Origin of the sequence: Luteimonas huabeiensis HB2, from assembly GCF_000559025.1 — a bacterium.
Taxonomy (GTDB): Bacteria; Pseudomonadota; Gammaproteobacteria; order Xanthomonadales; family Xanthomonadaceae; genus Luteimonas; species Luteimonas huabeiensis.
In genome coordinates this window covers 1-56,895 of record NZ_JAAN01000006.1, presented here as the reverse complement: position 1 = coordinate 56,895, position 56,895 = coordinate 1, and the positions used below count along the sequence as shown (strand labels likewise).

The 56,895-nt window shown below is 72.8% G+C and carries 48 protein-coding genes and 2 pseudogenes (1 of these 50 only partly in view); 22 read left to right on the top strand and 28 right to left on the bottom strand.

Annotation, left to right across the window (positions count from 1 at the left end):
* The coding region annotated (locus tag Z164_RS23195; RefSeq protein WP_236621733.1) for an RHS repeat-associated core domain-containing protein crosses the window boundary (this coding region is incomplete at its 5' end): on the top strand, positions 1–131 show 131 of its 697 nt. 566 nt of the annotated region lie to the left of the window's left edge.
* Between the two features lie 547 nt (positions 132–678).
* On the opposite strand, the gene Z164_RS0101755 is transcribed toward Z164_RS23195, so the two are convergent.
* Positions 679–3,564, bottom strand: a complete 2,886-nt coding sequence (locus Z164_RS0101755) for a TonB-dependent receptor (protein ID WP_024889032.1) — start codon at positions 3,562–3,564, stop codon at positions 679–681.
* Between the two features lie 243 nt (positions 3,565–3,807).
* Positions 3,808–4,602, bottom strand: a complete 795-nt coding sequence (locus tag Z164_RS0101750) for a sulfite exporter TauE/SafE family protein (RefSeq protein ID WP_024889031.1) — start codon at positions 4,600–4,602, stop codon at positions 3,808–3,810.
* Positions 4,603–4,699: 97 nt separating this feature from the next.
* Between Z164_RS0101750 and Z164_RS0101745 the strand changes: the two genes are divergently transcribed.
* The 5 genes from Z164_RS0101745 (at position 4,700) to Z164_RS0101725 (ending at position 9,516) form a co-directional block, all read left to right on the top strand.
* A complete protein-coding gene (locus Z164_RS0101745) occupies positions 4,700–6,673 on the top strand; it encodes a lytic transglycosylase domain-containing protein (RefSeq protein ID WP_024889030.1) in 1,974 nt (657 codons plus the stop codon).
* Between the two features lie 55 nt (positions 6,674–6,728).
* Positions 6,729–7,106: a PH domain-containing protein gene (locus tag Z164_RS0101740; protein ID WP_024889029.1), complete on the top strand. Its 378-nt coding sequence runs from the start codon at positions 6,729–6,731 to the stop codon at positions 7,104–7,106.
* A complete protein-coding gene (locus Z164_RS0101735) occupies positions 7,103–8,326 on the top strand; it encodes a multifunctional CCA addition/repair protein (RefSeq protein WP_024889028.1) in 1,224 nt (407 codons plus the stop codon). Before Z164_RS0101740 ends, Z164_RS0101735 begins: the two co-directional genes overlap by 4 nt.
* Positions 8,327–8,338: 12 nt before the next feature.
* A complete protein-coding gene (locus Z164_RS0101730; RefSeq protein ID WP_024889027.1) occupies positions 8,339–8,629 on the top strand; it encodes a hypothetical protein in 291 nt (96 codons plus the stop codon).
* A 227-nt stretch (positions 8,630–8,856) separates the two neighbouring features.
* Positions 8,857–9,516 (top strand): peroxiredoxin family protein, encoded by a 660-nt coding sequence (locus tag Z164_RS0101725; protein ID WP_024889026.1) that lies wholly within the window; start codon positions 8,857–8,859, stop codon positions 9,514–9,516.
* A gap of 176 nt (positions 9,517–9,692) precedes the next feature.
* Here the strand turns inward: Z164_RS0101725 and Z164_RS19745 are convergent, their stop codons facing one another.
* The 4 genes from Z164_RS19745 to Z164_RS0101705 form a co-directional block, all read right to left on the bottom strand.
* Positions 9,693–10,535 (bottom strand): DUF72 domain-containing protein, encoded by an 843-nt coding sequence (locus tag Z164_RS19745; RefSeq protein ID WP_043688987.1) that lies wholly within the window; start codon positions 10,533–10,535, stop codon positions 9,693–9,695.
* Positions 10,536–10,613: 78 nt separating this feature from the next.
* Positions 10,614–11,630, bottom strand: a complete 1,017-nt coding sequence (locus tag Z164_RS19740; protein WP_052338325.1) for an aminoglycoside phosphotransferase family protein — start codon at positions 11,628–11,630, stop codon at positions 10,614–10,616.
* Between the two features lie 192 nt (positions 11,631–11,822).
* Complete coding sequence (locus Z164_RS0101710; protein WP_024889025.1) at positions 11,823–12,221, bottom strand: VanZ family protein; 399 nt, start codon at positions 12,219–12,221, stop codon at positions 11,823–11,825.
* Positions 12,218–13,399, bottom strand: a complete 1,182-nt coding sequence (locus Z164_RS0101705) for a class I SAM-dependent methyltransferase (protein ID WP_024889024.1) — start codon at positions 13,397–13,399, stop codon at positions 12,218–12,220. The genes Z164_RS0101710 and Z164_RS0101705 overlap by 4 nt, the downstream gene beginning before the upstream one ends.
* A gap of 105 nt (positions 13,400–13,504) precedes the next feature.
* On the opposite strand from Z164_RS0101705, the gene Z164_RS0101700 reads away from it, so the two are divergent.
* Positions 13,505–14,254 (top strand): pteridine reductase, encoded by a 750-nt coding sequence (locus tag Z164_RS0101700; RefSeq protein WP_024889023.1) that lies wholly within the window; start codon positions 13,505–13,507, stop codon positions 14,252–14,254.
* A gap of 125 nt (positions 14,255–14,379) precedes the next feature.
* Here Z164_RS0101700 and Z164_RS0101695 read toward each other — a convergent pair whose 3' ends face one another.
* The 5 genes from Z164_RS0101695 to tsaD all read right to left on the bottom strand — a co-directional run bounded on the left by Z164_RS0101695 (position 14,380) and on the right by tsaD (position 18,738).
* Positions 14,380–15,207 (bottom strand): DUF6159 family protein, encoded by an 828-nt coding sequence (locus Z164_RS0101695; protein WP_024889022.1) that lies wholly within the window; start codon positions 15,205–15,207, stop codon positions 14,380–14,382.
* 124 nt (positions 15,208–15,331) lie between these two features.
* On the bottom strand, positions 15,332–15,820 hold the full coding sequence (folK, locus tag Z164_RS0101690) for a 2-amino-4-hydroxy-6-hydroxymethyldihydropteridine diphosphokinase (RefSeq protein ID WP_024889021.1): 489 nt from the start codon (positions 15,818–15,820) through the stop codon (positions 15,332–15,334).
* Positions 15,821–15,893: 73 nt separating this feature from the next.
* Positions 15,894–17,189, bottom strand: a complete 1,296-nt coding sequence (locus tag Z164_RS0101685) for a mechanosensitive ion channel family protein (RefSeq protein WP_024889020.1) — start codon at positions 17,187–17,189, stop codon at positions 15,894–15,896.
* 55 nt (positions 17,190–17,244) lie between these two features.
* Positions 17,245–17,601 carry a dihydroneopterin aldolase gene (folB, locus tag Z164_RS19735; protein WP_043688968.1) on the bottom strand — a complete coding sequence of 119 codons (357 nt, stop codon included), beginning with the start codon at positions 17,599–17,601 and terminating at the stop codon, positions 17,245–17,247.
* Positions 17,602–17,694: 93 nt separating this feature from the next.
* Positions 17,695–18,738, bottom strand: a complete 1,044-nt coding sequence (gene tsaD / locus Z164_RS19730; RefSeq protein WP_043688966.1) for a tRNA (adenosine(37)-N6)-threonylcarbamoyltransferase complex transferase subunit TsaD — start codon at positions 18,736–18,738, stop codon at positions 17,695–17,697.
* 190 nt (positions 18,739–18,928) lie between these two features.
* On the opposite strand from tsaD, the gene rpsU reads away from it, so the two are divergent.
* From rpsU to Z164_RS0101635, 8 genes are all read left to right on the top strand, one after another.
* Complete coding sequence (gene rpsU, locus Z164_RS0101670; RefSeq protein WP_024889019.1) at positions 18,929–19,144, top strand: 30S ribosomal protein S21; 216 nt, start codon at positions 18,929–18,931, stop codon at positions 19,142–19,144.
* Positions 19,145–19,301: 157 nt separating this feature from the next.
* The gene (locus Z164_RS0101665) at positions 19,302–19,748 is read left to right on the top strand and encodes a GatB/YqeY domain-containing protein (protein ID WP_024889018.1); all 447 of its coding nucleotides are present in this window, start codon (positions 19,302–19,304) and stop codon (positions 19,746–19,748) included.
* Positions 19,749–19,842: 94 nt separating this feature from the next.
* Positions 19,843–20,820 (top strand): YihY/virulence factor BrkB family protein, encoded by a 978-nt coding sequence (locus Z164_RS0101660; protein ID WP_024889017.1) that lies wholly within the window; start codon positions 19,843–19,845, stop codon positions 20,818–20,820.
* 228 nt (positions 20,821–21,048) lie between these two features.
* Complete coding sequence (dnaG, locus tag Z164_RS0101655; RefSeq protein ID WP_024889016.1) at positions 21,049–22,791, top strand: DNA primase; 1,743 nt, start codon at positions 21,049–21,051, stop codon at positions 22,789–22,791.
* Positions 22,792–23,053: 262 nt separating this feature from the next.
* The gene (locus Z164_RS0101650) at positions 23,054–23,602 is read left to right on the top strand and encodes a cytochrome b (RefSeq protein WP_024889015.1); all 549 of its coding nucleotides are present in this window, start codon (positions 23,054–23,056) and stop codon (positions 23,600–23,602) included.
* Between the two features lie 71 nt (positions 23,603–23,673).
* Positions 23,674–25,665 (top strand): S9 family peptidase, encoded by a 1,992-nt coding sequence (locus Z164_RS0101645; RefSeq protein ID WP_024889014.1) that lies wholly within the window; start codon positions 23,674–23,676, stop codon positions 25,663–25,665.
* Between the two features lie 153 nt (positions 25,666–25,818).
* Positions 25,819–27,057, top strand: a complete 1,239-nt coding sequence (locus tag Z164_RS0101640) for a DNA/RNA non-specific endonuclease (protein ID WP_024889013.1) — start codon at positions 25,819–25,821, stop codon at positions 27,055–27,057.
* A complete protein-coding gene (locus Z164_RS0101635; protein WP_024889012.1) occupies positions 27,057–27,446 on the top strand; it encodes a hypothetical protein in 390 nt (129 codons plus the stop codon). Before Z164_RS0101640 ends, Z164_RS0101635 begins: the two co-directional genes overlap by 1 nt.
* A 43-nt stretch (positions 27,447–27,489) precedes the next feature.
* On the opposite strand, the gene Z164_RS0101630 is transcribed toward Z164_RS0101635, so the two are convergent.
* The 5 genes from Z164_RS0101630 to Z164_RS0101610 are packed head-to-tail and all read right to left on the bottom strand — an operon-like array spanning position 27,490 to position 33,124.
* Positions 27,490–28,545 (bottom strand): acyltransferase family protein, encoded by a 1,056-nt coding sequence (locus Z164_RS0101630; RefSeq protein ID WP_024889011.1) that lies wholly within the window; start codon positions 28,543–28,545, stop codon positions 27,490–27,492.
* Between the two features lies 1 nt (position 28,546).
* Positions 28,547–29,683: an N-acetylglucosamine-6-phosphate deacetylase gene (gene nagA, locus Z164_RS0101625; protein ID WP_043688965.1), complete on the bottom strand. Its 1,137-nt coding sequence runs from the start codon at positions 29,681–29,683 to the stop codon at positions 28,547–28,549.
* Positions 29,683–30,726 (bottom strand): SIS domain-containing protein, encoded by a 1,044-nt coding sequence (locus Z164_RS0101620; protein WP_024889009.1) that lies wholly within the window; start codon positions 30,724–30,726, stop codon positions 29,683–29,685. The genes nagA and Z164_RS0101620 overlap by 1 nt, the downstream gene beginning before the upstream one ends.
* Before the next feature lie 5 nt (positions 30,727–30,731).
* Entirely contained in the window at positions 30,732–31,781 is a 1,050-nt protein-coding gene (locus tag Z164_RS0101615; RefSeq protein WP_024889008.1) for a LacI family DNA-binding transcriptional regulator, read from the bottom strand.
* A 53-nt stretch (positions 31,782–31,834) separates the two neighbouring features.
* A complete protein-coding gene (locus Z164_RS0101610) occupies positions 31,835–33,124 on the bottom strand; it encodes a sugar MFS transporter (protein WP_024889007.1) in 1,290 nt (429 codons plus the stop codon).
* A 359-nt stretch (positions 33,125–33,483) separates the two neighbouring features.
* Here Z164_RS0101610 and Z164_RS0101605 point away from each other — a divergent pair, with 359 nt between their 5' ends.
* From Z164_RS0101605 to Z164_RS0101595, 3 genes are all read left to right on the top strand, one after another.
* Positions 33,484–34,503, top strand: a complete 1,020-nt coding sequence (locus tag Z164_RS0101605) for a glucokinase (protein WP_043688977.1) — start codon at positions 33,484–33,486, stop codon at positions 34,501–34,503.
* 127 nt (positions 34,504–34,630) lie between these two features.
* Positions 34,631–37,273, top strand: a complete 2,643-nt coding sequence (locus tag Z164_RS0101600; protein ID WP_024889005.1) for a TonB-dependent receptor — start codon at positions 34,631–34,633, stop codon at positions 37,271–37,273.
* Positions 37,274–37,343: 70 nt separating this feature from the next.
* Entirely contained in the window at positions 37,344–39,695 is a 2,352-nt protein-coding gene (locus Z164_RS0101595) for a family 20 glycosylhydrolase (protein ID WP_024889004.1), read from the top strand.
* A gap of 30 nt (positions 39,696–39,725) precedes the next feature.
* On the opposite strand, the pseudogene ligD reads toward Z164_RS0101595, so the two are convergent.
* From ligD to Z164_RS0101565, 6 genes and pseudogenes are all read right to left on the bottom strand, one after another.
* Positions 39,726–40,580: pseudogene (ligD, locus tag Z164_RS0101590) on the bottom strand (non-homologous end-joining DNA ligase); the annotation flags it as partial.
* 85 nt (positions 40,581–40,665) lie between these two features.
* Positions 40,666–41,643 (bottom strand): non-homologous end joining protein Ku, encoded by a 978-nt coding sequence (gene ku, locus Z164_RS0101585; protein WP_024889002.1) that lies wholly within the window; start codon positions 41,641–41,643, stop codon positions 40,666–40,668.
* Positions 41,644–41,716: 73 nt separating this feature from the next.
* Positions 41,717–42,625, bottom strand: a complete 909-nt coding sequence (gene cyoE / locus Z164_RS0101580) for a heme o synthase (RefSeq protein WP_024889001.1) — start codon at positions 42,623–42,625, stop codon at positions 41,717–41,719.
* Between the two features lies 1 nt (position 42,626).
* Positions 42,627–43,868 carry a COX15/CtaA family protein gene (locus Z164_RS0101575; RefSeq protein ID WP_024889000.1) on the bottom strand — a complete coding sequence of 414 codons (1,242 nt, stop codon included), beginning with the start codon at positions 43,866–43,868 and terminating at the stop codon, positions 42,627–42,629.
* 40 nt (positions 43,869–43,908) lie between these two features.
* Positions 43,909–44,478, bottom strand: a complete 570-nt coding sequence (locus Z164_RS0101570; RefSeq protein ID WP_024888999.1) for a hypothetical protein — start codon at positions 44,476–44,478, stop codon at positions 43,909–43,911.
* A complete protein-coding gene (locus Z164_RS0101565; RefSeq protein ID WP_024888998.1) occupies positions 44,475–45,194 on the bottom strand; it encodes an SURF1 family protein in 720 nt (239 codons plus the stop codon). The genes Z164_RS0101570 and Z164_RS0101565 overlap by 4 nt, the downstream gene beginning before the upstream one ends.
* A gap of 59 nt (positions 45,195–45,253) precedes the next feature.
* Between Z164_RS0101565 and Z164_RS0101560 the strand changes: the two genes are divergently transcribed.
* Positions 45,254–45,472, top strand: a complete 219-nt coding sequence (locus Z164_RS0101560) for a twin transmembrane helix small protein (protein WP_024888997.1) — start codon at positions 45,254–45,256, stop codon at positions 45,470–45,472.
* A gap of 132 nt (positions 45,473–45,604) precedes the next feature.
* Here Z164_RS0101560 and Z164_RS0101555 read toward each other — a convergent pair whose 3' ends face one another.
* The 5 genes and pseudogenes from Z164_RS0101555 to coxB all read right to left on the bottom strand — a co-directional run bounded on the left by Z164_RS0101555 (position 45,605) and on the right by coxB (position 49,870).
* Positions 45,605–46,492, bottom strand: coding sequence for a cytochrome c oxidase subunit 3 (locus Z164_RS0101555; protein WP_024888996.1), 888 nt, complete (start codon positions 46,490–46,492; stop codon positions 45,605–45,607).
* A gap of 38 nt (positions 46,493–46,530) precedes the next feature.
* Entirely contained in the window at positions 46,531–47,118 is a 588-nt protein-coding gene (locus Z164_RS0101550) for a cytochrome c oxidase assembly protein (RefSeq protein ID WP_024888995.1), read from the bottom strand.
* A complete protein-coding gene (locus Z164_RS22930) occupies positions 47,115–47,258 on the bottom strand; it encodes a hypothetical protein (RefSeq protein WP_169735556.1) in 144 nt (47 codons plus the stop codon). The genes Z164_RS0101550 and Z164_RS22930 overlap by 4 nt, the downstream gene beginning before the upstream one ends.
* Before the next feature lie 49 nt (positions 47,259–47,307).
* Positions 47,308–48,927: pseudogene (ctaD, locus tag Z164_RS0101540) on the bottom strand (cytochrome c oxidase subunit I); the annotation flags it as partial.
* A 25-nt stretch (positions 48,928–48,952) separates the two neighbouring features.
* Positions 48,953–49,870, bottom strand: a complete 918-nt coding sequence (gene coxB / locus Z164_RS0101535; RefSeq protein ID WP_024888993.1) for a cytochrome c oxidase subunit II — start codon at positions 49,868–49,870, stop codon at positions 48,953–48,955.
* 353 nt (positions 49,871–50,223) lie between these two features.
* Here coxB and putA point away from each other — a divergent pair, with 353 nt between their 5' ends.
* The gene (putA, locus tag Z164_RS0101530) at positions 50,224–53,412 is read left to right on the top strand and encodes a bifunctional proline dehydrogenase/L-glutamate gamma-semialdehyde dehydrogenase PutA (protein WP_043688971.1); all 3,189 of its coding nucleotides are present in this window, start codon (positions 50,224–50,226) and stop codon (positions 53,410–53,412) included.
* Between the two features lie 33 nt (positions 53,413–53,445).
* Here the strand turns inward: putA and Z164_RS0101525 are convergent, their stop codons facing one another.
* Entirely contained in the window at positions 53,446–53,802 is a 357-nt protein-coding gene (locus Z164_RS0101525; protein ID WP_160170673.1) for a helix-turn-helix domain-containing protein, read from the bottom strand.
* Positions 53,803–53,919: 117 nt separating this feature from the next.
* Here Z164_RS0101525 and Z164_RS0101520 point away from each other — a divergent pair, with 117 nt between their 5' ends.
* Both Z164_RS0101520 and Z164_RS0101515 read left to right on the top strand, forming a co-directional pair.
* Positions 53,920–55,764 (top strand): DNA methyltransferase, encoded by a 1,845-nt coding sequence (locus tag Z164_RS0101520; protein WP_024888990.1) that lies wholly within the window; start codon positions 53,920–53,922, stop codon positions 55,762–55,764.
* Between the two features lie 44 nt (positions 55,765–55,808).
* The gene (locus Z164_RS0101515) at positions 55,809–56,726 is read left to right on the top strand and encodes an AEC family transporter (protein WP_024888989.1); all 918 of its coding nucleotides are present in this window, start codon (positions 55,809–55,811) and stop codon (positions 56,724–56,726) included.
* Positions 56,727–56,895 lie beyond the last annotated feature (169 nt).

The following is a 56,895-nucleotide window of genomic DNA, read 5'->3' as shown; positions in this document are numbered from 1 at the left end:
CCACTCAGTCCGCGTTGCGCGTAGGCGAGGTGGCCACAACAGGTGGTCAAGCGTCTGCACAGATTGGCGTCGATGCGGCAGCTGGCGCGGTAGACAAAGCAGTTGAGACGCAACTCGATAAGAGGCGATGAGAATGAGATTCCGAGTGCTTCTTCGAGCAGAATTGTACCTTCTTGTTTGCGCCATATTCCCGGCAACGATCTACTTCTTTACGTATGACGTCAAGGCATCTTTTCGCGTGCTTCTAATTTGCTTCAGCGCTCCTCAGCCGTTTCTGATTTATGCTCTTCGAGATCAGTTATTTGGACGACGACGCCGGTAAGCAACAAGAACATGGGCACTGAGAACTGGGGCCGGAGAACAACTGATCCAGCTTCATGAGTCAAAAAAAATTGGGGCAGGTTTGCTTACGCGGTCACTGCACTGGAAACGTCCTGCAGCAGGCAGATCGGCATCCGCTACGCGGCGGCGAACGACAACAGCTTCGAAACAGTAACCACACCGACCTGCTGCACAGCTCGGTAGCGACCACAGATGCCGCCTGCGCGCTGGTGGCGCGCATCCACCGGGCACCCTGCGGCAGGACGATCGACAAACCGGCCCACGATGGCATCGGCTACTCCTGCGCCGGGCGCGGCTACCCGGCGCTCGGCGAGGCGATCTCCGACGATCGCGGCCTCAAAACCTCAAATCCGCCCGCACGTACCAGAAGCGGCCGCCGGGGATGTCGTAGGTGGAGGCGTCGTAGCCGTTGAGCGAGCAGGAGAGGCAGATCGGAGGCTCCTTCTCGAACACGTTGTTGACGCCGGCGGTGAGGGTGAGGCCCTGCATCCAGTCGAAGCGATAGCCGAGCTGGACGTCGTGGTAGGTGGTGGAGCCGAGCCGGTTGGTGCCGTCCTCCGGGTTGCGACAGACCGGGAACGAGACGGCATCCCCGCAGTCCTCGACCAGGTCGGAGATGTGGCGCACCGCCCAGGAAGCGTTCCAGGCGTTGCGGGTCCAGTCGAGCGAGGCGGTGGAGGTCCACTCGGGGATCGCGCTGTCCTCGACCTCGATGCCGGGGCGGCGCGGCTGGCGCTGGCCGGCGCCGCCGATCGCCTCGTAGCGGCCGACGAAGCTGTTCTGCCAGGCGAAGGCGAAGCGGCCGGCGGCGGTGTCCGGGGTGGTCCAGTACAGGTCCACGTCCCAGCCGTCGGTCTTGATCGAGCCGAGGTTGGTCAGGCGGTTGTTGAAGGCGTTGATGCCGCCGGTGGCGGCGCGGCCGATGCCGTCGCAGTACTCGGCCGACAGCGTCTGCACGCACAGGTCGAGCTGCGCCTGCGCCGACAGCGCCTGGATCGGGCCCTGGATGTCGTGGCGGTAGTAGGTGACCTCGAAGTCGAAGCGCTCGGCCCAGGAGGTGCCGTTGGCGAACCACGGGCTCCACACGAAGCCGGTGGTGAAGCTGCGGGCGCGCTCGGGCTCGAGTTCGCGGTTGCCGCCGGTGGTCACCGATATCTGCGGGTTAGGCTGGGCGTAGCCGGCCGGCACGCCCAGCGCGCGGCAATTGCCTTCCACCGACGGGTCGAGGAAGGGCTCGGAGCAGGGGTCGCGCAGCTGGGCGTCGAAGCGGCTGTCGGAGCCGTACAGCTCGCCGATCGAGGGCGCGCGAAAACCTTCGGCGTAGGTGGCGCGCAGCAGGAAGTCGTCGCTGACCTGCCAGCGCAGGCCGTACTTGGGCGTGAACTCGCCGCCGAAGGTGGAATAGTCGGAATAGCGGCCGGCCAGGCTGAGGTCGAGGCCCTTGCCCCAGGCGCCCTCGCCGAAGATCGGCACCTCGAGCTCGACGAACACCTCGTTGACGTCGTATTCGCCGGAGGTCGGCAGCGAGGGCACGCCGTTGTAGTGGCCGCGCACGGTCAGCGGGTCGGGCTGGTACCAGCCTTCGTACTTGCGGTACTCGTAGCCGGCGGCGAAGGCGACGTGGCCGCCGGGCAGTCGGAACAGGTCGCCGGACAGGTTGGCGGACACCAGGCTCAGCTCGTTCTGGCTCTCGTCGCGCACCACCGGCTGGATCCAGGCCAGCATCTCGGGGGTGATGGTGCCGGGACCGCCGAAGATGTTCAGCGGCACGCAGCCGGCCACCGCGGCGCAGGCGTCGGGATCGCCCAGCGCCAGGGCGATGTTGTGGATGTTGTAGCTGCCGTAGTTGGCCTGCCTGGCCTTGTTGCGGCTCCAGGCGGCGTTGACGTCCCAGAACCAGATCGCGTTGCCGACGTCGAAGCTGCCGACCAGGCCGGTGTTGAAGTACTGCGTGTCGACCTTCTGCTCGAACACGCGCGCGCCGCCCTCCACCGGGCGGCGGCCGATCATGATCAGGCTTTCGCCCGAGACCAGGTCGAAGCCGAACGGGTTGTAGGGGTTGCGCGCGGAGATGGTGATCTCGTCGGCCAGCGGATTGCCGGTGCCGGCCTCGGGGCCGAGGAAGATCGGCTCGGGCGCGGCCTGGTTGGTGGACTCGCGGCGGTTGTACAGCGCCTTGGCGTACCACTGCAGGTTGGGGGTGATGTCGAAGCGGAACTGGCCGAACACGCCGGTGCGCTCGGAAGGCGTCATCAGCAGGTTGTACTCGGCGAAGTTGAAGCGGTCGGCGGCGCCGAAGCAGTGGAAGCCGTCGGTGCGGTCGCAGCCGGTCTGGGTGGGGTCGTAGACCGGCGCGCTGTTGCCGGTGTTGGGGGTGATGTCGAGTGTGACGCCGGTATTCGGGTCCGTAATCCAGAAACGTCCGGTCGGCGTACCGGAACTGCCCAGCGCCACGCCGGTGCCCGGCACCGGGAAGCGCGACTGCTCGCGGTCGCGCGCGTACACCGCGTCCTGCTCGGTATGGCTCAGCGCCAGGAACAGGCTGCTGCGCTCGGTGGTGCGGCCCCAGGCGAAGTCGGCGCCCTTGCTGGTGCCGTCGCCCTCGCCGAAGCGGCCGTAGTCGAGGGTGACCTGGCCGCCGTCGAAGTCGCGCCGGGTGATGATGTTGACCACGCCGGCGATCGCGTCGGAGCCGTACAGCGAGGAGGCGCCGTCCTCCAGCACCTCGATGCGATCGACGATGGCCAGCGGAATGGTGTTGAGATCGGTCGCGGCGCCCACGCCGGAGGCCGAGGACTCGTTGACCCAGCGGATGCCGTCCACCAGCACCAGCACGCGCTTGGCGCCCAGGTGGCGCAGGTCCACCTGCGCCGAGCCCGCGCCCACGCCGCTGCCGTCGGGCGGAAAGCCGAAGTTGCCGGAGGAGTTGAACTTGGTGTTGAGCGCCGAGCCGGAGCCGGTGAGCTGCTGCACCACGTCGCCGATCGAGGTGAGGCCGGTGCGCTCGATGTCCTGCCGGCTCAGCGTGTGCACCGGCACCTGCCCTTCCAGTTCGGCCCGGCGGATGCGGGTGCCGGTGACCTGCACCGCGTCCAGTGTGCGGGTGGCGGCCTCGGCGGGCGAGGCCGGCGCGGGCTGCTGGGCGGCGGCGGCGGCGGGCAGGGCGAGCAGCAGGGACAACTGGACCGCGCGCGCCAGGCGGGAAGGGTTCGGCAGGCTCATCGTGCTCTCCATGGAAGATGGGTCGCCGCCGATGCCCCTGTCCATGCGGCGGTCATGCCGTTGTAACGAAATCGTTAAACAGAAACCGCGACGCGCATCACTGAGTCGGGGTCGCGTTCGATGCCGGCGCGCGACGCGAGCCGGCTGCTGCGAAACAGGCGCCCGGTGCGCACGGCGTGCGGACGAACACCGCGCGCCCGTCGTCGCGATGGCGCGCCCGGCAAGGCGGTTCGACGCCCGCGCTCACCACAGCGCCAGGCTGGCGCCCACCAGGATCAGGAAGGCCGCGAAGACGCGCTTGAGGGCGGTGCCGCTGATCGCGTGGGCCAGCCGGGTGCCGTAGGGCGCGGCGAGCACGGAGGCGATCGCCACGCCGATGGCGGCGGGCAGGTAGACGTAGCCGATGGCATGCTCGGGCAGCGCGCCGGGCGGGGCCTGCAGGGCGTAGCCGGCGGCCGCCGACAGGCCGATGAACACGCCGCAGGCCGAGGACGTGCCCACCGCGCGCACCGGCGCCACCCCGCGCCAGACCAGCAGCGGCACGGTCATGCTGCCGCCGCCGATCCCCACCAGCGAGGACATCGCGCCGATCGCGCCGCCGGCGGCGGTCATGCCCGGACCTTTCGGCACGACGGCCTCGGCCCGGGTCTTCGGCGGGCCGGACAGCGCCATCTGCGCGCCGACCACGAAGCAGTACACCGCCACGCACCACTTCAGCACGTCGCCGTCGAGCGAGATCGCGAAGCGGCTGCCGAGCCAGCCGCCGATCAAGACGCCCGGCACCATCCACTTCACCGTCGGCCACAGCACGCTGCCGCGGCGGTGGTGCGCCCAGGCCGAGGACGTGGCGGTCAGCACGATGCTGGCCATCGAACTGGCCAGGGCCGCGTGCATGCCCGCTTCGCGCGGCACGCCGTGCAGCGGCAGGAACCAGGCCAGCGCCGCGACCAGCACCAGGCCGCCACCGATGCCGAGCAATCCGGCGAGCACCCCGGCGATGGCGCCCAGGGCGAGGAAGAACAGCATCAGCGTGACCATGTCGGTTCCGGTTTCCGGGAGGCGGGGAGGTTAGCGCAGCCGCGCCCCGGGCCGGCGATGGGCCGGACTTCATCCGCGCTTGGCTATAGTCGCGCGCATGCGAAACGCTTCCGCCTTCACCCTCGCCGCGACCGCGCTCGCGCTGCTGGCGGGCCTGCTGCCCGGCGCCACCGCGCGCGCGCAGTCGGCCGCCGATCTCGAGCTGCGCGGCGCGCTGGAGGCCGCCGCGCGCGGCCAGCCGGTACCGCCGCAGATGCGCAACCACCCGGCCGCCGGCTGGATCGAATACGCGCAATTGCGGCGCGGCCTCGACACCCTGCCGTCGGCGCAGGCCGCCGATTTCCTCCAGCGCTACCAGGGCCAGGCGGTGGCCGCGGCGTTCCGCGAGGACTGGCTGCGCGCGCTGCACAAGCGTCAGGACTGGGCCGGCATCCGCGCCGCGTGGTCGCCCGACATCGGCAACACCGCGCTGCGCTGCATCGAGCTCGACGCGCGATCGCGCCTGGGCGCGGCGGACGCGGCCTGGGACGAGGCGGTGGCGGCGATCTGGCGCAGCAGCGGCGATTCGCTGCCCGACGCGTGCGACGCGCCGTTCGCCGCGCTGGACGCGCGCGGCGCGCTGACGCCGGCGCTGCGCTGGGAGCGGCTGGAACTGGCCGCCGCCGCCTGGAACCCGGGGGTCATGCGGGCCGCCGCCGCCGGCCTGCCGGCCGAAGAACGCGCGCTGGCCGAGGACTACGCCGCCTTCGTGCAGGCGCCGCATGCGCGCGCGCTGCAGTGGCCGAAGACGCCGCGCAGCCGGCTGGTCGCCTCGCACGGGCTGGCGAAGTTCGGCAAGGCGTCGCCGGATGCGGCCGAAGCGCAGTTGCCGGGCTATGCCGCCGCGCTGGGCTTCGACGAGGCCGAGCGCGGGCGCGTGCTGCACCAGATCGCGCTGTGGACGGTGGCCTCGTACCTGCCCGATTCGGCGCGCCGGCTGGCATTGGTCCCGCTGGCCGCCTACGACGACCGCCTGCACGAGTGGCAGGTGCGCGAGGGCCTGGCGCGCTCGGACTGGCGCGCCGCGCTGGCGGCGATCGAACGCATGCCGCAGGCGCAGCGCGAGGACCCGCGCTGGACCTACTTCGAGGCGCGCCTGCACGAACTGCTGGGCGCGCCCGAGCGCGCGCGGCCGCTGTACGCGCGCGCCGCGCGGTCGCCGACCTTCCACGGCTTCCTCGCCGCCGACCGCCTCGGCGCACCCTACGCGCTGTGTCCGATGACGCTCGACATCGACGCCTCCTCGCGCGCGCGGGTGGCCAACACGCCGGAGATCGTCCGCGCGATGGCGCTGTTGCGCGCCGACCGGCCCGGCTGGGCGACGCGCGAGTGGAACGCCGCGCTGGAGAAGTTCGACGACCGCCAGCGCCGCATCGCGGTGCAGGTGGCGCAGGACAACGGCTGGTTCGACCGCGCGATCTTCGGCCTCGGCCGGCAGCCGGAGGAATCGCGGCTCTACGCGCTGCGCTTCCCGCTGCACCACGACGAGCTGATCCGCACCGAGGCCCGCCGCAACGGCCTGGACCCGGCATGGATCGCCGCCGAGATCCGCGCCGAGAGCACCTTCAACCCGCGCGCGCGCTCGCCCGCCGACGCCCGCGGGCTGATGCAGGTGCTGCCGGCCACCGGCGCCGCGGTGGCGCGCCGGCTGGGCCTGCCCTGGGGCGGCGCCGAGAGCCTGTACGACCCGGCCACCAGCATCCGCCTGGGCAGCGCCTACCTGCGCGAGATGAAGGAGAAGTACGGCCTGCCGTACGTGGCCATCGCCGCCTACAACGCCGGGCCGGCGCCCGTGCAGCGCTGGCAGGCGCAGCGTGCGGGGATGGACGCGGATTTCTGGATCGAGACCATCAGCTACCGCGAGACCCGCGAGTACGTCGCGCGCGTGCTGGCCTTCAGCGTGATCTACGACTGGCGGCTGCACGGCGCCGCGGTGCCGGTGAGCGAGCGCATGCAGGGACGCGTGGACGCCGCGCGCAAGCCCTTCGCCTGTCCCGACGCGGCTGCCGCCGCCGGCGACGAAGCGGCGTGAGGCCGCGGCGCGTCATGTCCTAAGCTGTCGCCCTCCCCGACCGCGGAAGCCGCCCATGGGCCTGTTCGACGCACTGCTCGGCAACGCCAGCGACGCCGCCCCCGACGCGGTAGCGCGCGACCTCGCGCCGCTGCTGATCGAGGGCGAGCGCGTCGAGCGCGCGTTCGTGCTGTACCGCGACCTGGTGGTGTTCACCGACCGCCGCCTGCTGCTGATCGACAAGCAGGGCCTGACCGGCAGCAAGGTCGAGACCCACTGCATCCCCTACCGCAGCATCGTGTCGTTCTCCGTCGAGACCGCCGGCAGCTTCGACCTCGACGCCGAGCTGCGGCTGTGGCTGTCGGGGCGGCCGGCGCCGCTGGTGCGCAAGTTCGGCCGCAAGGTGGACGCGAGCGCGCTGCTGCGGCTGCTGGCCGCGCGCACCCTGGCATGAACGCGTACCTCGTCGGCGGCGCGGTGCGCGATCGCCTGCTCGGCCTGCCGCCGGGCGACCGCGACTACGTCGTGGTCGGCGCCACGCCGGAAGCGATGGAAGCCGCCGGCTACCGCCGCGTGGGCCGGGATTTCCCGGTGTTCCTGCATCCCGGCACCGGCGAGGAATACGCGCTCGCGCGCACCGAGCGCAAGAGCGGGCGCGGCCATCGCGGCTTCGTCGTGCACGCCGATCCCTCGGTGACGCTGGAGCAGGACCTGGCGCGGCGCGACTTCACCATCAACGCCATCGCCGAGGACGCGCAGGGCCGGCTGGTCGATCCCTTCGGCGGCGCGGCCGACCTCGACGCGCGCGTGCTGCGCCACGTCGGCGCCGCCTTCGCCGAGGACCCGCTGCGGGTGCTGCGCGCGGCCCGCTTCATGGCGCGGCTGGCGCCGCTGGGCTTCCGCGTGGCCGACGAGACCCGGGCGCTGATGCGCGCGATGGCCGAGAGCGGCGAACTGGCCGAACTGACGCCGGAGCGGGTCTGGCAGGAGCTGGCGCGCGCGCTGGCCGCGGCGCGGCCCTCGGCCTTCCTGCGCACCCTGCGCGAGGCCGGCGCCCTGGCCGCGGTGCTGCCGGAGGTGGACGCGCTGTACGGCGTGCCGCAGCGCGCGGAGTACCACCCCGAGATCGACACCGGCGCGCACGTCGAGATGGTCTGCGACATGGCCGCGACGCTGGCGCCCGGCGACGCGGTCATCGGCTTCGCCGCGCTGACCCACGACCTCGGCAAGGCGCTGACGCCGGCGCACCGGCTGCCGCGCCACGTCGGCCACGAACATGCCGGCCTCGCGCCGCTGGAGGCGTTGTGCGCGCGGCTGAAGGTGCCCGCCGCGCATCGCGAGCTGGCCGTCGTCGCCTGCCGCGAGCATCTCAACGTGCATCGCATCGCCGAGCTGCGCGCGGCCACCGTGCACGACCTGATCGCCCGCTGCGACGGCTTCCGCAAGCCCGCGCGCATCGGCCAGCTGGCCCTCGTCTGCGAGGCCGACAAGCGCGGCCGCCTCGGCCTGGCCGACGCGCCGTATCCGCAAGGCGACCTGCTGCGCCGCCTCCACGCCGCCGCGCTCGCCGTCGGCGCCCGCGACCTCGCCGCCGAGGGCCTGTCCGGCCCGGAGATCGGGCAGGCCCTGCGCCGGGCGCGGATCGCCGCCATCGACGCCGTCCCACGCCACTGACCGGAGACCTCCATGCGCATCGTGTCCGCCCTGCCGCTGCTGTTGCTCCTCGCCGCCTGCGCGCCCACGCCATCGGCCACGCCCGCCGCCGCCGCAATGCCCGCCGCCGCCGCAATGCCCGCCGGCGCCCCCATGCCCGGATCGGACCGCGATGCCCACGGCTGCATCGGCTCGGCCGGCTACGCCTGGTGCGAACGCACCGCGCAGTGCGAACGCCCCTGGGAACTGGCCGCGCGCGAGGGCCTGGAGAACGCGCCGGCAGCGATCGAGGCCTGGTGCCGCGCGCCGGCGGACCCGGGCTGACGGAGCCGGAACGCGCGTTCGCTCCATCCGACCGCCGTGCTACGCAAGGATTGCGATCGTCTGTGCAACGGCCGTATCCCCGGCGGCACCGTTGTTTCCGGAGCGGACGACACGCGTCGCGCCGGAGGAGCCGCATCGAGGGATCGCGAGCCGCGTCACGGAAACCACGCTACGGACATGCGATCTATGTCCGCATGGGGGAACGTCGCACGCCTTGGCTGCTCTGGATGCTGCTCGCGGCCGCGTCTGCGGTGATCGTTGCCCTCGTGCTGCAGAACCAGCGCCTGCAGCGCGCACACGACGCATTGTGGCGGGCCAGCGCTGCTCCCCGCGTGGGCGCCTGGCTGCCGACGCTGCCGCTTTCCGACCTCGCTGGGCGGCAGGCCGAACTCGGCGCCGGCGCGGGCACCATACGCTTGATGTACGTATTCGATCCGGACTGCCCGGTGTGCGAACGATCGCTGCCTGCGCTGCGCCCACTTCTCGAGCGCGCACGCATAGCAGGCATCGAACCTGTCGGCCTCTCGCGCGCGGAGCCCGCACGCCTGCAGCGCTACGTGCGCGAGCGCGCGCTCGACATCCCGATCTTCCGGTCCGACGCGCGCCACCATAGCCAACTCGGGGTGCGCGCAGTGCCTGCGGTCCTGCTCATCGACAGCGATGGACGCGTGCGTTTCTCGCACGCGGGCCTGGTCGATGCGACAGGCGTCCAGGAGATCCTGGCGGCGATCCTCTCCGAAGGGCGGAGCGGAGTCGCCTCGATGCAAGCGAAGGAGAGCGAAGATGAAAATCAACAAGAGCCGGATCGCCAAGGGTCTGCTGCTGGCGCTGGTGATGGGCGCGATGGGCGTAGGAGCGGCGCAGGCGCTGAGCTCCAACAGTCCTGAGCGCGTAGCCTGCCCCGAATACCCTGGGTGCGACTTCGGCGGAACGGAATTCTACTGTTGCGATCCCGTGTGAGGCCGCGACGGCGCCCGCCCGTCGGGCGCCGTCCTATCGCGGTACGGCCGCCGCAGGGCGTCGGGACAATATCCGGGGTACGGTCTATCCAGGCTTTCCCACCTTAGGCGGCGGGCGCTGCGCGCAGCCGCGCGTGCAGCGCCATCGCGGCGGCGGGGTTGCGCACCTTGCCGGCGCCGATGAAGTACACGAACACCTCGCGCGGGGCGGCGGGCGGCGGTGGCGATTCGACGTAGGGCAGGTCGGGCGGCGATTCGCCGCGCGCCCAGGCGCGGGCGCGCTCGGCCCAGGCGTCCAGTTCGCGGGCCGGGTAGCCGCTGGCCACGGTCTCGCGGCTGCGCATCAGGCGCGCGTAGACGAAGTCGCCGGTCGGGTCGGCGAACGAGGGGTAGTCGGGCGAATCGGTGAACACGGTGGGCAGGTTGTGGGCGCGCGCCAGGGCCAGGTACTCGGGACTGCGGAAACTGTCGTGGCGCACCTCCAGCACGTGGCGCAGCGGGGCGCCGGCCAGCGTGCGCGGCAGGCGGTCGAGGAAGCCGGCGAAGTCGTCGCGGTCGAACGCACGGCGCGGCCCGAACTGCCACAGGATCGGCCCCAGGCGGTCGCCCAGTTCGGCCAGGCCGCCCTCGACGAAGGCGCGCGCCTGCGGCGCCGCCTCCGCCAGTCGCTTCGCCTCGGCGATGCGCCGCGGCGCCTTCAGCGAGAACACGAAGCCGGGCGGCGTCTCTTCGCGCCAGCGCGCGTAGGTCTGCGGCTTCTGCGCGGCGTACCAGGTGCCGTTGATCTCGATCGCGGTCAGCCGGCGGCTGGCGTATTCGAGTTCGCGCTTCTGCACCAGGCCCGGCGGATAGAAGGCGCCGCCGCGCCACGGCGCATAGGTCCAGCCACCGATGCCGGTACGGATGCCGTCGACCGGCGACGGGGCGGAAGCGAACAGATCGTCCATCTGCATGTCCTCGGGCTGGCGCGCCGTCACCCTACCCTCGGGCGGCGCGCGGTCGGGTGAGCGGGCGCGCGAACGCGCTTACCCGGCCAACCGCGGGCGCACGTGGCGATCGAGCAGGCCGGCCAGCGGCGCCAGTTCGGGCAGGCCGGGCAACGCCTCGTCCAGGTAGCCCAGGAAACGCGGCGCGTCGCGCAGGTAGTGCGGCTTGCCGTCGCGGTGGTGCAGGCGGGCGAAGATGCCCAGGATCTTCAGGTGCCGCTGCGCGCCCATCAGCGCGGCATCGTGCAGGAAGCGCGCCAGCGCCGACACCGGCAATCCGGCCGCGCGGGCGCGCGCGTGGTAGTCGCGCAGCCAGGCGTCGGCGCGGTCGGCCGGCCAGGTGTGGAAGGCGTCGCGCAGCAGGCTGGCCGGGTCGTAGGCGATCGGGCCGCGCACCGCGTCCTGGAAGTCCAGCACGGCCACGCCGCCGTCCACCGGCATCAGGTTGCGCAGGATGTAGTCGCGGTGCACCAGCACCTGCGGCTGCGCCAGGGTGGCGGCCAGCACCCGCTCGCGCATCGCCTGCCATTCGGCGGCTTCGTCGGCGTCGAGCGCGACGCCCAGGTGGCGGCCCAGGAACCAGTCGTGGAACAGGCCCAGGTCGCGCTCGACCAGCGCGCGGCCGTAGTCGGGCAGCCATGCCGGCGGCTCGATCGCCTGCAGCCGCAGCAGTTGCTCGAAGGCCGCCGCCATCAGCGCGTCGGCATCGAGCCCGTCCAGCGCCTGCAGCGCGGTGCGCGCGCCCAGGTCCTCCAGCAGCAGGAAGCCGGCGGCCTCGTCGCGCGCCAGCACCGCCGGCACGCGCACGCCGTGCGCGGTCAGCAGCGCGTGCAGGCGCAGCCAGCCGGCCGCGTCCTCCAGGCCCGGCGGCGAATCCATGACGATGCGCGGGCCGGCCGCGGTGGCCGCGCGCCAGTAGCTACGGAAACCGGCGTCGGTCGAGGCGCGCTCCAGCGTCAGCGCGGGCTCGCCGGTGGCCGCGCGCGCCCAGGCCAGCCGCTGCGCGGCGCGGACGGCGTCCGGCAGGTGGGCGGCGATGGCGGGCGGCGGCAGCATGGGCGGTTCCGGCGGGACGAGGGCGCGCAGCGTAGCAAGCCCACGCGCTCAGAACCTGTTCACGATCTGTCGTGAGCGCAGTCAGATGGCGCGTGGCGGAGCGCAGGAAGCGCAATGTACGAGTGGTACATGAGCATTCCGAGCACCGCACGCGCGCCAGCTGGCAAGCGCAGCAAGATCGTGAACAGGTTTTCAGAAGCGGGCATCGAGGCGCAACAGCAGGTCGCGCCACGGCGTGAAGCGGGTGGCGAGCCCGGCCGCGACGCCGAGCGCGTTGGCCAGGGCGTCGAACGGATCGGCGGTGCGGGTGACGGTGAGCGCGCCCTGCGCGACCTCGAGGCCGGCGCCGAGCAGCGCCAGCCCGACGGCGGCGGCGGCGAGCGCGCGCCCGTGCGCGAACAATTGCACCGCGCAGGCCGAGAGCGTGCCGTAGGCCAGCAGGTGGCCGAGCTTGTCGCCGCCGTCCACCGGCGGCATCGGCGGCGGCGGCGCGAGCGAGAGCGCCACCACCGCGGCGATCGCCGCGCACCACAGGCCGACCCACAGCCGCGGCCGCCGCAGCGGCTTCAGCGCGCCGCCGCGCGCCGTCACAGCCGGTGGCTCAGGTCGCCGGCCAGGAACGCGTGCCCGAACTCCGTGTCGCGCGCGAAGCCCATCGCCTGGAAGCGCTCGCCCATGGCGTCGGGATGGGTCAGCGTCTTGACCTGCTGGCGCAGCGCGTAGCGCGCCGCCTCGTCCGGCGCGCGCGCCTCGTGCTCGGCCAGCCGCTGCGCCAGCCCATTGCCGATCAGGAAGCTGGCCTGGTTGCAGTAGCCGGCGAACTCGAAACCGGCGCCGGTGCCCGCCTCGGCCAGCGCGGTGAAGTCCACCGAGGCGGTGAGGTCCTGCAGGCCGGCATGGGCCAGCACGTCCTCGCGCAGCTGGTGGCGGCGGAAGGCGCGCAGGGTGCCGCCGGTGCGCTGCGGCAGGTAATACTCGCGGCGCGGATGGCCGTAGTCCACGAACAGCAGCGCCCCCGCCTGCAGGCCGCCGATCACCGCCTGCACCCAGTACGGCAGTTGCGGCAGCAGTTCCGAGCGGTAGCCGTCGGCGAACGGCGCATCGAGCTGGCGCTCGACGTGGCGCACCGCGGCGGCCAGCAGCGCGTCGGCGGGCCGGTCCACGATCGCGAAGGCGCCCTGCGCATCCAGCGCCACGTGCTCCTCGTACACCTCGCCCCCGCGCAGCGCGAAGCGCGGCGTGGGCAGGGCGTCGATCACCTCGTTGGCGAACAGCACCCCGCGCCAGCGCGTCTGCACCGGGCCGTCCAGCCACGCCACGCGATCGAACGCCGCCGGGGGCAGCCGGCGCTCGAGGTGCGCGCGCTGGCGCTCGCGCAGGTCGGCGCTGGGCTCGAGGATGGCGTAGCGCGCCGGCATCGCGTCGATCGCCAGCAGCCGCCCGATCGCATGCTCGGCGAAGCGGCCGCTGCCGCCGCCCAGTTCCACGAACCACGCGTCCTCGCCGATCCCGCGCAGCACCGGCGCGACCGCCTCGGCCACGCACTCGGCGAACAGCGCGCCGAGCTCCGGCGCGGTGACGAAATCGCCCTCGCGACCGAACTTGATCGCGCCGGCGCTGTAGTAGCCCAGCCCCGGCGCGTAGAGCGCCAGCTCCATGAAGCGCGAGAACGGGATCGCGCCGCCGGCGGCGCGGATCTCGTCGCGGATCAGCGCCTGCAGGCGCTCGCTGTGGGCCAGGGCGTCGGGGTCTTCGTGCGCAGTGGTCATGACGGGCGGTTCGTGGCGAGGCGCACAGGATACGACCGCGCGCGCCGCGGCCGGCGTGGCAGGATGGCCCCCGGCCCCGCGCCGGCCGCCTTCCCCGGAGACCGCATGCCCGATCCGAACGCCCGCCCCGCCCCCGTCGCCCTGGTCACCGGGTCCGCCCACCGCCTCGGCGCCGCGATCGCCGTGCGCCTGCACGGCGCCGGCTACGACCTCGCCCTGCACTACCGCACCCCGCGCCCCGAGTTCGACGCGCTGGTCGCAGCGCTGGAAGCCGCGCGCCCGGGCAGCACCCTGCGCCTGCAGGCGGAACTGGCCGAGTTCGACCGGCTGCCGGAACTGGTGGCGCGCACCATCGGCCGCTTCGGCCGCCTCGACGCGCTGGTCAACAACGCCTCATCCTATTTCGCCACCCCGATCGGCGAGGCCACCCCGGACGACTGGGACCGGCTGTTCGCCAGCAACGCGCGCGCGCCGTTCTTCCTCGCCCAGGCCGCCGCTCCGCACCTGCGCGCCGCGCGCGGGGCGATCGTCAACATGACCGACATCTACGCCCGCCGGCCGCGCCCCGGGCACGCCCTGTACTGCATGGCCAAGGCCGCGCTGGAGGCCGCGACCCGCTCGCTGGCGCTCGATCTGGCGCCGGAGGTGCGGGTGAACGCGGTCGCCCCCGGCGCCATCCTCTGGGGCGAGGACGAGGACGACCCGCAGCGCCAGCAGCGCATGCTGGCCGGCACCCCGCTCGCGCGCACCGGCACCCCCGAGGAGATCGCCAGCGCCGTGCTCTGGCTGCTGCGCGACGCCACCTACGTGACCGGCGAGAGCCTGCGCGTGGACGGCGGGCGGCTGGTGGGGTGAGGCAGGGGCCAGGGGCCAGGGGGGGCCAGGGGCCAGGGAAAGGCTAAACCGGCGCGACCGGAAAGCAACGCGCTTTTCGGCTTTTTTTCGCTTTTCCCTGGCCTCTGGCCTCTGGCCTCTGGCCCCTACCCAACGAACGCCCCTTCCAGCGCCGCGGGCGGGAACCCCGCCGGCGCCTGCCGCGTCGTGGCGTAGCGGTACAGCACCGCCGAGTACACGCCGGCGAGCGCGGACTGCAGCACGCCCAGCAGCAGCACCGCGATCGCGAACAGCCCGCCGACCAGGATCGCCAGGCCCAGCCAGGCCTGCGCGGCCAGCACCGTCAGGCCGATGCCGGCCAGCACGGTGGCGGCGGTGAGCAGGCCGAAGGCGGCGCCGATGCCGACGTTGCCGATCGCGTTCTCGCCCCAGGTGCGCTTGAGCAGGCGCACGCTCTCCTTCAGCGCGTCGATCGGACCGATCCGCCGGCTCACCAGCACGGGCACCACCAGGAAGGTCGCCAGCGTCCACGCCGCGCCCAGCAGCGCGCCGAACAGGCGCACCAGGACGCTGCCCTCGCGGTTGCGCAGCGTCTGCAGCAGCACGCCCGCCGTGGCCGCGATCGCGGCGTAGCCGAGGATCGCCGGCAGCCGCGCCCGGGCCGCGCGCAGGCCGTCGGCCAGGGTCGGATCGCCGCCCTCCAGGCGGATCGTGGCCGCGGCCACCAGCGCGCAGTTGAAGAACACGATCACGCCGTACTGGCAGAAGTAGAACGCGAAGGCCGCCACCGCCAGCGCCGGGGTGAACCCGTGCGAGAAGCCGCCCAGCAGCGACATCGGCAGCACGAAGCTGGCCGTCACCACCAGCGCGCACATGCCCGAGATCACCGGGAACAGCAGCAGTTCCTTGTCGGAGCGCAACACCCCCGCGCTGGCCTTCGCCAGCGCCCAGCTGCGCGAGAACTTCCCGTGCATAGCCCACCCCCTGTCGTCGACGCGCGGATCGTGCGCCCGGCGCAGCGCGCCCTCAAGCGCCGGAAGTCACTTCTCGACGGGCGGCGGGGAGCCGATGTGACCGGCCGGGCCGGCGAGCGCGCGTTCAGGCGGGGACCGCCACCTCGTCCATCGCCACCGCCCGCTCCTCCGAGTCGGCCCACAGCGCGGCCAGGGTGCGGCCGCTGCGCGGCTCGACGATCTCCGGCGCGATCTCGGCCAGCGGCCGCAGCACGAAGGCGTGCCGCAGCTCCGGGCGCGGCAGCCGGAAGCGACCCGGCCCTTCCACGATCAGGTCGTCGAACAGCACGATGTCGATGTCCAGGGTCCGGTTGCCGTAGCGCGGGCCGCTGCGGTCGCGGCCGTGGGCGTCCTCCAGCGCGTGCAGCCAGGCGTCGAGCGCGTGCACGTCGAGTTCGGTGGCGATCACCGCCGCGGCATTGACGAAGTCGGGCCCCTCGAAGCCGACCGCGCGGGTGCGATAGAAGGCCGACACCCGCACCGCGCCGAAGCGCTCGCGCAGGGCCCGCAGCGCCGCGCCCAGGTGATGCTCCGGCTCGAGGTTGCTGCCGAGACTGAGGCAGGCGGTATGCATGGCGCGCTCCGGTGGGGGCGCCATGATCGCGCATGGCGGGCGCCGGCGCGAGACGGGCGCGCGCCCGGCGGGCTCAGCCGGGCTCCCCCGCCCCGGGCGCGGGCTCCGGCCCCGGGCGCGGCCCCTCCACCCGGCGCAGGTTGACGTCCAGCGGCGCGTCGCTGGCGCGCTGGAACACGCGCAGCCCGAACTCCGGCAGGATCGCCAGCAGGTGGTCGAAGATGTCGGACTGGATGCCCTCGTACACCGCCCAGCGGGTGTCGGCGGTGAAGCAGTAGATCTCCAGCGGCAGGCCGTGCTCGGTCGGCTGCAGCTGGCGCACCAGCAGGGTCAGCGCCTGGTTGATGCCGGCGTGGTGGCGCAGGTACTGCTCGACGTAGGCGCGGAAGGTGCCGAGGTTGGTGACCCGGCGGTGGTTGACCGGCTCGGCGCCGCGCGCGGCCAGTTCCGCGTTCCATTCGCGCAGCTCGCGATCCTTGCGGTCGAGGTACTCGTCGAGCAGGTTGAAGCGGCGGAAGCGCGCGATCTCGTCCGGCCCGAAGAAGCGCACGCTGCGCTGGTCGAGATAGAGCGCGCGCTTGATCCGGCGGCCGCCGCCCTCGGACATCTGCCGCCAGTTCTTGAACGAATCGCTGACCAGCTTCTTGGTCGGCACCGTGGTCACCGTGCGGTCCCAGTTGCGCACGGTCACCGTGTGCAGGGCGATGTCGATGACGTCGCCGTCGGCGTTCTGGCTCGGCATCTCGATCCAGTCGCCGATGCGCACGCGGCCGTCGTTGCTGATCTGCACGCTGGCCACCAGCGACAGGATGGTGTCCTGGAAGATCAGCATCAGCACCGCGGTCATCGCGCCCAGGCCGGTGATGATGTGCAGGAACTCGGCGCCGATCAGGGTGGCCACCACCGAGATGCCGACCAGCACGAACATCACGATCTTGACCACCTGCACGTAGCCCTTGATCGGCTTGTCGCGCGCGTCGGGCCGGCGCTCGTAGTGGCGGTTGAGCGCGTCGAGCAGGCGCGAGACCGCCAGCGCGATGGTCACCACCACGAACGCCTGGCACAGCGCCTTGACCACGGTCACCAGCTGCGGCGGCAGGTCCGGCACCATCGAGACGCCGGCCGAGATCACCAGCGCGGGCACCACGTTGGCCAGCCGCGGCACGACCTGCAACCGCACGGCGTGGTCGTGCTGCGCGCCGCCCATCGGCATGGCCCGCAGCACGCGCTCCAGGCCGCGCAGCAGCACCCGCTTGGTCAGCCAGTTGGCCAGCCACGCCGCCAGCAGCAGCCCAGCGACCACGATGGCCGTGTAGGCCCACGGAAAGGGCGCGAGTGATTCGCGCATGCGTTCGAGCTGGTCCTGCATCCGGGGTCTCCTGCGGTCGGCGCGCCGCGGCCGCGGCGCGGCGCCGGGCCCGCGCTCAGGCCCGGCGGCTGCGTTCGATGATCACGCCGACCGCGCGCGCGCCGCGCACCGCACCCGGCTTGCTGAGCTTCAATCGTAACCAATCGACGCCGAACTCATCGATCACCAGCGCCGCGCAGCGCTCGGCGAGCGTCTCCACCAGCCCGAAGTCCGACGCCTGCACATAGGCGATCAGGCGCTTGCTCACCGCCTTGTAGTCCAGCGTGTCGGCGATGTCGTCGCTGGCCGCCGGCACGCGGTTGTCGAAGCCCATCTCCAGGTCGAACACCAGCGGCTGCCGGATCCGCCGTTCCCAGTCGTAGATGCCGATCAGCGCCTCGATCTCGAGGCCTTCGATGAAGACTTTGTCCATGGGGCGGGAATCGGAAACGGGAGTCGGCGTGCATTTTCCCCGAGTTGGGGACGCGTTGCCCGCGCATCCGGAAAACGCGCTCCGCCCTCGCTGCTACGCCAACGGCGGCAGCGACGCCATGTCCCACCGCGGCACCGCGCGCACGGCCGCGTCGTCGTGCTGGCCGGCCTGCAGGCGCAGGGCGCCGGCGAAGGCGATCATCGCGCCGTTGTCGGTGCACAGCGCCGGACGCGGGAAGCAGGCGCGCCCGCCGCGGCGGGCGGCCATCGCCTGCAGGCGCTCGCGCAGGCGGCGATTGGCGCCGACGCCGCCGGCCACGATCAGGGTGTCGCTGCCGGCCGCGTCCAGCGCGCGCTCGCACTTGATCGCCAGCGTCTCCACCACCGCGTCCTCGAAGCCGCGGGCGATGTCGGCGCGGGTCGCTTCGCTCTGGTCGCTGTCGCGCCAGGCCAGCAGCACCTGGGTCTTCAGGCCGCTGAAGCTGAAATCGAGCCCAGGCCGATCGATCATCGGCCGCGCGAACCGGTAAGCGCCCGGGGTGCCGCGCTCGGCCAGCGCGGCCAGCTGCGGGCCGCCGGGGTACGGCAGGCCCATCAGCTTGGCGGTCTTGTCGAAGGCCTCGCCGGCGGCGTCGTCCAGGGTCTCGCCGAGCAGGCGGTAGCGGCCGATCGCCTCCACCGCGACCAACTGGGTGTGGCCGCCGGAGACCAGCAGGGCCACGAACGGCGGGGCCGGCCGGCCATGGACGGGATCGCCGTCCTCGATCAGCGGCGCCAGCAGGTGGCCTTCCATGTGGTGCACCCCGATCGCGGGCACGTCCAGCGCCCAGGCCAGCGCGCGGCCGACCCCGGCGCCTACCAGCAGCGCGCCGACCAGGCCCGGCCCGGCGGTGTAGGCCACGCCGTCGAGATCGGCCGGGGCCAGCCCGGCCTCGGCCAGGGTCTGCCGGACCAGCGGCACCAGCTTGCGCACGTGGTCGCGGCTGGCCAGTTCCGGCACCACCCCGCCGTACTCGGCGTGCAGCGCGATCTGGCTGTAGAGCGCCTGCGCGCGCAGCGCCGCCGCCCCGCGCAGGGCGGTGTCGTAGACGGCGACGCCGGTCTCGTCGCAGGAGGTTTCGATGCCGAGGACGCGCATGGGCGGGGAAGGGCCTGTCGGGGAGCGGGGGGACGGCCCGCCGGAGCGGCCGGAACGGCGCGGTTGCGCGGACGCGGGCGTCGCCGGTATCATACGCGGCTCCCCGGGCGGGCGGTGCGCTGGAGGCGCCTCGCGGATGTCCGGTCCGCACGGCTCGAAGCCTGCGGATTACCCACTTCCAGAGAGTCCTATGCCCAGCGTCAAAGTCCGCGAAAACGAGCCGTTCGAGTTTGCCCTGCGCCGCTTCAAGCGCACCTGCGAGAAGGCCGGCGTGCTGGCCGAGACCCGCAAGCGCGAGTACTACGAGAAGCCGACCCAGGAGCGCAAGCGCAAGGCCGCCGCCGCGGTGAAGCGTCAGGCCCGCCGGGTCTCGCGCGACGTCACCAAGCGCCAGCGCCTGTACTGAGGCATCCGGCCCGCCGGCCGCCGCGCGCCCAGCGCGCGCGCCGGGGCCCGATCGAGAAGCCGGCACGCGCGAGCGTGGCCGGCTTTTCTGCGTCCCGCCGCCGCACTCTCCCCCTTCCCCGCCGGGCCCCGCCCGAGCGCGCTACCCGGAGCATCCCATGAGCCTGAAGCAGCGACTCACCGACGACATGAAGGCCGCCATGAAGGGCGGCGACAAGGACACCCTGGGCGTGATCCGGCTGATCAACGCCGCGATCAAGCAGCGCGAGGTCGACGAGCGCATCGAACTCGACGACGCCGCGGTGCTGGCCGTGCTCGACAAGATGGTCAAGCAGCGCCGCGATTCGGTCGCCCAGTACGAGGCCGCCGCGCGCGAGGACCTGGCCGCGGTGGAGCGGGCGGAGATCGCGGTGATCGAACGCTACCTGCCCGAGAAGCTGGGCGAGGCCGAGATCCTGGCCGCGATCGATGCCGCGGTGGCCGAGACCGGCGCCGCCGGCCCCGCCGACATGGGCAAGCTGATGGGCGTGCTGAAGCCGCGGCTGGCCGGGCAGGCCGACATGGGCCAGGTCTCGGCGCTGGTCAAGCGGCGACTGGCCGGCTGAGCCGCCGCCGACGACGGCGGCGCTGCGCGGCAACTCACTGCCCGGCCACACCGGTCTGGCATCCTGTCGCCCGTCGCCGCCGCCCCCGGACGCCATGCCGAAGCCGCCCGCCAAGTTCAAGCGCCTGCTCGATCGCCTCCAGCACAGCCTGCCGTTCGCGCTGGGCAAGCGCTTCGTCGAGATCGACCTGCTCACCCACGCCGCCTCGCTGTCGTTCTTCGCCCTGCTGTCGCTGGCGCCGCTGCTGATCCTGCTGCTCTGGGTGGCCGCCTCGCTGTATCCGACCGCCCAGGAGGAACTGCTCGGGCAGATCGGCAGCCTGGCCGGCCCGAGCGCGCAGGAGGTGGCCACCACCATCCTGCGCAACGCCAGCGACCGGCCCGACGTGGGCTCGCTGGCCGGGCTGTGGAGCACCCTGCTGCTGTTCGTCGGCGCGACCACGATCTTCGCCCGCCTGCAGAGCACGCTGAACCTGATCTTCCACACCAGCGGGCAGACGCTCGGCGGCATCGTCGCGTTCCTGCGCAAGCGGGTGTTCTCCTTCGGCGTGGTGCTGGCGCTGGGCTTCCTGGTGATCGTGTCGACGGTGCTGTCGGCGGCGATCGAATGGATCTTCGCCGGCGTGCCCAGCCTGCTGCCGATGGTCGGCATCGGCGTCTCGCTGCTGATCTACGCGCTGGCCTTCAGCCTGCTCTACCACTACGTGCCCGATCGCCGGGTGCGCTGGCAGCAGGCCTTTCTGGGCGGCCTGATCACCGCGGCGCTGTTCATGCTCGGGCGCTGGGCGATCGGGGTCTACATCGCCCAGGCCGCGCCCGGCAGCGCCTACGGCTCGATGGGCACGCTGGTGATCCTGCTGGTGTGGATGTACTACGCGGCGATGGTGTTCTTCGTCGGCGCGCTGATCACCGCGGTCATCGACGAACGCGCGCAGATCCGCTGCGGCGAGATGCCCGCCGACCCGAGCGAGGCGCCGGAGACCGCGCCGGACGCCGGGCAGGTGTTCCCCCCGACCCTGGCGGTCGATCCCGAGGCGCCGCGCGCGGCGCCGGGGCCCGCCGACCGGCCCTAGGCGGGCGACATCCTGCTTTTCCCTTCCCCCGCAAGCGGGGGCCATCTTGTTTTTCCCTGCGGGAGAAGGGACGATATGCACCCGCTTGCGGGAGAAGGAGCGATACGCCCCGCTTGCGGGAGAGGACAAGATGGGCCCGCTTGCGGCAGAAGAGACCGCTCCGGCGCTGCAGGTCGAATGTCGATCCGCCCCAGCAGCGCGCGCCGGGCCGACCGCTACACTAGCCCGATGGCCCGCATCCCCGACGCCTTCATCGACGACCTGCTGGCGCGCACCGACATCGTCGAGGTGGTGGGCGCCCGCGTGCCGCTCAAGCGCAAGGGCAAGGAGTACGCCGCGCCCTGCCCGTTCCACGACGAGCGCACGCCCTCGTTCTACGTCTCCCCGACCAAGCAGTTCTACCACTGCTTCGGCTGCGGCGCGCACGGCACCGCGATCAGCTTCCTGATGAACTACGACCGCCTCGAGTTTCTCGACGCGGTGGAGGAGCTGGCGCGCGCGGCCAACATGGAGGTGCCGCGCGAGAACCGCCAGCGCGCGCCCGACAACGACACCCGCGGCGTCTACGAGGCGCTGGACGCCGCCGCGCGCTTCTACCGCCAGCAACTGGCCGGCAGCGGCAAGGCGCAGGACTATCTCGACCGCCGCGGCGTGGACGCCGAGATCCGCGAGCTGTTCGCGATCGGCTACGCGCCGGAAGGCTATTCCGGGCTCAAGGATGCGCTGGGCACCGACGAGCGGCGGCTGAAGCTGCTGGAACGCGCCGGCCTGCTGTCGAAGAACGACCGCGGCCACAGCTACGACAAGTTCCGCGACCGGGTCATGTTCCCCATCGCCGACCGCCGCGGGCGCACCATCGCCTTCGGCGGCCGCGTGCTCGGCGCCGACGACGGCCCCAAGTACCTCAACTCCCCCGAGACCGCGCTGTTCCACAAGGGCCGCGAGCTGTACGGCCTGTGGCAGGTGCGGCAGGCGCAGCAGAAGATCGCGCGGCTGATCGTGGTGGAGGGCTACATGGACGTGATCGCGCTGTTCCAGCACGGGCTGCGCGAGGCGGTCGCCACGCTGGGCACCGCCACCACCGCCGACCACGCCGAGCTGCTGTTCCGCAATGCGCCCGACGTGGTGTTCTGCTTCGACGGCGATGCCGCCGGGCGGCGCGCGGCGACCAAGGCGATGGAATCGGTGCTGCCGCGCATGCGCGACGGCCGCCAGGCCTTCTTCCTGTTCCTGCCCGACGGCGAGGACCCCGATTCCCTGGTGCGCGCCGAGGGCGCGGCCGGCTTCGAGGCGCGCCTGCGCGAGGCCACTCCGCTGTCGCAGTTCTTCTTCGACCATTTCGCCGAAGGCGTGAACCTGGGCACGCTCGACGGCAAGGCGCGCCTGGCCGAGCGCACCCAGCCGCTGCTGGCGCAGATCCCGGACGGCGCCTTCGCCGACCTGATGCGGCAGCGCCTGACCGAGCTCACCGGCGTCGGCGCGCGCGCGGCCGCGCCCCCCGCCCAGGCGCCGGCGCAACGCAACGCCCGCAGCGGCCGCGGCGGGCCCGCACCCAAGCGCAGCCTGGTCCGCACCGCGATCACCCTGCTGTTGCAGAAGCCCGCGCTGGCGCTGGAGGCGCCCGCCGACGGCGGCTTCGCCCTGCTGCGCCAGCCCGGCGTGCCGCTGCTGGCCGAACTCATCGCCATCGTGCAGGCGCGCCCGGACATCAGCACCGGCGCCGTGCTCGAGCATTTCGCCGGGCGCGAGGAAGCCGACGCCCTCAACAAGCTCGCCGCGGTCAGCCTGCCCGGCGACGAGGCCGCCTGGCGCGGCGAGTTCCTGGACGCCCTGGACCGGCTCGTCGAGCAGACCCGGCGCCAGCGCGTGGACGAACTGCAGGCCAAGCAGCGCGAAGGCACGCTCGACGCCGTCGACAAGGCAGAGCTGCGCGACCTGCTGACCGTGCTGGCGCGACCGCGCACCGCCTGAACCCCGCGGAGCCGGATCCGGCCGCGCGGCGGCGATATCCCCACGCACGACCGGCCTCGCCGCGACGCCGGCATCCTCCATCGGCCCCGGATCGGCTCCCCGGTCCCGGCGATGCGCGAACAGGCGCCGGCGCGTCGGCCGGGCCGCCGGCGGCCCGGCCAGCCGTCGCAGCGCGTTTGACAATCCGCCCGCGAGCCGCTGAACTGCCGGCTCCGGCCGCGCGTTCAGCCGCGCCGGCGCCGCCCACAGGATCCGCCCCCGCATGACCTCCCGCTGGCTCGACACCCCCGGCCGCTACGGCCTGGTCACCCGGCTCCTGCACTGGGGCATGGCCGCGCTGTTCGCGTGGCAGTTCGCCGGCATGGCGATCAAGATCCTGGTCGGCCGGCATCCGCTGACCGCCTTCATGGTCGGCACGCACAAGCCGGTCGGCACCGTGCTCATGCTGCTGATCCTGCTGCGCGGCGCCTGGGGCCTGTCGCAATGGCGGCGGCGGCCCGCCCACCCGGGCACGCTGCTGGGCCGCGCCGCCGCGGCCGGCCATGCGCTGCTCTATGCGCTGATGCTCTACGTGCCCAGCGTGGCGCTGCTGCGCGAGTACGGCTCCGGCGAGGGCTTCGCGCCGTTCGGCATCCCGCTGCTGCCCGCGACCGGGCAGGAAGTCGCCTGGATGCTGGCCCCCGCCGACGCCTCCCACGGCCTGCTGGCCTGGACGCTGCTGGCGCTGGTCGTGGGCCACGTGCTGATGGTGCTCATGCACCACTGGTGGTGGCGCGACGACACCCTGGCGCGGATGACCGGGCGGCTGTAGCGTCGTCGCGCACCGCCATGCCGGCGGCGCGCTGGGTTAGGCTCGGGGCCCGTCCCCGAGGAACTGCCGCCATGCGCCGCCTGCGCCTGCTCGCCCTCCTGCCCGCGCTGGCCTGCGCCGCCGCCCTGGCCCAGCCCGCTCCCGACGCGCCCGAGCGCCAGCGCGAAGGCAACCGCATCAGCGAGCACGTGCCGGAGATCCCGGCCGAACTGCGCGCGCGCCTCAACCGTTACCAGAACACCCGCGGCGCCAGCGTCGCCGGCTGGACCCGCGACGGCTGCCTGCTGATCTCGACGCGCTTCGCCGAGACCGCCCAGGCGCACCGCGTCTGCGAGCCGCTGGGCATGCGCGAGCAGCTCACTTTCGAGCCCGAGCGCATCGCCATCGGCGGCATCGCGCCGGCGCGCTTCGGCCTGGACGGCTTCCTCTACGCCCAGGACCAGGGCGGCGACGAGTTCTGGCAGATCCACTGGTACGACCTGGCCACCCGCCAGACCCATCGCCTCACCCCGGGCGGGCGCACCCGCAACCAGGGCGGGCTGTTCTCGCGCGACGGCCGCCGCGTGGCGTGGAGCAGCACCGCGCGCAACGGCACCGATACCGACGTGTGGGTGATGGACTTCTCCAGCCGCCAGACGCGCGCGATGGTGACCGAGGGCGGCGACTGGCGCGCGCTGGACTTCTCGCCCGACGGGCGCCGGCTGCTGGTCTCGCGGTACGTCTCCATCAACGAGTCCTACCCCGGCGAAGTGGACCTGGCCACCGGCGAACTGACGCTGTTCCCGGTCGAGGGCGGCAAGGCGGCCTTCGGCGACTTCCGCTACGCGCCAGACGGCGAGGCCGTGTTCTACGTTTCCGACGAGCCGGTCGAGGGCCGGCCGCAGGAATTCCGCACCCTGCGCCTGCGCCGGCCCGGCAGCGCGCCGACGATCGTCAGCCGCGACGTGCCCTGGGACGTCGGCGCGTTCGAGATCGCCGGCGACGGCCGGCACCTGGCCTACGTCGCCAACGAGGACGGCGTCTCGCGCCTGCACCTGCTGCGCCTGCCGGACCTGGCGCCGGTCGCGGTACCGCAACTGCCGGTCGGCGTGCTGGGCGGGCTGCGCTTCTCGCCCGACGGCAACCGGCTGGCGCTGACCCTCAACACCGCCACCTCGCCTTCCGACGCCTACGTCATCGACGTCGGCACCGATCGCCTGGAGCGCTGGACGCGCAGCGAGGTCGGCGGCCTGGACACCGCGAAGTTCGTCGAGCCCACCCTGGTGCGCTTCCCGACCTTCGACACCGTCGACGGCGCGCCGCGCACGGTGCCGGCGTTCTACTACCGGCCGGCGGGTCCGGCGCCGGCGGGCGGCTGGCCGGTGGTGATCGACATCCACGGCGGCCCGGAGGGCCAGGCGCGCCCGGTCTTCAGCCCGAACGTGCAGTTCCTGGTCAACGAACTGGGCGCGGCCGTGCTGCTGCCCAACGTGCGCGGCTCGTCGGGATACGGCCGCACCTACCTGCAGCTCGACAACGGGCCGCTGCGCGAGGACTCGGTCAAGGACATCGGTGCGCTGCTGGACTGGGTGGCGCAGCAGCCGGAGCTCGACGCCGGGCGCGTCGGCGTGACCGGCGGCAGCTACGGCGGCTACATGGTGCTCGCCTCGCTGATGCACTACAGCGACCGGCTGCGCGCCGGCATCGACATCGTCGGCATCTCCCACTTCGGCACCTTCCTGCGCAACACCGAAAGCTACCGCCGCGACCTGCGGCGCGCCGAGTACGGCGACGAGCGCGACCCGGAAATGGCCGCCTTCTTCGACCGCATCTCGCCGCTGACCAACGCCCAGCGCATCCGCGCGCCGCTGTTCGTGGCCCAGGGCCGCAACGACCCGCGGGTGCCCTACACCGAGGCCGAGCAGATCGTGAAAGCCGTGCGCGGCAACGGCCAGCCGGTGTGGTTCCTGATGTTCGACGACGAGGGCCACGGCTTCTCGAAGAAGTCCAACAGCGACCACTTCGGCGCCGCCGCCGTGCTGTTCTGGCAGCGCTACCTGCTCGGCGGGGCGGACGGCGGCTGAGCGCGCCCGGAATCGGCCGCCGCGGCGCATATCGACGTGACCGGACGATGACATTCCGGCGCCCGGCAACATGGGGTTTGCCCCGATAGGCGGCGCCGGATCGTGCCGATACGGTAGGCGCACCGGCGTTCCGCCGCCGCTGTGCCCGCGCCCATGAGCTTCGCACTCCCCCGGCAGGAGAACTTCCCGCCCCCGGACTGGAACCGGCCGTTCGCGGCGCTGCGCGCCGCGGCCGCGGACGCCGGCTTCGACCCGCCGATCCTGCAAGCCGACCCGGCCGAGGTCCGCTTCGAGGCGGACATGCAGTCGGTGCGCATCGGCGAGGAGACGACCCAGCACCGGCGCACCCGCTTCGAGGCCAGCGCCGAGATCGCCGTCGGCGCGCCGGGCGGGCACGCGCAGGCGCCCACGACCGCGCGATACCGCGTGGACATGCCCGCCACCGCCGCCACGCCCGAGGCGATGCGCGCGATCAACCCGTTCGACCCGGACACCCTCCCCGCCGGCGCCACCGTGCGCCTGGACGGCGGCGACTACGCCGGCACCCCGTTCGAGGCCGCGTTCGCCGAGATCGCCCGCGCCAACGAGGTGCCGCTCGACCGGCTCGCGCTGACCATCGGCCGCACCCGCGAAGGCGAGATCCGGGTGATGTCCGGGCCCGCCTCCATCTTCGACGCCCCCACCGAGCACGGCCCGGCCTCGCAACCGCTCGACCGCGAGGACTTCAGCCAGCACACCGTGCTGTTCGACGACCCGGGCAGCCGCGACCAGCGCGCCGCCTTCAACGCGCTGTTGCTGACCGGCACGCAGCCCGATGCCGCCGTCGCCCTGCGCGAGGACGTCTCCGCCGGCCGGGTGGACGCCACCATCACCGAAGTCGGCTCCGGCGAGACCAACGAAGTCACCTGGACCTTCGACGCCGAGGGCCGCCCCACCGGCGCCGAAGCCACGCTCACCTGGGAGCCCAGCAGCGCCGGGCGCGACTCCGACGCGGTCGAGAACGCCGCGCAATCGCAGTTCCGCACCGACCACGGGCTGAAGGGCAGCGGCGACCACGTCGGCCACATGCTCGCCTACCGCTTCGTCAACGGCCACGGCCCGATCAACATGTTCCCGCAGCAGGGCGGCTTCAACACCGGGCCCTATGCGCGCATCGAGCAGGAATGGGCCGACTGGCTGGCCCAGGGCATGGAAGTGCGCCTGAGCATCGAACTCGCGCCCGAGGGCCAGCAGCGCCCCGACCAGGTGCGGCTGGACTACGAGGTGATCGACCCCGACCGCCAGGCCATCGTCTATGATCCCGCGCTGACCGTGTTCGACAACGAGGCCGGCCAGGTGTACGAGCGCATCGCCCGCAACGACATGCCCGGCATGATCGAGAACGCCAGCTGATGACCGCCCCGGACCGCGACGCCCTGGTCCACGCGATCGGGCGCACCATCGTCGCCGACCCCGCCGCCGCCGACGGCGACTGGGACGGCTACGCCCTGATCGCCGACTACACCAGCGGCAGCCGCCGCCTGTCCGGCTTCCGCTACCGCGACGGCGAAGCGCCCCGCCCCGCCACCCCGCGCGCCCCCGCGCTCGAATCCGCCCTCGACGCCCTGCGCGAAGCCACCCGCACCGAAGGCAAGGCCCCCTGGAGCGTGTGCATCGTGCGCATCCAGCGCGCCACCGCCAAGGTCGCGCTCGAGTTCGCCTACGACGCCGATGCCGCGCAGTGGCACGTCACCCCCGCCCGCCTGGGCGAGATCGCGGAGCGGGCGCGGCCGCGGGGGTAGCGATCCGGTCCGCTCGCGCACCCGCGCGCGCCTGCTGAAGCCCTCAGATCTTCACCACCCACCCGCGCCGGTCCATCCACCACACCACGCACCACCAGGCGCCGACGAAGGCGACGGCGAACGCGAGCGAAGCGGCTTTCGGACCTGCGAGCGGTACGAGCCAGGCGCCGATGCCGCGGGCATACAGCGGCTGCCAGGCGCCGGCGGCGATGAGCAGCAGGACGCAGGCGATGGAGCCAGCGTAGGCGACGATGGCGTTGAGGCCGAAGCGCCGGCCCAGCGGCGGCCAGCCGAGGCGATCGATGAGCAGGTGCGCGGCGGCCAGGGCCCACAGCGCCCAGCCGCCGGTCCACAGCGCGTAGGCGGACGTCCACAGGTGCTTGTTGACCGGCTGCCAGGCGCCGAGCGCGGCACCGGCGAGCAACGCGCAGGCGCCCGCGATCCAGAGCGGGCGCACGCGGCCGCTGCGCAGCCAGTCGCCGGCGCGCACGCCGAGCAGGGTCGTTGCGAGCGCGCCGGCGGTGGACAGCAGCCCCTCGGGGTCGTGCCCGAGCCCGGTCGCGGGGTCGTAGCGGTACAGCCAGGGCGCGAACAATGCGGCGTCGAGGCGGCTGGCGGGGTTGGTCCACGGCGCGGTGCCGCCGATCGCCAGCACCGCGGCGTAGGCGACCAGCAGCCCGGCGATCAGCATCCACTGCGCGCGGGGGTGCAGCCAGAGAGCGGCTGCGCCGGCCAGCGCGAAGCACAGGCCGATCCGCTGCAGCACGCCCCAGGGGCGGAAGTGCGCCAGGTCCAGCGCCCACCATGCCAGCACGTGCAGGGCCAGCCCGAGCGCGACGATGCGCGCGGCGCGCGCGAGCACGCCGCGCAGCAGCGCGCGCCGCCGGGCGGGCTCGGCCGCGCGCGGGGCGACGCCCAGCGCCAGCGAGACGCCGACCACGAACAGGAAGAACGGGAACACCAGGTCGGCGAACGTGCAGCCGTTCCACTCGGCGTGCAACAGGGGCGCATAGACGTGGTCCCAGTCGCCCGGCGTGTTGACCAGCAGCATCGCCGCCACCGTGCAGCCGCGCAGGGCGTCGACCGAGGCGTAGCGCACGCTAACCGCGCGCGCCGCCGATCCAGGTGGCGACAACGCCGAGCGCGTCGTCGAGCAGGACCAGATCGGCGCGGCCGCCGGCTGCGATGCGGCCGTAGCGGTCGTCGATGCCGAGGCACTGCGCCGGGTACAGCGAGGCCATGCGCGCGGCTTCCTCAAGCGGCAGGCCGAGCATGCGCACCGCGTTGCGCACCGCGGTGGCCATGTCGAGCGCCGATCCGGCCAGCGCGCCGGCGGCGTTGCGGACCACGCCGTCCACCGCGGTGATGGTCTCGCCGTAGAGGACGTAGCGCGGGTCGTCGGCGCCGACCGGGGGCATCGCGTCGGTGACCAGGAAGACCTTGCCGCGCGGCTTGGCGGCCAGCGCCACGCGCAGGCTGGCCGGATGCACGTGCACGCCATCGACGATGATCCCGCACCAGCTGTCGCGGTCCTCCAGCGCCGCGCCGACCGCGCCGGGCTCGCGCCCCTGCAGCGGGCTCATGGCGTTGTAGAGGTGGGTGAAGCCGCGCACGCCGGCCTCCAGCCCGGCGCGGATGTCCTCGTAGCTGCCGGCGGTGTGCCCGGCGAACACGATCGCGCCGCGCGCCACGAACGCGCGGATCGCATCGGCCGGCACCCGTTCCGGCGCCAGGGTGATCAGGGTGGGGCCGTTGTCGAGCGAGGTCGCCAGCGCGATCTCGCCGGCATCGGGCACGCGGAACTTGGTGGCGTCGTGGGTGCCCTTGCGCGCGGGCGCGAGGTACGGGCCTTCGAGGTGGATGCCCAGCACGCCGGGCGCGCCGGCGGCGATCGCCGCGCGCACCGCGGCCACCGCGCGGCGCATGGTCTCGAGATCGTCGCTGATCAGCGTGGGCAGCAGCGCGGTGGTGCCGAAGCGGCGGTGCGCGCGCGCGATCGCCGCCACCGCGTCCGCGTCGGGCGCGTTGTTGAACAGCACCCCGCCGCCGCCGTTGACCTGCAGGTCGATGAAGCCGGGCAGCAGCACGCCGCCGCCCAGGTCCACGCGCTCGGCCGCACGCACGCGCGGATGGTCGTCGGGCAGCACCGCCTCGATCCGCCCGCCCGCGACCAGCACGGCATGGCCGTCGAGAAAACCGTCGTCGCCCAGGATGCGGACGTTGCCGAGCGCCTGCATCAGACCGTCTCCGTGACCTTGCGCAGGTGCGGCGGCCGGTCCGGGTCGTGTCCGCGCGCGCGCGACAGCGCCTCCACCGCGCGATAGAAGCCCTGCGCGGCCAAGAGCGGCGCGCAGGCCGGGTGCATGGCGGTGGGCACCGGCAGGTCGCCGCCTTCGCCGGCGATCCACACCCGCGCGCCGCGCTCGCCGAACTCCCGCGCCAGCGCCAGGGTGCCGGCGCCGGTCTCGTCGGGCTGCGCGAAGACCAGCACCGGGAAGCCCGGGCCGACCAGCGCCATCGGCCCGTGCCTGACCTCGGCCGCGCTGTACGCCTCGGCGTGCAGGCCGCAGGTTTCCTTGAACTTCAGCGCGGCCTCCTGCGCCACCCCGAGCCCCAGCCCGCGCCCGAGCACGAACAGGTTGCGCGACGCGCGCAGGCCCTCGACCAGCGGCGACCAGTCCTGCGCCCAGGCGGCGCGCAGCGCGTCGGGCAGGCCGTCGAGCGCGCGCAGCAGGGCCGCGTCGTCCTTCCACAACGCCACCAGCTGCAGCAGCGCCGACAGCGAGGCGATGTAGCTCTTGGTCGCCGCGACGCTGCGCTCCGGCCCCGCGCACAGCGCAACCACGGTATCGGCCAGCGCGGCCAGCGGCGCATCCTCGGCGTTGACGAGGGCGACGACGTGGGCGCCGGCCGCGCGCGCGGCCTCGGCGTTGCGCAGCAGGTCCGGGCTGCGGCCGGATTGCGAGATCGCGACGAACAAGGCGTCGCGCAGGTGCAGCCGCGCCGCATAGACCGAGCCCACCGAGGGCGAGATGGAGACGGTGGCACGGCCGAGCTGGGTCTCGAACAGGTACTTGCCGTAGGTGGCGGCGTGATCCGAGCTGCCGCGCGCGCAGGTGGCCACGAACGCCGGCGGGCGCTCGCGCAGGCGCGCGGCCAGCGCCGCCAGCGTGGCGGCGTTGCGCTCGAGCTGCGCGGCGACCACGTCGGCGGCCTGCGCCGCCTCGCGGAACATCCAGCTGGCGCCGGCGGAAGAAGGATCGGGCGGGGCGGCCTGCATCGGGTTCACTCGCTGGGCTGGGGGCGCGGCCGCGGCGGCGCGGTGGAACCGCGCACCACCAGCTGCGGCACGAAGCCCTGGTTGGGCAGGGCCGGGGGAGCGCCGGCGTCCTGGCGCAGCTGCGAGATCAGCAACCGCGCGGCGGCGCGGGCGATGTCCTCGGTGGCCTGCTTGGCGGTGGTCAGCGGCGGCCAGGATTGCTTGGAGAACGGGCTGTCCTCGAAGCCGGCGATCGACAGGTCGTAGGGCACGTTGAGGCCCGCCGACTTCGCCGCCGCCAGCACGCCGGCGGCGATCTCGTCGTTGGAGCCGAAGATGGCGGTGGGCGGGTCGCGCAGCGCCAGCAGCCGGCGGGTGCCGCGGAAGCCGTCGTCGAAGGTGTAGTCGCCGGGGATCACCAGGTGGCGGTCGGGCGTGATGCCGTAGTCCTTCAGCGCGCGCTCGTAGCCCAGGTAGCGTTCGGTGCTGGAGCGGTGCTCCTGCCCGCCCCACAGGAAGCCGATGCGCTGGTGGCCGAGCTGGATCAGGTGCTCGGTGACCTCGTAGGCGGCGTCGCGGTCGTCCACCCAGACGCAGGGCCCGCCGTCCTGCGGATCGGCGTCGGCGGCGATGATGCGCGCCAGCCGCACGCCGCGCGCGGCCAGCGCCTCGACCAGCTCGCGGCGCTCGGACATCGGCGGCGCCAGCACCAGCCCGGCCAGGCGCGAGCGCCGCATCCAGTCGCACAGCTCGTCCGCCAGCAGCGGCGAGCTGGCGTCGCAGGGGTGAATCTGCAGGTCGAAGCCGGTCTCGCGGCAAGCGGCGAGCACCCCGTTCTGCACGCTGATGATGTAGTACGGGTTCGGGTTGTCGTAGGCCACGCCGATCACGAACGCGGTGGCGCTGCGCAGGTTGCGCGCGGAGGGATCGGGCTCGTAGTCCAGCTCGGCGATGGCGTGCAGCACCCGCGCGCGGGTGGCCTGCATCACCGAGGGCTCGTTGTTGATGACGCGCGAGACGGTCTTGAGCGAGACCTTGGCCCGCTCGGCGACGTCGCGGATGGTCGGCTTGCGCACGGAGGTTCCGCTCCTGTCGGCTGCCCTGTCGGCTCGGCGCATGATGCCGCGGATCAGCCGCGGCCGGCGAGCCCGGCGCGATGGCCGCGCACCGCGTAGTAGAGGATGTAGGCGTAGCAGGGAATCATCAGCAGCGCGAACACCCACTGGAAATCGTAGTGCTGCTTGAGCACCGCGAACGCCTGCGGGACGATCGCGCCGCCGGCGATGCCCATCACCAAGAGCGCCGAGCCGGTCTCGGTGGAGGCGCCCAGGCCGCGGATGGCCAGCGGGAAGATCGCCGGCCACATCATCGCGTTGGCGAAGCCCAACAGCGCCACGCAGGCGACCGAGACGTAGCCGGAGGTCAGGAAAGCGCCGGCGGTGAACGCGATGCCCAGCAGCGCCGAGACCCGCAGGTACCGTTCCTGCGACACGTACTTCGGGATCAGGATCATCCCCGCCACGTAGCCGGCGAGCATGCAGGCCAGGGTGGCGGAGGTGAAGTACTTGGTGTGGTCCAGCGGCAGCCCGAAGGCCTGGCCGTAGGTGCCGATGCCGTCGCCGGCCAGCACCTCGACGCCGACGTAGGCGAACAGGCACAGCACGCCCAGCCACAGGTGCGGGAAGTGGAACACGCTGCGGCGCGGCCCCTGCGCGCGCGCCGAGGCGTCGGCGTTGGCCTCGGCCGGGCGCAGTTCCGGCAGCGGCGAGCACAGCACGCCCACCGCCACCAGCAGCAGGACGCCGGCGATCGCCAGGTAGGGCGCGTGGATCTGCGCGGCGAACGCATCCAGCAGCGCGGCGCGTTGCGCATCGTCGGCGGCCTCGATCCGCGCGGCGAGATCGCCGATGCCGCGCATGACCGACATCCCCAGCGCCAGCGGCGCCAGGATGCCGGCGGTCTTGTTGAAGATGCCCATCAGCGCGATGCGTCGCGCGGCGCCCTCGATGGGGCCGAGGATGCTGACGTAGGGATTGACCGAGGTCTGCAGCAGCGCCATGCCGCCGCCGATCACGAACAGGCCCGACAGCGCGCCCGGGTACCAGCGCTGGGTGGAGAACTCGCCGAACATCGCCGCGCCCACCGCCATCACCGCCAGGCTCAGCGCCAGGCCCTTCTTCATGCCGGTGCGGCGCAGCACCCAGGCCGCGGGCAGCGCCAGGAAGAAGTACGACAGGTAGAACACCATCAGCACCAGGAAGGCGTTGACCTCGTCGAGCTCGAAGGCGAGCTGGACGAAGGTGATCAGCGGGCCGTTGATCCAGGTGAAGAAGCCGATGATGAAGAACAGCAGGCCCATGATCGCGATCGCCGTCGTCGGACGGGCCGGGACCGGGCGCGCGGCGCTGGTTGCGGACATGCGAAACGCCTCCCCTCGTTCGCTGCGGCCGGATGTCGCCGGCCGGTCATCGATGACTAACGTTGTCATACTTCCGCCCGTCGTGGCAAACGCGCGACGCCCCGCGGCCGCCGGGAACGTGCTGCCCCGCAACATGGATGGCCGTTCTGCCGGCTCGATCCGGGTCCATTGAACACAGCAACGACGCCAATCCGGGCCGATCGATCGCTTTTGTGACGGCAATGTGTCGAAACCGGAGGCCCGGCGCTGGAAGCACCCGATCGTGATTGACATCGTTGTCACGACGTTTTCAAACTCCGGACATCGCGCTGCCCGGGGAACGATCGGCGGCGCCCGCCAAGGGAGACACCGTGGTCGCCATGTCCACCCCGCCGTCCGCGGCCGGCACGAGCGCGCGCAACGCGCCGTTCGTCGCCGCCGACGTCGGCGGCACCCACGTCCGCATCGGCCTGGTCGAGCCCAGCGGCGATCCGCGGCACCCGGTGCGGGTGCTGCACTACCGCAAGTACGCCTGCGCGCAGTGGCCGGGCCTGGCCGACATCGTCGAGGACTTCCTCGCCGGGCTCGGCGAGGTGCGCGTGGAGGCCGGGGTGATCGCCAGCGCCGGCTATGCGCTCGAGGACGGCACCGTTATCACCGTCAACCTGCCCTGGCGGATCTCGCTCGCCGCGATCCGCGAGCGGCTGGGCCTGCGCGACTTCCGCCTGGTCAACGACTTCGAGGCGGTGGCGCACGCGGCCGCGCACGTCGATGCCAGCGAGGTAATGCGCCTGGCCGGGCCGCTGACCGCGCCGCCCGGCCCCACCCTGGTGGTCGGTCCCGGCACCGGCCTGGGCGCGGCGGTCTGGATCCCGGGGCCGGCCGGGCCGGTGGTGCTGGCCACCGAGGCCGGCCAGGCCGCGCTGACCACCCGCACCGAGCGCGAGATGGCGGTGCTGCGCGAGCTGCAGCGGCGCGGCGCCCACGTGGCGATCGAGCACGCGCTCTCGGGCCCGGGGCTGGTCAACCTGTACGCGGCGCTGTCGGCGCTGGCCGGCGATGCGGGCGAGCCGCCCGCGCCCGACGCGATCACCGCCGCGGCGCTGTCGGGCGAGGACCCGCGCGCGGTGGAGGCGCTGGACCTGTTCTGCGGCCTGCTCGGCAGCACGATCGGCGACATGGCGCTGCTGTACGGCGTCAGCGGCGGCATCCATCTCGCCGGCGGGATCCTGCCGCGCATCCGCGATTTTCTCGCCGCCAGCCGCTTCGTCGAGCGCTTCCTCGACAAGGGGCCGATGCGCGAGGCGCTGGAGCGGATCCCGGTGAAGCTGGTCGAGCACGGCCAGCTCGGGGTGATCGGCGCGGCGAACTGGTACCTGGGGCAGCGCGCGGCGCCGTGAGCGCACGCGGCGCCGCCGCAAGACAACGGGCATGCCGCGGGGCCGGGCGGCATGCCGGACGGATGCACCTCGGCACGGCGGTGGACGTTCCACCGCCGCAACCTCGGCACACGACAGGAGTGAGACCATGAGCTACAGCAAGTCCCTGCTTTCGGCGGCGGTCGCGTCCTGCCTGGCATTCGCTGCACAGGCGCAGGAGCCCGCCAGCGGGCGCGACGACCCCACCGAGCTCGACGCCATCACCGTGGTCGGCATCCGCGCCAGCCTCGAGCGCTCGCTCGACACCAAGCGCAACAACGACACCGTCTCCGAGGCGATCACCGCCGAGGACATCGGCAAGTTCCCCAACACCAACGTCGCCGAGGCGATGTCGCAGATCCCGGGCGTGGCGCTCGACCGCCGCTTCGGCCAGGGCGAGCGGGTCAGCATCGACGGCACCGATCCCAGCCTCAACCTGACCTTCCTCGACGGCCGCCCGATCGCGCAAGCGATCTGGCTCTACGGCGAGCAGCCCAGCCGCGGCTTCGACCACACCCTGCTGGCGCCGCAGATCCTCGGCCGGCTGGAGGTGATCAAGTCCTCCGAGGCGCGCCTGCCCGAGGGCAGCCTGGGCGGCACGGTGCTGATGCACACCCGCCAGCCGCTGGACCTGGAGGCCAACGAGGGCGCCGCCTCCATCGGCTACAGCTACAACGACCAGGCCAGCAGCGGCGCGCCGAACGCCTCGCTGCTCTACAGCTGGAAGAACCCCGCCGAGACCTTCGGCGTGGCGGTCTCGGCGCAGCGCTTCGAGGAGAAGATCGACCGCCAGGGCATGGAGATCTTCGGCTACGCGCCCGCCTCCACCTTCGCCAACGCCGCCGCGCCCGGCCTGGACCCGGACGCGATGGTGCCCAACTCGATCAACGCGGCCTGGTTCCAGCAGGAGCGCGAGCGCGACAGCGCGGTCGTCAACCTGCAGCTCAAGCCCAGCGACGCGCTGGAGTTCAAGCTGCAGGGCCTGTACATCCGCGAGAACTTCGACAACTACAACCAGTCGCTGTACAGCTTCCTGACCTGGAACGACGGCACCGTCGATGCGGTCGACCGGCTCGACCAGGGCCCGAACGGCGTCGTGGTCGGCGGGCATTCCGGCCCGAACGCGGACGCGGGCGGCGGCACGGTGCTCTACGACAACAACGTGCGCGTCTCCGAGGTCACCACCAAGGGCCTGGACCTGCGCGGTTCCTGGCAGGGCGACATCTGGGGCGTGTCCGGCCAGATCGGCCGCAGCAAGTCCGACAACGACAACATGGCGCAGTACTTCATCGAGCCCGTCTACAACGGCGGCTTCAGCTGGAGCATCGACGACGGCATCCGCTTCGACGATCCCGACGCCGCGCGCGATCCGGCCAACTGGGGCTCCGACGGCTGGCTGGGCAACAACGGCGTGTTCTCCACCGAAAGCGAGAACCGCTACGGCCAGGTGGACTTCAGCGTGCGCCTGCCCGGCGCCTTCAACCTGCTGCGCTTCGGCGCGCGTCAGGTCAAGCACGAGGAGCGCTTCGCGCTCAACGTCTACGGCGGCGTCAGGACCGGCTTCCTGGACGAAGTGGGCACGATCGGACCCACCGACATCCGCGGCTTCCACCCCGACCACGGCCGCCACCTGCAGGTCGGGCGCGACAACGTGATCGACTGGATCCGCAACAGCCCGATGGACTACGCCAACCCCGACCCCGGCAGCTACCTCAACAACACCTGGGCGCTGGAGCAGACCAACACCGCCGGCTACGTGCAGGGCGACTTCTCCACCGGCCTGCTGCGCGGCAACGTGGGCCTGCGCTACGTGGAATCGAAGATCGACGGCAGCGGCTTCGCCTACGGCGGCACGCCCACGCTCGACGACCTCGACAGCAAGTGGCAGACCCGCACCGGCAAGGACGACTTCCTGCTGCCGTCGGTCAACCTGGTGCTCGACCCGGGCAACGACTGGCTGTTCCGCTTCGCCGCGGCCAAGGTGATCGCCTGGGCGCCGTACAACCAGCTGGTCAACAACACCTTCCTCAATGACACCGTGCTCACCGGCGCCGGCGGCAACGCCGAGCTCTCGCCCTACGAATCCACCAACTTCAACCTCGCCGCGGAGTGGTACTTTGCCCCGCAGTCGGTGCTGGCCGCCTCGGTGTTCTACAAGGACATCGACAACTACATCGACACCGATCCCGCCATCGAGCGCCACTACAACTCGATCCGCGACAACGACCCGACCGCCTGGGCGGGCCTGGTCGGCAGCCGCGGCTGCACCGAGGACGGCTACTGCGACTACAGCATCTCGCGCCCGCGCAACGCCGGCGGCGGCAAGGTCAAGGGCTTCAACCTGTCCTACCAGCAGGCCTTCGGCGACAGCGGTTTCGGCCTGACCTCCAACTACACCTACGCCGACGGCGAGAACAACACCGGCAACCCGCTGCCCTACCAGTCCGAGCACAGCATCGCGCTGAGCCCGTACTACGAGCAGGGCCCGCTGAGCGCGCGGCTGACCTACAACTGGCGCGACCATTACCTCGCCGGCGGCTACGTGGCCGGCGCGGCGCCGGCGAGCGTGGACGCCTACGCCGAGCTCGGCGCGAGCATCGGCTGGCGCTTCGACGACCAGTGGTCGATCGCCTTCGACGCGATGAACCTGCTCGACGAGGAATACTTCCAGTACCTCGGCGACAAGAGCATGCCCGCCAATCGCTACCACACCGGCCGCCGCTACATGGCCACCGTGCACCTGCGCTTCTAAAGGCGCATCGCCGGATCGGCGGCGGGGCTTCCCCGCCGCCTCCGGCGCCGGCATCGCAGAGGAGACGCCGATGCATCCGTACCCGCTCCGCCCGGCCGCGCTGGCCTGCGTCCTGATCGCGCTGTCGGCCTGCAGCGGCCGCCCGGGCGCGCCCCCCACGGCCCCGGCGGCGGCCCCCGACGCCGGCACCGCCGCCCCGCAGGCCGCGGCCGGCCACGATGCGCTGGTGCCGCTGCCGGCCTCGATCGCGCCGCAGCCGGGCCGGTTCGTGCTCGATGGCCGCACCCGCTACTTCGCCGAGGGCGCCGGCGCGCAGGCGGTGGCCGAACACTTCGCCGGATTGCTGCAGCGCTCGCGCGGGCTGCGCCCGGCCGCCTCCGGCGACGCCGGCGCCGGCCTGCGGTTCCGCATCGACCCGGCGCTGGACCTCCACGACGAGGGCTACCGCCTGCGCGTCGGCGCGGACGCGGTCGAGGTGACCGCGCGCACCAGCGCCGGCCTGCAGCACGGCGCCACCACGCTGTGGCAACTCGCCGGCACCGGCCGCGCGGCGCGGGTGGAACTGCCGGCGGTGCGCATCGACGACGCCCCGCGCTTCGGCTGGCGTGGCCTGATGCTCGATTCCGCGCGCCACTTCCAGAGCGTGGACGAGATCAAGCGCCTGCTCGACGCGATGGCGCTGCACAAGCTCAACACCTTCCACTGGCACCTCACCGACGACCAGGGCTGGCGCATCGAGATCAAGCGCTACCCGCGCCTGACCGAGATCGGCGGCTGCCGCATCCCCGCCGGCGACGGCGGCGTCGATCCCGCGACCGGCCGGCCGGTGCCCTACTGCGGCCACTACACCCAGGAGCAGATCCGCGACATCGTCGCCTACGCCGCCGCGCGCCACATCGCGGTGGTGCCCGAGATCGACATGCCCGGCCACGCGCAGGCGGCCGTGGCCGCGTACCCGGAACTGGGCGTGACCGGCGCGCCGGTCGCGGTGCTCAACGAATGGGGCGTCAACACCACGCTGTTCAACGTCGAGGACAGCACCTTCGCGTTCCTGGAGAACGTGCTGGCCGAGGTGGTGGCGCTGTTCCCGGGGCGCTACGTGCACCTGGGCGGCGACGAGGCGGTCAAGGACCAGTGGCAGGCCTCGCCGCGGGTGCAGGCGCGCATGCGCGAGCTGGGCGTGGCCGACGAGGCCGCGCTGCAGAGCCATTTCATCGGGCGCATGGCGCGCTTCCTGCAGGCCCGCGGACGCCGCGCGATCGGCTGGGACGAGATCCTCGACGGCGGCCTGCCGCCGGAAGCGACGGTGATGTCCTGGCGCGGCATCGAGGGCGGCATCGCCGCCGCCCAGCTGGGCCACGACGTGGTGATGACCCCGGTCTCGCCCCTGTACCTGGACTACCTGCAGACCGATTCGCCGGACGAGCCGCCGGGGCGGCCGGCCACCAACACCCTGCAGCAGGTCTACGCCTTCGAGCCGGTGCCGGCGGCGCTCGACGCGCAGCAGGCGCGCCACGTGCTCGGCGTGCAGGCCAACCTGTGGACCGAACACGTGCGCAGCTTCGAGCGCGTGCAGCACCACGTGTTCCCGCGCATCGCCGCGCTGGCGGAGATCGCCTGGACGCCGCCCGCGCGGCGCGACTGGGCGGGTTTCCTCGACCGCCTGCCCGCGCAGCTCGCCCGCTACCGCGCCACCGGCATCGCCTACGCGCGCACGCCGTTCCAGGTGCAGGCCGACGTGCGCGAGGAACGCGTGGCCGGCCGGGTCGAGGTGAGGCTGCGCAATCCGCTCGGCTATCCGCTGCGCTACACCACCGACGGCAGCGCGCCCACCGCCGCCTCCGCCCGCTACGAGCGCCCGCTGACGCTGGCGCTGCCGGCCACCGTGCGCGCGGCCGCCTTCCACGGCGACGACGCGCTGGCCGCGCCTAGCCTGCACCGCTACAGCGCCGAAAGCCTGCTCGCGCGCAGCGATCGCCGGCTCGAGGCCTGCCCCGGCCCCGGCTCGCTGCGCCTGCGGCTGGAGGACGACGGCCCGCTGCGCGGGCCCCGCGACGACTTCGACGTGGACATCTTCTATCCCTGCTGGCTGTGGCGCGATGCCGAACTGGACGGCATCGTCGGCCTGCGCGTGCGCGCCGGGCGCATGCCCTACGCCTTCCAGCTCGCCCACGACGAGCCCGCGCGGCGCTTCGCGCCCGCCACCGCCGCGCACGGCGAGCTGCGCGTGCACCGCGGCGGCTGCGAAGGCCCGGTGGTCGCCGAGGTCCCGCTGCCGGAAGCGCCCGGCGCCGACGGTTTCGCCGTCCTCGACGCCGAACTGCCGCCCGCCGCCGGGCGCGCCGACCTGTGCCTCGTGTTCACCGGCGACACCCGGCCGGCCATGTGGGTCGTGGACGAGGTGCGCCTGCGCACGGAGTGAGCCGCGGGGCGACCGCGCCCGCGCGCGGCTCTACCCGAGCCTGGGCAGGCGCTGCCGCAGCGCCTGCGCCCAGCCGCGCCAGGGGTCGGTGCGCAGCGAGGCGGCGCGGCGCTGCGCCCGGCGCAGGTCGTACTGATCGCCCGAGGCCACCCTGCCCAGTTCCTCCCAGCGCACCGGCATGGCGACGCCGGCGCCCTCGCGCGCGCGCAGCGACCAGCTGGCCACGCTGGTCGCGCCGCGGCCGTTGCGCAGCCAGTCGATGAAGATCACCCCGCGGCGCCTGGCCTTGCTGGCCGTGGCCACGTAGCGATCGGGCCGCTGCGCGGCCATCGCGCCGGCGACCGCCTCGCAGAAGCCCTTGGCCTCGTCCCAGCCCGGGCCGGGACGGATCGGCGCCACCACGTGCACGCCCTTGCCGCCGGACAGCCGCGCGAAGCTCTCCAGGCCGAGCGCGCGCAGGCGCGCGCGCACGTCGCGGGCGCCGGCGATCACCGCCTTCCAGCCCACGCCGGGGCCGGGATCGAGGTCGAACACCAGCCGGTCCGGGTGCTCCAGGTCGTCGATGGTCGCGCCCCAGGGGTGCAGCTCCAGGGTGTTCATCTGCACCAGCGCGAGCAGGCCCTCGACGTCCTCGATGTAGAGATAGTCCGCCTCGCCGCCGTCCTGCTCGCGCAGGGCGACCGCATGCACGCCCTCGCCCAGCGCATCGGCATGGTGCTTCTGGAAGAAGCACGGGCCGCCCGCGCCGTCCGGGCAGCGCAGCAGCGACAGCGGGCGCCGCGCGACCTGGGGCAGCAGCCGCGCGGCGACCGCGCGGTAGTAGTCGGCGACCTGGCGCTTGGTGATGCCCTGGCGGGCGTAGACCACCTTGTCGGGGCTGGTGAGGCGGGGCGGCTCGCGTTCGCGGCGGGGTCTGGCCATGGGCTCCTCCCGGGGTGCGGGGCCGGCCCGCCGGCGGCGGGCGCCGGCCTCAGGCGCGCTTGCGCGGCGCCGCGCGGCCGGACGCGGCCTGCTTGGCGGACTTGGCCGGCGCCTTCCTGGCGGCCTTCTTGGCCGCCTTCTTGGCCGCCTTCTTCGCCGCCTTGGCGGGCGCCTTGGCGGCGGCCTTCTTCTGCGCGGCCGCGGGCGCCTTCTTCGCCGGGGTGCGCTTGTTGCGGGCGATGCTCTGCTGCAGCAGCTCCATGAAATCGACCACGTTGGTGGCGGCGTCCTCGCCGATCTCGGCGTCGGCCTCCTCGTGCTTCTGGACCAGGCCCTTGGACTCCATGCGCTTGCGGATCGCCTCCTGCAGGCGTTCGCGGAAGTCGTCGCGGTACTGCGACGGGTCCCACGGCGCGGACATGGTCTCGATCAGCTGCTCGGAGAACGCGCGCTCCTTGTCGGTGATGCGGAAGCCCTTGGCGTCGGCCTCCGGCAGCCGGTACTCGTCCACGTCCACCAGCTCCTGCGGGAAGCGCATCATCAGCAACAGCAGCGCGTCGCCGCGCGGCAGCACCGCGCACAGGTGTTCGCGGGTGCGGATCACCACCCGCGCGATGCCGGCCTTGCCGGTGCGCGCCAGCGCCTCGCGCAGCAGCACGTAGCCCTTCTCGGCCTTCTTCGCCGGCACCAGCACGTAGGGCTTCTCGAAATACTGCGGGCCGATCTCGCCGGCATCGACGAAGCTGTCCACGTCGATGGAATCGCGGCTCTCCGGCGCCGCGGCCTGCAGGTCCTCCGGCTCCAGCACGACGTAGCTGTCCTTGTCGTACTCGTAGGCCTTGACCACGTCCTTCCAGGGCACTTCCTCGCCGGTGTCGGCGTTGACGCGCTCGTAGCGCACGCGCGCGTTGTCGCGCGAATCGAGCATGCGGAACTGCAGGTCGGTGCGGCGCTCGCCGGCCATCAGCGAGACGGGGATGTTGAGCAACCCGAACGACAGCGTGCCGCTCCAGATCGGTCTGGCCATGGCGCCTCCCCGGCGCGTGCGGAAGGCCCCGAGTCTCCGACGCCCTCCGTGAGGCAGGCGTCAATCCGCGCGCTCAGCCGACGCGCTGGAACTCCATGAGCGGCGGCGGCGCCAGCCACGGCTGCAGCCAGTGGTCGACCAGCAGGAAGGCGAACAGCGCCATCAGGTAGACCACCGAGTAGTTGAACACCCGCATCGCGAACAGCTCGTCCGGCGGGTCCAGCAGCTTCCAGGCGTACCAGACGAACACCGCGCCCAGCACCAGCGCGCCGCCCAGGTAGAACAGGCCGCTCATGCCGGTGGCCCAGGGCAGCACCGTGGCCGCCACCAGCAGCAGGGTGTAGAACAGGATCTGCCAGCGCGTATAGACCACGCCGTGGGTGACCGGCAGCATCGGGATCAGCGCGCGGGCGTAGTCGTCGCGGCGGAAGATCGCCAGCGCCCAGAAGTGCGGCGGCGTCCACACGAACACGATCAGCACCAGCAGCAGCGCGTGCGGATCGAGGGTGCCGGTGATCGCCGCCCAGCCCAGCGCCGGCGGCGCGGCGCCGGCCAGCCCGCCGATGACGATGTTCTGCGGCGTGGCGCGCTTGAGGAAGCCGGTGTAGACGATGGCGTAGCCGATCAGGGCGAAGAAGGTCAGCGCCGCGGTCAGCGGGTTCACCAGCACGATCAGGATCGCCATCGAGGCCGCGCCCAGCAGCACCGCGAAGATCAGCACCTGCGCCGAGTTCAGCGCGCCGGTGGGCAGCGGACGGTGCGCGGTGCGGGCCATCACGCGGTCGATGCGCTGGTCGATCAGGTGGTTGATCGCCGCCGCCGACGCGGCCGCCAGCCAGATCCCGAGCAGGCCGAACACCGTCTCGCGCAGCGGCGGCAGCCCCGGCACCGCCAGGAACATGCCCACCAGCGCGGTGAACGCGATCAGCGCGACCACGCGCGGCTTGGTCAGCACCCAGTACTGGCGCAGCGGCACCGCCATCTCAGTGCCCGGCCCCGGGTGCGGCCTCGTGCGCGCCGAGATCGACCTCGCGCACCCGCGCCACGAGCGAGACCAGCACGAACAGCAGCAGCGCCGCGCCGGCGTTGTGCAGCACCGCCACCGGCAGCGGCAGCGCCAGCTTGACGTTGAGGATGCCCAGCGCCACCTGCGCCAGCGCCAGCAGGCCCAGCGCGGCGCCCCAGCCGCGCAGGCCCGGCGTGCGCAGCAGGCGCGCGGCCAGCGCCAGCAGCACGCCGAAGGCGACCACCGCGAACAGGCGGTGCGCCATCTGGATGGCGATGCGCGCCTGTCCGTCGAGGATGCCGCCCTCGTAATCGACGCCGATCCCGCGCCACAGCACGAAGCCCTCGCGGAAATCGGCCGGCGGCCACCACTGGCCCACGCACTTGGGGAAATCGATGGCGTGCGGGGTCGCGGTGGTCCAGCCGCCGCCGCCGCAGGCCAGCGCGGCGTAGTTGGCGCTGACCCAGCCGCCCAGCGCGATCTGCACCGCCAGCACCGCCAGCGCCGCCCACAGGAACAGGCGCAGCCCGCGCGCGCCGGCCAGCCGGATCGGCAGGTCGGTGGCGCGCCAGGCCATCCAGGTCAGCAGCGAGAAGGTCAGCAGGCCGCCCAGCAGGTGGCCCATCACGATCACCGGCTTGAGCAGCAGGGTCACCGTCCACTTGCCCAACAGCGCCTGGAACACGATCACCGCCAGCGTCAGCGCCGCGGCGCGCGCCAGATCGACGTTCGACCAGCGCAGCGCCGCCAACAGCAACAGCGCCTCGCCGAGCGCCGCGATCGCCAGCGCCTCCATCTGGTGCCCGGCCATGTAGACCGGGATCGCCGCGGCGACCAGCACCGAGGCGCCCAGGATCTGCGCGATGCCGAAGCGGCGCCGGCGCGCGGCCAGCAGCGCCAGCGTCAGCACCAGCACGCCCAGCGCCGCGGCGATGTGGCGGTGCACCTGCTCGCGCCAGGCCTTGTGGGTCTCCAGCGGGCGGATGTCGGTGGCGGCGTGGCCGGCCACCTCCTCCGGCGCCTGCGGCCAGGTCGCGCGGCCGTAGCAGGTCGGCCAGTCCGGACAGCTCAGGCCGGCATCGGACAGGCGCACGAAGGCGCCGAACACCACCACCGCCAGGGTCAGCGCCACCGCCAGCCAGGCGATGCGGTGGAAATGTCGATAGGGCGCGCGGCGGGGCGCGGGCTTGGGAGCGTCGGGGGCGGTGGGAGCGTTCATCGGGCGATCGGGCCGCACGGGCGCCTGGACGGCGCGGCGGTCACTTCAGTTTCAGCAGTCGGGACAGGTCTTCGCGCAGGTGTCCCGCATCGAAGCCGGGAGGGTAGCGCAGAATGACGAAGCCGTTCGGATCCACCACGTACACCGGCACGCCGGCCGGGTCGTCCTGGCGCGGCAGCGCGGCGCGGAACGCGGCGTCCTCGCGCAGCACGCGCAGCGCCGGATCGCGCACCGCGCCCTCGGGCGGCTCGCCCATCCACAGGATGTGCACGCGGTCGGCCTCGCGGCCGAACAGCCGCCAGACCTTGTCGAGGTCGGCCGACAAGCGCACGCACTCCCCGGCGCAGCCGGCCGGCGGCGCCAGCACGATCCGCCACAGCCGCTCGGCCGGGTTCCAGCGGTATTCGCCGCCGTCGACCGTGCGCACCGACACCTCGCGCAGGTCGCCGGGCGGCTGCAGCAGCTCGCCGTGGTTGCGCATGCCCTCCGGCCGCCAGCCGGAGAAGCGCAGCGCGCCGGCCACCAGCGCGCTGCCGAGGAAGACGACGACGATCAGCACCAGCAAACCGCGGTTGCGGTTGCGCTGCGGACGGGACACGGGCGCGTTCATCGGCGGGACCTGCGGAAGGTGAGGATCAGCGCGGTGACCAGCACCGTCGCGGCCAGCCCGAACCACTGCACCGCGTAGCCCAGGTGGCGTTCGGGCGGCAGGGTGTTGGCCAGCACCTGCAGGTCGCGCGCGTAGCCGCCGGGCAGTTCCGGGTCGGCGCGCAGCACCCGCGGCGCCAGCGCCTGCAGCCCCAGCGCGCGGGCCAGCGCCTCGGGATCGAGCGCCAGCACCAGCAGGCTGCCGTCGGCCTGCGGCTGCACCGCCGGCGCGACCAGGCCGGCCGACGGCGGCGGCGACAGCAGCCCGCGCAGGCGCGTCCACGCCGGCGCCGGCGCGATCGCCGGAATCGTGCGATCGGGCGGCACCGGCAGCCAGCCCAGCTCCACCAGCAGCGGCGCGCGCCCCTGCTCCGGCAGGAACACGCGATAGGCGCGCAGGCCGGGGCGGCCGTTGCGCTGCTGGTTGTCGAGCAGCACCGCCGGCAGGTCGGCGAAGCGGCCGGCGCCCTCGGCCCAGGCGTGCGTGCCGCTCGAAGCGGCGTCGGCCGCCGCGTCGAGCGGCAGCGCCCGGCGCGCGGACAGCGTGTGCGCGGCGGCATCGAGCATGGCCTGCTTCTGCCGGCCGCGGTCGAGCTGCCACGCGCCCAGCCCGCAGAACAGCGCGATCGCCAGCAACGCCGCCGTCCAGCCGACGACGCGGGTCGGCCACCGCCTCACCCGGCGCCTCCGGCCTGCTGCGATAATGCCCTCATGCGCCGCCCGCGCCGGAGACCGCCATGAACGATTCGCTGAAGACCCTGCTGATCGTCGCCTTCCTGATACTCATCCTGTGGAACCTCGGCGCGGGCCTGTACTACATGCTGGTCGACAAGGGCGAGACCAAGCGCACCGTGAACGCGCTGACCAAGCGCATCGGCCTGTCCGTCGCGCTGATCCTGCTGGTGATGCTGGCGATCTGGATGGGGTGGATCGAGCCGCACGGGATCGGGGGCTGAGGGCCAGGGGCCAGGGGCCAGGGGCCAGGGGCCAGGGAATGAGAGCCCGAGTGCGACCGGACTTCAAGACGCGCGGCCCTGAGCCCTGAGCCCTGAGCCCTGAGCCCTGATCCCTGGCCTCTGGCCCCCGCCTCAGACCACGTACACGAACAAAAACAGCACCAGCCAGACCACGTCCACGAAGTGCCAGTACCAGGCCACGGCCTCGAAGGCGAAGTGGTTTTCCTTGCTGAAGTGGCCCTTGAGGCAGCGGAACCAGATCACGATCAGCATGATCGTGCCGAGGGTGACGTGGGCGCCGTGGAAGCCGGTCAGCATGAAGAACGTCGAGCCGTAGATGCCCGAGCCCATCGTGAGGTTGAGGTCGCGGTAGGCGTGGATGTATTCCTCGACCTGGAAGAACAGGAACACGCAGCCGAGCAGGATGGTCAGGCCGAGGAACAGCAGCACCTGGCGGCGGCGCTCGGCCTTGAGCGCGTGGTGGGCGATGGTGATGGTCACGCCCGAGGTCAGCAGGATCAGCGTGTTGAGCAGCGGCAGGCCCCAGGCCGGGATGGTCTGGAAGTCGCCGCCGACCTGGCCGGGGCCGGCGCTCGGCCACGCGGCGCTGAAGCCTTCCCACAGGAAGGCGTTGGTGCTCACGCCCGAGCCTTCCCCGCCCAGCCACGGCAGCGCCAGCGTGCGCGCGTAGAACAGCGCGCCGAAGAACGCGCCGAAGAACATGATCTCGGAGAAGATGAACCACACCATCCCCATCCGGAACGAGGTATCGACCTGCTTGTTGTAGTAGCCCGATACCGATTCCAGCACCACGTCGGCGAACCACTTGAACAGGATCGCGCACAGGCCGGCGATGCCGACGAAGAACGTGGGCCGGCCCCAGGACGACTCGTTGAACCAGCCGGCCAGGCCGAGCATGGTGAGGAACAGGAACACCGAGGCGAACAGCGGCCACTTGCTGTCGTGCGGCACGAAGTAGACGCCGCCGTCTTGCGTGTGGGTTGCGGGAGCTTGGGCCATGGTCGTGTCCGTCGGAGGTGCGATCAGGGGAGCGGAGGTCAGCGCGCGGCGCGCGCGGCGCCGGCCGATCCGGCCGCGGGCGCCTGCGACAGCCGCTCGGTGGCCGGATCGTTCTTGTAGAACGTGTAGGAGAGCGTGACCGTGTTGACGTCGGCCGGCAACGCGGGGTCGATGATGAAGCGCACCGGCATGTCGCGGGTCTCGCCGGCGGCGAGCGTCTGCAGGGTGAAGCAGAAGCACTCGGTCTTCTGGAAGTAGCCCGACGCGCGCGCCGGCGCCACCGAGGGCGTGGCGCTGCCGACGATCGCCGCGGCGCTGTCGTTGTGGGCGTAGTACGTGGTCTCGTAGATCTCGCCCACGCGCACGCGCTTGGACGTCTCGTTGGGGCGGAACGACCACGGCAGGCGCGAGTTGACGCTGGCGTCGAACTCCACCGTCACCCAGCGCTCGGCGACCGGCTCGGCCGCGGCGGCGCCGGCGGGCTCGGCGGCGGCGGTGTTGTCCAGGCGGATGCCGAACACCTTCTCGCAGGCGATGCGGTACAGCGGCACCAGCGAGAAGGTGAACGCGAACGCGGCGACCGCCACGGCCACCAGCTTCACGACGTCGGACCGCCGCGCGCTCACCGTCCGCTCACCCCGGAGAGGATGAAGGCGACGTAGATCGCCAGCGCGATCGCGCCCACGACCAGCGCGGTGCGGCGCGCGCGACGGCGCCCGGCCTCGACGTGGGCCGCGTCCGCGGCGGGGTCACGCCTTGCGGGCATTGCTGTGGCCGGCGGTATCGACATGCGAGGAGGTGTCGTCGTAGTCGAGGTGCTCGTAGTCGCCGTGGGCGAGGTCGCCCGGGCGGATCTGCGGCGGCGTGGCGAAGGTGTGGTGCGGGGCCGGCGAGGGCACCGTCCACTCCAGGCCGCGCGCGGCCTCCCACGGGCGCGCCGGCGCCGGCGCGCCGCGCTTGAGCGAGGCGAACAGAATGCCGAACATCATGAACGGGGTCAGGAACATGCCGAAGGCGCCGATCGAGCTGACCAGGTTCCAGTCGGCGAAGACCACGTTGTAGTCGGGGATGCGGCGCGGCATGCCGGCCAGGCCGAGGAAGTGCTGCGGGAAGAACAGCAGGTTCACGAACACCACGGTCCACCAGAAGTGCACCTTGGCCCAGAACTCGCTGTACATCCGGCCGCTCCACTTCGGCCACCAGTAGTAGACCGCGGCGATGATGCCGAACAGCGCGCCGGTCACCAGCACGTAGTGGAAGTGGGCGACCACGAAGTAGGTGTCGTGGTACTGGAAGTCGGCCGGCACGATGGCCAGCATCAGGCCGGAGAAGCCGCCGATGGTGAACAGGATCACGAAGGCGATCGACCACAGCATCGGCGCCTCGAAGGTGATCGAGCCCTTCCACATCGTCGAGACCCAGTTGAACACCTTCACGCCGGTCGGGATCGCGATCAGCATGGTGGCGAACATGAAGTAGATCTCGCCGCCCAGCGGCATGCCCACGGTGAACATGTGGTGGGCCCAGACGATGAAGCTCAGGAAGGCGATCGCGGCGGTGGCGTACACCATCGCCTGGTAGCCGAACAGCGGCTTGCGGCTGAAGGTCGGGATGATCTCGCTGACCACGCCGAAGGCGGGCAGGATCATGATGTAGACCTCGGGATGGCCGAAGAACCAGAAGATGTGCTGGTACATCACCGGGTCGCCGCCGCCGGCGGCGTAGAAGAAGCTGGTGCCGAAGAACTTGTCGGTCAGCAGCATGGTGACCGCGCCGGCCAGCACCGGCATCACCGCGATCAGCAGGAACGCGGTGATCAGCCACGCCCAGCAGAAGATCGGCATCTTCAGCAGGTCCATGCCGGGCGCGCGCATGTTGAGCACGGTGGCGATCACGTTGATCGCGCCCATGATCGAGCTGATGCCCATCATGTGGATGGCGAAGATGGTGAAGGCCATGCTGTTGCCGCCCTGCAGGCTCAGCGGCGGGTACAGCGTCCAGCCGCTGGCGGGGCCGCCGCCGGGCATGAACAGGGTCATCAGCAGCATCGCGAAGGCGAACGGCAGGATCCAGAACGACCAGTTGTTCATCCGCGGCAGCGCCATGTCCGGCGCGCCGATCTGCAGCGGGATCATCCAGTTGGCCAGGCCGACGAAGGCCGGCATCACCCCGCCGAAGATCATCACCAGCGCGTGCATGGTGGTCATCTGGTTGAAGAACTCGGGGCTGACGTGCTGCAGGCCCGGCACCGCCAGCTCGGTGCGGATGACCACGCTCATCGCCGCGCCGACGATGAACATCAGGAACGAGAACAGCAGGTAGAGCGTGCCGATGTCCTTGTGGTTGGTCGAGAAGAACCAGCGCTCGACGAAGCCCTGCTTGTGGTGGCCGTGCTCGTCGGTGGTGTGGTCGGCGGTAGCGGTATGCGTGGACATGGCGTGGCCTGGAAGCTGTAGGGGGTCAGCCGGCGACGGGCGCGGCGGTCTTCGCATCGCCGGCGCGCGCGGTGGCGTCGGCCTCGGTCGCGGCCGGCGGCGCGGGCGTGGCGGGCGCCTCGGCGGGCGCCGGCGCCGGCGCGTTGCGGGCCTTCTCCGCGGCCAGCCAGGCGTCGTACTCCGCGCGCGGCAGCGCGCGCACCACGATCGGCATGAAGGCGTGGTCCTTGCCGCACAGTTCGGCGCACTGGCCGCGGTAGACGCCGGGTTCCTTGATCTCGGTCCAGGCCTCGTTGACGATGCCGGGGATCGCGTCCTGCTTCCAGCCCAGCGCCGGCACCCACCAGGAGTGGATGACGTCGTCGGCGGTGATCACGAAGCGCACCTTGGTGTCGGTGGGCAGCACGAGTTCGTTGTCGACGTCGAGCAGGTAGTTGCCGTGCGCTTCCAGTTCGGCGCGGGTGGCCGAGCGGTTCTGCCGCAGGCGGTCGCTCTCGCGGTCCAGGCGGCTGGTGATCGCCACGTCCTCGCCCACGTATTCGTAGGTCCACATCCACTGGTAGCCGGTGACCTTGACGGTCATCTCGGAGTCGCGGGTGTCGTACATCGCGATCAGCTTCTGCGTCGCCGGCACCGCCATGATCACCAGCAGGATGATCGGGATCACCGTCCAGATGATCTCGGCGGTGGTGTTGTGGCTGAACTGGGCGGCCACCGCGCCCTTGGACTTGCGGAAGGCGAACATGGCGTAGGCCATGGCGCCGAACACGATGACGCCGATCGCCACGCACACCCACAGCGCGAACATGTGCGCATCGTAGGCGTGCTGCGAGGAAGCCGTGACCCCGCGGCCCATGTTGAGCTGCCAGCGCTGCGGATCGGCGGACTGCGCGAGCGCCCCCAGCGGCGCGGCCAGCGCGAGCGCGGCGGCGGCGACGCGCATGGCCCGAGGGTTGGAACGACCGGCTTGCTTCACGTTGGGACCCCGAATGCCTGATGGCGTGTGGCTGGCGGAAGCGCGACCACCCTCCGTCCCGGCCCGGGGCGGGAACATGCGCAGGAGCGGCGGCGTGCTGCGGAGAATCCTGGCGATGGTAGCTGCGGCGGGCGATCACGGGCAAGCCGAGCCCCGGCGCCGCGCGGCGCGGGCCCGCTGCGGCGGCCGGCGGCCACCGGCCGCGAGGCATCGCGCCGGGGCGGACGCGGCGGGCGCGACCCTGCCTATCCGGCCGCGTCGGCAGGGCCTAGAATCGCCGGTTTTAGACGCTTCCCGGCGGTTCCCGCGTGTCCAGCCCCCTGTTGTCCGAGCTCCCCCCGCCGCCTCCGGCCCCGCGCGCGGCCATCACCGCCGCCTGGGTCCGCGACGAGGCCGCCCACGTCCGCAGCCTGCTCGAGCGCGCCCGCCTGCCGGCCGCCGACCGCGCCGCGGTGCAGGCCACCGCCGCCGACCTGGTGCGGCGGGTGCGCGCGCGCGCCGCCGACCAGGGCGCGATCGAGGCCTTCATGCAGCAGTACGACCTCGGCAGCGAGGAAGGCGTGCTGCTGATGTGCGTGGCCGAGGCGCTGCTGCGCATCCCCGACGAGGGCACCGCCGACCGCCTGATCCGCGACAAGCTGGGCGAGGCCGACTGGAAGCGCCACCTCGGCCAGTCCGATTCGCTGCTGGTCAACGCCTCCACCTGGGGCCTGATGCTGACCGGGCGCCTGGTGGACCTGGCCGACGAGACCAAGCGCGACGCCCACGGCGCCTTCAAGCGCCTGATCGGCCGCGTCGGCGAACCGGTGATCCGCCTGGCCACGCGCCAGGCGATGCGCATCATGGGCCACCAGTTCGTGATGGGCCGCACCATCGACGAAGCGCTCGCGCGCAGCCGCAAGGGCGCCAACGCGCAGTACCGCTACTCCTTCGACATGCTGGGCGAGGCCGCGCTGACCGACGCCGACGCCGGCCGCTACCTGGAGGCCTATCGCCGCGCCATCGACGCCATCGGCCGCCACCCCGGCCGGCCGCGCGCCGAGGGCGCGGACGCGGTGTTCGCCGCGCCCTCGATCTCGGTGAAGCTCTCCGCGCTGCACCCGCGCTACGAGCACGCCAACCGCGCCGCGGTGCTGGCCGAGCTGGGCCCGGTGCTGCTGTCGCTGGCGCAGCAGGCCAAGGGCCACGGCATCGGCCTGACCATCGACGCCGAGGAGGCCGACCGCCTGGAACTGTCGCTGGACGTGATCGCCCAGGCCTGGCGCGATCCGTCGCTGGCCGGCTGGGAAGGCTTCGGCATCGTGGTGCAGGCCTACCAGAAGCGCGCGCCGTTCGTGCTCGACTGGATCGTCGACCTGGCCCGCAGCGGCGGCCGCCGCATCCCGGTGCGCCTGGTCAAGGGCGCCTACTGGGACAGCGAGATCAAGCGCGCCCAGGTCGACGGCCACCCGGACTATCCGGTGTTCACCCGCAAGCCGAACACCGACGTCAGCTACCTGGCCAACGCGCGGCGGCTGCTGGAAGCGGCCGACATCGTCTACCCGATGTTCGCCACCCACAACGCCCACACCATCGCCGCGGTGCATCGCATGGCCGGGCTGTACCTGCCGGCGCTGGCGCGCGCGCGCGCCACGCCCTACGAATTCCAGAAGCTGCACGGGATGGGCGACGACCTGTATGCCGAGGTGATCCCGGCCGACCGGCTCGGCGTGCCCTGCCGGGTCTACGCGCCGGTGGGCAGCCACGAGGACCTGCTGCCCTACCTGGTCCGGCGCCTGCTGGAGAACGGCGCCAACTCCAGCTTCGTCAACCGCATCAGCGACGAGAGCGTGCCCGTCGAGGCCCTGACCCAGGACCCGGTGGACACCGTCGCCGCCTTCGACAGCATCCCCCACCCCCGCATTCCCCTGCCGGTCGATCTCTACCGCAGCCAGGGCCACGACAGGAGCAACTCCATGGGCGTCAACCTCGCCAACGACGACCAGCTGCGCCAGCTCGCCGAGCGGGTCAACGCCGAGGTCGCCGAGTGGACCGCCGGCCCGCTGGTGCCCGGGGCGCAGCCCGCCGGCGCCGCGGTGACCGCGACCGATCCCGCCGACCGCCGCCGCACCGTGGGCCGCTGGCAGCCGGCCGACGCGGCCACGGTGGAGCGCGCGCTGGCCAACGCGGTGGCCGCGCAGCCGGGCTGGGACGCGACCCCGGCGGCCTCGCGCGCGGCGATCCTGGAGCACGCCGCCGACCTGCTCGAATCGCGCATGCCGCGGTTCATCGCCCTGTGCACCCGCGAGGCCGGCAAGACCATCCCCGACGGCGTGGCCGAGGTGCGCGAGGCGGTGGACTTCCTGCGCTACTACGCCGGTCAGGCGCGCAAGCTGTTCGCGCCCGAGCCGCTGCCCGGCCCCACCGGCGAAACCAACACGCTGCAGCACCAGGGCCGCGGCGTGTTCGTGTGCATCAGCCCGTGGAACTTCCCGCTGGCGATCTTCGTCGGCCAGGTCGCCGCGGCGCTGGCCGCCGGCAACAGCGTGATCGCCAAGCCCGCCGAGCAGACCACCCTGACCGGCCACGAGGCGACGAAGCTGCTGCACGAGGCCGGGGTGCCGGCCGACGTGCTGCAGTTCCTGCCCGGCGACGGCGCCACCGTCGGCGCGGCGCTGACCCGCGATGCGCGCGTGGCCGGCGTCGCCTTCACCGGCTCCACCGCCACCGCGCGCGCGATCAACCGCGCGCTGGCCGCGCGCGAGGCCGCGATCGCGGTGCTGATCGCCGAGACCGGCGGCCAGAACGCGCTGATCGCCGATTCCTCCTGCCTGCCCGAGCAGCTGGTCAAGGACGTGCTGTCCTCCGCCTTCGCCTCCGCCGGCCAGCGCTGCTCGGCCGCGCGCATCCTGTTCGTGCAGGAGGACATCGCCGACAAGACGATCGAGATGCTGGCCGGCGCCATGGCCAAGCTGCGCGTGGGCGATCCCGGCCAGCTGTCCACCGACGTCGGCCCGGTGATCGACGAGGATGCCGCGCGCATGCTCCAGGCCCACGCCGAGCGCATGAACGCCGAGGCGAAGCTGATCGCGCGCGCCCCGGCCACCGAGGCCATCGAGCACGGCACCTTCTTCCTGCCGCACGCCTGGGAACTGCGCGCGCTGTCGCAGCTCGACGACGAGAAGTTCGGCCCCGCCCTGCACGTGATCCGCTGGAAGGCCGACGACCTCGACGCGGTGATCGACGCCATCAACGCCACCGGCTACGGCCTGACCCTGGGCATCCACTCGCGCATCGACGAGACCGTCGAGCGCATCGCCGCCCGCGCGCGGGTGGGCAACATCTACGTCAACCGCAACCAGATCGGCGCGGTGGTCGGCGTGCAGCCCTTCGGCGGCCAGGGCCTGTCCGGCACCGGCCCCAAGGCCGGCGGCCCGCATTACCTGCCGCGCTTCGCCACCGAGAAGACCATCACCGTCAACACCACCGCCGCCGGCGGCAACGCCTCGCTGCTCACGCTGGGCGACTGACGGACATCGCGGGCCCGCGCCAGGCGGGCCCGCCTACTTGGCCGCGGCCTTGGCCAGGAAGTGGATCAGCTCGCGGACCGGCTTGCGCTGCTCGGGCGGCAGCGAGAGGAACGCGTCGATGGCGTGGCGGTCCTGCACGCCGATCGCGAAGGATTCGCCGGTCTCGTTCAACCGCCCCTTGCCGGGCGGCTCGTCGGCATAGAAGTCCTCCGGGGCGACCCGCAGGGCCTTCGCCAGCGCGCGCAGGTTGCGCCGGCGCGGCGTGGTCTTGCCGCGGATCCAGTTGTGCGCCGCCTGCGGGGTGACCGCATCGCCGCCGTGGGCGGAGACCAGATCGGCCAGTTCGCGCGCGCCCTCGCCGAGGCCGGCGGCCTTCAGGGCTTGACGCAATCTGGCACCGAATTCGGCCTGCTCGCTCATCATCCCGATGGACGGTAGAGCGCTCCAGCCCTGAAGGAACCAACGATTGATTTATGATCCGATCAATTATTGATTGATCGTGTCTGGATGGCCAGTTCCCTGCTCGATGCGCTTCCCGCCATCGTCCGCGACGGCCGCCGGCAGGCCGAGCGCGCGCTGGCTTGCGCGGCGCGCGGGCGGGGGCCGCGGTTGCGCACGGACCAGACGCCCGGCGACGACGCGGCGGACGGATGGCGCAACCGGCTGATCCACGGCGACAACCTGCAGGCGATGGCGGCGCTGCTGGCCGGCGACGGGCAGGGCCCGGGCCTGCGCGGGCGCATCGACCTGATCTACATCGACCCGCCCTTCGACACCGGCACCGACTACCGCAGCCGGGTGCCGCTGCCGGGCACGGCGGCGGCCGGCGTCGCCGCCTTCGCCTACGCCGATACCTGGCCCGGCGGCACCGCCGGCTACCTGCGCATGCTGGCGCCGCGGCTGGTGCTGATGCGCGAGCTGCTGGCGCCCACCGGATCGCTGTACGTCCACCTGGGCATGCAGGCCGGCCATTACGTGCGCGCGCTGCTGGACGCGGTGTTCGGCCGCGAGCACTTCGTGCAGGAGATCGTCTGGGCCTACGGCGCGCCCTCGGGCGGGCGCGCATCCGGCGCCAGGCTGGTGCGCGCGCACGACGTCATCGTCCACTACGCGCGCTGCCGCGAGCGCCGCTACGCCCGGCGCATCCGCCTGCCCTACGACCCGCGCTACGTCGAGGCCTGGTTCTGCCACGTCGACGCCGACGGCCGCCGCTACCAGCGCCGCCAGCGCGGGCGCGACGCCGAGGGCCGGCCGATCTGGACGCGGCAGTACCTGGACGAGAGCCCCGGCCTGCCCGCCGCCACCGTCTGGAGCGACATCCGCCCGGTCTACGCCGACCCGCGCGCCTGGCGGCCCGCGCACGCCGGCCGCTCGGAACTGACCGGCTACGGCACCCAGAAGCCGGAGCGGCTGCTGGCGCGGATCGTCGAGCACGCCTGCCCGCCGGGCGGGCTGGTCGCCGACTTCAATGCCGGCTCCGGCACCGCCGCCGCGGTCGCCGAGCGCCTGGGCCGGCGCTGGATCGCGGTGGACCTGGGCGGCGCGGCCTGCGCCGTCGCGCGGCGGCGGCTGATCGCCCAGGGGGCCGCCCCGTTCCTGCTGCAGGCCGTGGATGCGCCGCGCGCCGACGGCGCCTGGGCCGCGCGCGTGCTGGCCGCCTACGGCGCCCGCCCGCTGCCCGGCGCGCCGGCCGGCACCGGCACCGTGGTCGAGGACGGCCTTCGCACGCTGGTGCGGGTGGCGCCGCCGGGCCGGGCGCTGGGGCCGGCCGCGATCGAGCGCGCGCTCGCCCTGCGCGCGCGGCTGCCGGGGCCGTGGACGCGGCTGGTGGTGCTGGGCTGGCGCTTCGAGCCCGGCTTGCCGGACTGGCTGGCCGCGCGCGGCGACGGCGCGCCGACGGTGCTGCGGATCCCGCCGGAGCTGGCCGCCACCGGGCCGGCGGCGCGCGCACGGGCGCGCTTCGACAGCCTGCGGCGCCTGACCCTGGCCGGTGCCGCGCGGCAGCGCGCGGACGCCGCCAGCGAACGCATCGAGGTGGCGCTGGCCGCCTGCGTCCCGCTGACGCCCGCGGCCCTGGACCTGTCGCCGCACGACCGCGCCGCGCTGCTGGCCGCGCTGCGCGCCGATCCGCTGGCGCTGGTGCAGGACTGGTCGATCGATCCGGACTACGACGGCCGCGTGTTCCGCCCCGCGTGGTACGAGGCGCGCACGGGCGCGGCGCCCCTGGCCAGCGGCGGCGCGGCGCGGATCGAAGCGCCGCGCCTGCATGGCGCGCGCCGGATCTGCGTGCGCGCCACCGATGCGCTGGGCGCCCGCGCGGAGCTGGTGCGCACGCTGCCGGCGCCGCGCTGAGCCGCCGCGGCTAACATGGAGCCCCCCACACACCGACGGCGCCGATGGCCTTCGCCGCGTTCGCCCTGATCCTGGCTATGCTCGCGCTGGGCATGCTGTTCGCGCGCCTGCGCGCGCTGCCCGACGATGCCGCCGAGACGCTCAATCGCGTGGTCCTGCTGATCTGCCTGCCGGCGGCGGTGCTGATCTACGTGCCGCGCCTGCGCTTCGATCCCACCCTGCTGGGCGTGGCCGCCACGCCCTGGCTGCTGGCCGCGGCCAGCATCGCGCTGGTGTTGCTGCTCGCGCGCCTGCGGCGCTGGCGCCGCGACCGCGTGGCGGTGCTGCTGCTGTGCGTGGTGCTGGGCAATACCAGCTTCATCGGCTATCCGATGGTGCGCGCGCTGCTGGGCGATGCGGCCCTGCCCTACGCCGTGGTCTACGACCAGTTCGGCACCTTCGTGCTGCTGTCGACCTTCGGCCTCTACGTGCTGGCGCGCTTCGGCGGCGACGCGCCGCCGGGGCCGGCCGAGATCGCGCGCCGGGTGCTGCGCTTCCCGCCGCTGTGGGCCCTGCTCGCCGGGCTGACGGTGATGCCCGAGCAGCCGCCGGCCTGGATCGCCGACGTCCTGCAGAAACTGGCCGATGCGATGCTGCCGCTGGTGATGCTGGCGGTGGGGCTGTCGATCCGCCTGCGCATGCCGGCCGAGGAGATCGGCCCGCTGGCGGCCGGCCTGGCGCTGAAGCTGGTCGCGATGCCGGCGCTGGCGCTGCCGCTGTCGTGGCTGTTCGCGATGCCGCCGGCGATGCTGCAGGTCAACGTGCTGGAATCGGCGATGCCCAGCATGGTCACCGCCGCCGCGCTGGCGATCTCGCACGGCCTGGCCCCGCGGCTGGCCGCGGCGCTGGTCGGCTACGGCATCCTGCTGTCGCTGGCCACCCTGCCCGCCTGGACCTGGCTGCTGGCGCGGCTGGCGCACTAGGGTCTATCGAGATTCGACCTGCAGCGCCGAGTCAGTCCCTTCTCCCGCGAGCGGGACCATGCCGTCCCCTCTCCCGCAAGCGGGCCCATCTTGTCCCTTCTCCCGCAAGCGGGAGAAGGTGGCGCGCAGCGCCGGATGAGGGCCGCTTTGGACGCCTGCGGCGTGCCCC

Coding starts and splice junctions, on each gene's coding strand:
- Z164_RS0101755 (WP_024889032.1), bottom strand. CDS start 3,564: ATGAGCCTGCCGAACCCTTCCCGCCTGGCGCGCGCGGTCCAGTTGTCC.
- Z164_RS0101750 (WP_024889031.1), bottom strand. CDS start 4,602: ATGGTCACGCTGATGCTGTTCTTCCTCGCCCTGGGCGCCATCGCCGGG.
- Z164_RS0101745 (WP_024889030.1), top strand. CDS start 4,700: ATGCGAAACGCTTCCGCCTTCACCCTCGCCGCGACCGCGCTCGCGCTG.
- Z164_RS0101740 (WP_024889029.1), top strand. CDS start 6,729: ATGGGCCTGTTCGACGCACTGCTCGGCAACGCCAGCGACGCCGCCCCC.
- Z164_RS0101735 (WP_024889028.1), top strand. CDS start 7,103: ATGAACGCGTACCTCGTCGGCGGCGCGGTGCGCGATCGCCTGCTCGGC.
- Z164_RS0101730 (WP_024889027.1), top strand. CDS start 8,339: ATGCGCATCGTGTCCGCCCTGCCGCTGCTGTTGCTCCTCGCCGCCTGC.
- Z164_RS0101725 (WP_024889026.1), top strand. CDS start 8,857: ATGCTGCTCGCGGCCGCGTCTGCGGTGATCGTTGCCCTCGTGCTGCAG.
- Z164_RS19745 (WP_043688987.1), bottom strand. CDS start 10,535: ATGGACGATCTGTTCGCTTCCGCCCCGTCGCCGGTCGACGGCATCCGT.
- Z164_RS19740 (WP_052338325.1), bottom strand. CDS start 11,630: ATGCTGCCGCCGCCCGCCATCGCCGCCCACCTGCCGGACGCCGTCCGC.
- Z164_RS0101705 (WP_024889024.1), bottom strand. CDS start 13,399: ATGACCACTGCGCACGAAGACCCCGACGCCCTGGCCCACAGCGAGCGC.
- Z164_RS0101700 (WP_024889023.1), top strand. CDS start 13,505: ATGCCCGATCCGAACGCCCGCCCCGCCCCCGTCGCCCTGGTCACCGGG.
- Z164_RS0101695 (WP_024889022.1), bottom strand. CDS start 15,207: ATGCACGGGAAGTTCTCGCGCAGCTGGGCGCTGGCGAAGGCCAGCGCG.
- folK (WP_024889021.1), bottom strand. CDS start 15,820: ATGCATACCGCCTGCCTCAGTCTCGGCAGCAACCTCGAGCCGGAGCAT.
- Z164_RS0101685 (WP_024889020.1), bottom strand. CDS start 17,189: ATGCAGGACCAGCTCGAACGCATGCGCGAATCACTCGCGCCCTTTCCG.
- folB (WP_043688968.1), bottom strand. CDS start 17,601: ATGGACAAAGTCTTCATCGAAGGCCTCGAGATCGAGGCGCTGATCGGC.
- tsaD (WP_043688966.1), bottom strand. CDS start 18,738: ATGCGCGTCCTCGGCATCGAAACCTCCTGCGACGAGACCGGCGTCGCC.
- rpsU (WP_024889019.1), top strand. CDS start 18,929: ATGCCCAGCGTCAAAGTCCGCGAAAACGAGCCGTTCGAGTTTGCCCTG.
- Z164_RS0101665 (WP_024889018.1), top strand. CDS start 19,302: ATGAGCCTGAAGCAGCGACTCACCGACGACATGAAGGCCGCCATGAAG.
- Z164_RS0101660 (WP_024889017.1), top strand. CDS start 19,843: ATGCCGAAGCCGCCCGCCAAGTTCAAGCGCCTGCTCGATCGCCTCCAG.
- dnaG (WP_024889016.1), top strand. CDS start 21,049: ATGGCCCGCATCCCCGACGCCTTCATCGACGACCTGCTGGCGCGCACC.
- Z164_RS0101650 (WP_024889015.1), top strand. CDS start 23,054: ATGACCTCCCGCTGGCTCGACACCCCCGGCCGCTACGGCCTGGTCACC.
- Z164_RS0101645 (WP_024889014.1), top strand. CDS start 23,674: ATGCGCCGCCTGCGCCTGCTCGCCCTCCTGCCCGCGCTGGCCTGCGCC.
- Z164_RS0101640 (WP_024889013.1), top strand. CDS start 25,819: ATGAGCTTCGCACTCCCCCGGCAGGAGAACTTCCCGCCCCCGGACTGG.
- Z164_RS0101635 (WP_024889012.1), top strand. CDS start 27,057: ATGACCGCCCCGGACCGCGACGCCCTGGTCCACGCGATCGGGCGCACC.
- nagA (WP_043688965.1), bottom strand. CDS start 29,683: ATGCAGGCGCTCGGCAACGTCCGCATCCTGGGCGACGACGGTTTTCTC.
- Z164_RS0101620 (WP_024889009.1), bottom strand. CDS start 30,726: ATGCAGGCCGCCCCGCCCGATCCTTCTTCCGCCGGCGCCAGCTGGATG.
- Z164_RS0101610 (WP_024889007.1), bottom strand. CDS start 33,124: ATGTCCGCAACCAGCGCCGCGCGCCCGGTCCCGGCCCGTCCGACGACG.
- Z164_RS0101605 (WP_043688977.1), top strand. CDS start 33,484: ATGTCCACCCCGCCGTCCGCGGCCGGCACGAGCGCGCGCAACGCGCCG.
- Z164_RS0101600 (WP_024889005.1), top strand. CDS start 34,631: ATGAGCTACAGCAAGTCCCTGCTTTCGGCGGCGGTCGCGTCCTGCCTG.
- Z164_RS0101595 (WP_024889004.1), top strand. CDS start 37,344: ATGCATCCGTACCCGCTCCGCCCGGCCGCGCTGGCCTGCGTCCTGATC.
- ku (WP_024889002.1), bottom strand. CDS start 41,643: ATGGCCAGACCGATCTGGAGCGGCACGCTGTCGTTCGGGTTGCTCAAC.
- cyoE (WP_024889001.1), bottom strand. CDS start 42,625: ATGGCGGTGCCGCTGCGCCAGTACTGGGTGCTGACCAAGCCGCGCGTG.
- Z164_RS0101575 (WP_024889000.1), bottom strand. CDS start 43,868: ATGAACGCTCCCACCGCCCCCGACGCTCCCAAGCCCGCGCCCCGCCGC.
- Z164_RS0101570 (WP_024888999.1), bottom strand. CDS start 44,478: ATGAACGCGCCCGTGTCCCGTCCGCAGCGCAACCGCAACCGCGGTTTG.
- Z164_RS0101560 (WP_024888997.1), top strand. CDS start 45,254: ATGAACGATTCGCTGAAGACCCTGCTGATCGTCGCCTTCCTGATACTC.
- Z164_RS0101555 (WP_024888996.1), bottom strand. CDS start 46,492: ATGGCCCAAGCTCCCGCAACCCACACGCAAGACGGCGGCGTCTACTTC.
- Z164_RS22930 (WP_169735556.1), bottom strand. CDS start 47,258: ATGCCCGCAAGGCGTGACCCCGCCGCGGACGCGGCCCACGTCGAGGCC.
- coxB (WP_024888993.1), bottom strand. CDS start 49,870: ATGCGCGTCGCCGCCGCCGCGCTCGCGCTGGCCGCGCCGCTGGGGGCG.
- Z164_RS0101520 (WP_024888990.1), top strand. CDS start 53,920: ATGGCCAGTTCCCTGCTCGATGCGCTTCCCGCCATCGTCCGCGACGGC.
- Z164_RS0101515 (WP_024888989.1), top strand. CDS start 55,809: ATGGCCTTCGCCGCGTTCGCCCTGATCCTGGCTATGCTCGCGCTGGGC.